Origin of the sequence: Ascidiimonas aurantiaca, assembly GCF_037646345.1 — a bacterium.
Classification (GTDB): Bacteria; Bacteroidota; Bacteroidia; order Flavobacteriales; family Flavobacteriaceae; genus Ascidiimonas; species Ascidiimonas aurantiaca.
Genome location: NZ_JBBEWR010000002.1, coordinates 401,647 through 459,317 on the forward strand (window position 1 = coordinate 401,647; position 57,671 = coordinate 459,317).

Here is a 57,671-nt window from a genome sequence, read left to right on the forward strand (position 1 = left end):
GTTCATCGGGCCTTTTAAATCGAAATAACCCTCTGGGTGCCTTGCCTACGGCTGTGCGGTAGGCTTTCACGATGTATGCGGTTCTGTTTTTCATTTTAAAACTATGTTTTGGAAAGAAGCGATAATGTATATCTGGTTACTTTCGTTTTATTTTTATATGCTCTGATTAATAAGAGTTGTTTAATAGATTTTCTAATTTCTGAGTGGTTTTCCTTTTTTAAGCATGTGCTGTATTCTTTCTAGCGTTTTTCTTTCGGTACAAAGAGATAAAAAGGCTTCTCTTTCAATGTCAAGAAGATACTGTTCACTCACATAACTGGGTTCTGAAAGGTCCCCACCGGCCATTACATAGGCCAGTTTGTTGGCGATTTTGCGGTCGTGTTCTGAGATGTAATGTCCGGCCTCCATAGAATCTGTACCTACCAGGAACATTCCCAGGGCCTGTTTTCCGAGAACTTTCACATCGGTTCTTGGTATAGGTTTTGTGTAACCGGCCTCTGCCATAAGAAGAGTGTGTTTTTTAGCTTCTGCTATCTGACGTTCTCTGTTTACTACGATCACATCTTTTCCTTTCTGGAGGATGCCCAGGTCAAATGCTTCATAAGCTGAGGTTGACACTTTGGCCATACCTATAGTAAGGAAATATTCCTGAAGCACATTGAGTTCTACATCGTTTTTCCTAAAGGAGTCAGAAGCCCTAAGGGTCATTTCTTTGGATCCGCCTCCTCCGGGGATCACACCTACTCCAAATTCTACTAATCCAATATAAGACTCGGCTGCAGCCACTACTTTGTCTGCATGCAGACTCATCTCACAACCACCCCCGAGGGTCATACCGTGAGGTGCTACAATAACGGGGATAGATGAATAGCGTACTCTCATCATGGTATCCTGGAACATCTTAATGGCCATATTGAGCTCATCATATTCCTGTTCTACGGCCATCATAAATATCATTCCTATATTGGCACCTACAGAGAAATTAGCTCCCTGATTGCCAATTACGAGTCCCTGATATTCTTTTTCAGCCAGGTCAATAGCTTTATTGATACCCTGAAGTACGCCGCCTCCAATGGTATTCATCTTAGATCTGAACTCGAGGTTGAGAATGCCATCGCCCAGGTCTTCAACTACTGCTTCGGCATTTTTCCAGACGGTTTTGGCTTCTCTTATATTATCGAGTATAATAAAGGCATCCTGCCCTGGTTTTTTAACCTGTTTTTTTGTAATGGTATCGTAATAATGGGTAGCTCCCTCTTTTACTGTGTAGAAGCTTTGATTTCCCGAAGTCAGCATGTCGGTTACCCAGGAAGCCGGTGTGAGCCCTTCGGCTTTCATAAGTTCAATTCCTTTTTCTACTCCTATGGCATCCCATATTTCAAAAGGCCCGTTCTCCCATCCGAAACCAGCTTTCATAGCATCATCAATGCGATATAACTCGTCTGATATTTCGGGAATACGGTTTTGTACATAGGCAAACATGGCAGCAAAGTTCTTTCGGTAAAAATCACCGGCTTTGTCTTTTCCACTTACCAGTACAGGAAAACGATCAATTACATTATCTATGGTTTTTGTGAGTTCAAGGGTAGCAAACGATGCTTTTTTACCTTCCCGGTATTCCATTGTATTAAGATCAAGTGAAAGAATTTCACTCCCTCCGTCTTTACCTTTTACTTTTTTATAGAACCCTTGGCCTGTTTTACTACCCAACCATTGGTTATCCATCATGGTTTGTATAAAATCCGGTAGTTTAAAAAGATCATGTGCTTCGTCATCAGGACAGTTTTCATAAATACCATTAGCCACATGTACTAATGTGTCAAGCCCTACTACATCAACGGTTCGAAAGGTAGCTGATTTAGGTCTCCCAATTACGGGTCCGGTAAGTTTATCTACTTCTTCTACGGTCATTCCCAACTCTTTTACCTGATGAAAAAGACTCTGAATACCGAAAATACCGATACGGTTTCCTATAAAGGCGGGAGTATCTTTGGCAAGGACTGAAGTTTTACCAAGAAATTTTTCACCATAAGACATAAGAAAGTCAACTACTTCAACACGGCAATCAGGACCGGGAATGACCTCAAAAAGCTTTAAATACCTGGGAGGATTGAAAAAGTGGGTCACTGCAAAGTGTTTTCTGAAATCTTCGCTTCTCCCTTCATTCATAAACTTAATAGGTATTCCTGAAGTGTTGGAAGTAATTAGTGTTCCCGGTGTACGGTGCTTCTCTATTTGTTCAAAAACTTTTTGTTTAATATCCAGTCTTTCTACTACTACTTCAATGATCCAGTCCACATCTTTTATTTTATGCAGATCATCATCCAGATTCCCGGTAGAAACTCTACTGGCAAACTTTTTGTGGTAAATAGGAGAAGGATTTGATTTAAGAGAAGCTGCTAAATTATCGTTTACAATACGATTTCTAACTGCTTTATTTTCCAGGGTGAGGCCTTTCGCCTTTTCTTTATCGGTAAGTTCACGGGGAACAATATCGAGTAGTAAGACTTCTGCACCGATATTGGCAAAATGGCAGGCAATACCACTACCCATGATCCCTGATCCAATTACCGCTACTTTATTTATTCGTCGTATCATTTTAAAACTAAAGGTTTATTGTTAATTACGTTGAAACTTTATGTGTATAAATCTTTTTTTCTGAGATGAGTTCGGAAATCACTTCGGTCACTTCAAAAAAGTGAGCCAATTGAGTATCGGTTACATGTTTTCGCACTACATCGTTAAAACGAAGTACGACTTTTTTGGACACCTCTCTCTTTTCTTTACCAAAATCGGTAAGATGAATAAGGACACTGCGTCCATCATCGGGGTTTGGTTTACGTTCAATAAGTAGTTTTTCCTCCATACTTTTAAGTATTCGGGAAAGACTGGTGGCCTCCATACCCATTTTTGGCCCCAAAGAAGTGGAAGGAGTACCCTTCTCAGGATCAATACTCAGTAAGGTAAAGCCTATAGCCATAGTAGTACCAAATTTACCGGCTTCTTCATTATACATTCTGGCAACTGCCTGCCAGGTGGCTCTTAAAGCATAATCAATGGTCTTTTCTTTCATAGGTAAAAGAATGAGTTTCAAATATACTAAATATTTATTATGCATGCATAATAAATATTTTAAAAAATTGTAAATACGTAGGAAAGGCAACTAGATTTTGTGCAAAAAAAACTCCCCTGGGTATGGAGGAGCTTTTAAAAGAGTGAAATTTGATTTAGAAATTACGTTCGTAAATTTTATTATAAAGATCTATATATTTTTCTTTAATAACCCTCCTTTTGAGTTTCATGGTAGGGGTAAGGTGTCCTTCGTCTATACTCCAGACATCGGGTGTAAGTTCAAAACGTTTTATTTTTTCCCATTTCCCGAAACGCTGGTTGTAGAAGTCAACTTCTTCCTGGATTCGGTCAAAAACATCAGTACTGGCAATTATCTCTTTTTGACTTTCTCCCAGCTTAATATTATGTCGTTTTGCCCATTCTCTTAAAAATTCGAAGTTAGGCTGAATAAATGCTGCAGGCATTTTTTCTCCTTCGCCTACGACCATGATCTGTTCTATAAAACGCGACTGCTTCATTTCATTTTCAATAAGCTGTGGAGCTACATACTTCCCACCTGAGGTTTTGAACATCTCTTTTTTTCGGTCTGTGATCTTTAAAAATCCTTCTGCATCAATTTCACCAATATCCCCGGTATGGAAGTATGCTTCGGTCATAACTTCTTTTGTCTTTTCAGGATTTTTGTAGTAGCCTATCATTACATTGGGACCCTTACAAAGTATTTCACCGTCCGCTGCTATTTTAACATCAACTCCCGGTATCATTTTACCAACAGTACCTACTTTCCATCCGCGATTGTTTTGATCATTTACTGCAATTACGGGGGATGTTTCAGTAAGTCCGTAACCTTCCATAACCGGGATTCCTGCTGCGCCAAAAATGCGACCCAGCCTGGGTTGTAAGGCAGCACTTCCCGATACCATGATCTTAAGATTACCTCCTAAAGCTTCCTGCCATTTGCTAAAAATAAGTTTGCGGGCTATTCCCAGTTTAAATTCATACCACGCACCGTTGTCTTTATATGGTTGAAATTTGAGCCCAAGTTCAATAGCCCAGAAAAAAAGCTTTTTCTTAATTCCGGTGAGTTCGGTGCCTTTGGCATAGATCTTATCATATACTTTTTCCAGTAATCTGGGCACCACTGTCATTACATCGGGCTTTACCTCTTTGAGATTATCGCTTATTTTTTCGATAGATTCGGCAAAATAAATGGAAATGCCACAGTATTGATACAGATAGGATACCATTCTTTCAAAAATATGGCACATAGGCAGAAAGCTCAGGGCTTTGCTTCCGGTTTGTAACGGCACTCTTTCGGCACTTGCCAATACATTTGATACTACATTGTTGTGTGATAGCATTACCCCTTTGGGTTCTCCTGTAGTACCGGAGGTATATATAATAGTGGCCAGATCATCAGGTGAAACATTCTTTTTACGTTCTTCTACTTCCGGTTGACTGGTCTCATCTTTTCCAAGATCAAGAAGTTCCTGCCAGTTTTTTTCTCCTTCAATTTCATCAAATGTATATACTTCTTTAAGAGAAGGTACATTTTTGCGAATCGCATTGAGTTTGGTCATTACCTCTGCATCTGAAACAAAACAGTAGGTGGACTCTGAATGGTTGAGTATATACTCATAATCTTCCTCAGATATGGTAGGGTAAATAGGAACATTTTGAGCTCCTATTTGCAGTGCACCAATGTCTATAATATGCCATTCGGTTCTGTTATTTGAAGAGATTACGGCTACTTTATCGTTAGGTTGCAGCCCTAGTTTTAAAAATGCTCTGCTAATACAATTCGATTTTCTGATATATTCCCCGGTTGAAGTCTTTATCCATTCATTGCCATATTTAGTAGTGAGTGAGTCTTTTAGCGCAAATTTTTCCTCCTGATAATACGGAAAGTCGAAAAGACGGGAAACGTTGATCATAGTTTAGCGTGTTTAAACAAAATCGCAAAATATAAAATTTCACCTGTATTTTCAATTATAGTTCTAAAAAAACATGTAAATATTTATGAAGTTATCAAAAGCAGGAATTATAACGTAGTTTTTACTTCTTTTTTTGAAAGAAGCAAAATAAAAACATATAAGTAAATGTTAAATTTACAGTCATAACCAATAAACGAGTTGTTTGTGTATTTTAACGAAAATTCGTTATATAATTACTATAAGATGATAATTGTAGTAAGATATTTCTATATATTAGCAAAGTAATTAGTGTATTCCCTATTCTTACTTTTACCCTGTAGTCTTACTTCATTACCGTATTTATGCTCTGGCTAAGTATTTAGTGTAACCATAATCAATTAAACTTTTGTATTTATGAAAAAATTTTTTTCAAGCACCCTTTTTCTAATGGGGAGTATGGCACTGGTATGTGCTCAAAGTAACAGTAGTAGTGTTGCTTCAGAAGGTGAAGCCAATACAGCTACGGTTAACCAGACAGGAGAAACCAATGTTTCATCAATAGGGCAAAACGGAACTAACAATCTTGCCAGTGTAAGGCAGGGTTCGGAAACTTTTAGGGCTTTTGGCAGCTATGCCGAGCAAACGCAAACAGGTAGTGATAACATAGCATCCATAGAACAGGAGGAAGTGGGTAATTCTGCATGGCAGCTACAGCAGGGTACTGCTAATACAGCATTTATAGGTCAAAACCTGCTTACTTTTGGTGAAGGTAATGAGTCAATTCAAGTACAGATTGGTGATGAAAACGAAGCAATCACTACACAAGAAGGTATTGGTAACTCTGCTACCATTACTCAGGGATCTGAATTGTTTGCATCTAATGGAGGTGTAGCTGTTCAGGACCAGTTTGGACTTTTTAATGAAGCTGAGATCGTTCAGGAAGAGTTTGACAATACCGCTACTCAAATTCAGGATGGAGTTGAAAACTTAGCTACTGTAGAGCAAAACCTGATCGCTTTTGGTGGAGGTAATGTAGCTACGCAAACCCAAATAGGAGAGCAAAATGAAGCGATCACAATTCAGGATGGCTCTGATAATGAGGCAATCGTAAACCAGGGGTCTTTTTTCTTCCCTTCTGTAGGTGGTTTTGCAGGACAAGTACAGGACGGAGAGTCTAACTTTGCCATTATTACTCAGGAAGAGTTTGATAATGAAGCTATTCAACTTCAAACCGGGTCTAACAACGTTGCCGAAATAGAACAAAATCTTTTCTTCTTTGGAGGTAACAATTCTGCTATTCAGGATCAAATAGGAACAGACAACCGGGCATTCACCTTTCAGGATGGAAATGGCAACTCAGCTTTGACCGTACAGGGGTCTTTCTTCTTCTCTTCAAGAAACGGTTTGGCAGTAATTGAGCAAATTGGTGATGATAATAATGCTTTTATCAATCAGGAAGAAGATCTGAACGAAGGTCGCCAGTTACAACTGGGTAGCGGTAATGACGCATCAATTATTCAGAACCTGATACTTTTTGGAGGTGAAAACTTAGCGGTACAAAATCAATTAGGAGATTTTAACATGGCAAGCACCACCCAGGACGGAGAATTCAATATTAGCAACATGCTACAATCTGGCAATAACAATATGGCAATGGACGTACAGTTTGGCGTGTCTAATAGCGCCACAACTACACAAACCGGTTCTTTCCATAGCAGTACTATAAGTCAAACCGGAATTGGAAATGTGGCTACAGTAACACAATCTAACTAAAACAAGATGATAAAAAGCAAAATGGGGACCAGTATTCTATGGTTGGTTCCCGTTTTGTTCTCAAAAATGGTTTTATAAAAAACATCAAAGCCTTACATAATGCTTTTGAAAAAAGATCTTTTACATGCAGGTTTGCTTATAGTTTGCGTTTTACTAACCAGTTTTTTGGGATATACCCAGTCAGATACCCGGGATTGGCAGGTTTTAAATGAGATACAGCAGGTAGCTTCTACCGAGGTTACCGGCATTATACAAAATTCAGCTATAGCTCAAATGTCTGATGTTTATATTTATCAGTCAGGGGAGTTTAATACAGCTCATGTTTACACCCGTGGAAACGGGTCATCGGTTTCTGTGAACCAGTTGGGGCTCAATAATAATACAGAATTGTTTTCTGAGTACACAGTGCTGGAATCCCATATTCTCCAACAGGGCTCAAACAACCGTATCACGGCCCATTATTTTGGTAATGAAGGGGCGGTTTTTAATGAATTTGTTCAAAATGGCAGTAATTTGACACTCGAAAAATACGGTGCTAACTCTATTTCCCAAGGTATTCGGGTCACTATGCAAGGGCAATCCCGTTCAATAATCATTAGAAGTTATTAACAAAAGACTGTTACAGTTGGTAAAAGGGGTTTTATATGTGGTTTTTTTATTCTCAGCGGTAGTTTACCCCCAAGAGTCGCAATCTTTGATCAGTGCAGAGTTGGATACAGATCAAACTGACCGCGGGTATAAAGTGAGAGCACTGGTGAAAAACGATTCACCAATTTTTAAATCCCTGAGTTATGAACTGGCAATTATTAAAAGTTTTGATGATACTGCGAGAGAGAGAAGTAGTTCAAAAGATAATTTTAGCATAGAGCCGGGAGAAGTAAAGGCGCTTAAAGAAGTTTTTGTGGCTTTTGAGAATGAAAGTAAGATCATCGTACTATTGCTCATATCTGAGGATGATAAGATCATAGCTAATAGCCGAAAGGTTTTTTTGAATGAAGACCTGATAAAGAATAAAACTATACCTGCGAATGACGGTATAGAGATCAAAGGACTGGTTATTGACAATGTGGTATCTAAAATAGGAAAAGATTTTTACGATATATTTTACAGGCAATACCAGTTGCAAAACCTGCGAAGCAGTTCAATGGTAACTATTGAAGAACAATTAGGTATAGGCCTGGGTGCCCGAATTATTATTAAGGTAGATAACGATATTGTTTTTGAAGGTTTTGCAACACCCGGAGAAGAATACATTAATAATATGGCAAATGCTACAGTGAAAAAAGTGGTAACCTACCTTGAACAGAAAGAAAAACAAAAAAAATACATTACCCAATATTAATTTTATGAGAAGTCCATATCTTATTTTATTTACCTGCATGTTCGTTACCGGGGTTTTTGGACAACAACTGGTATATCGACCTGTAAACCCTGCTTTTGGAGGAGATACGTTTAATTATAACTGGCTTTTGAGTTCTGCAGAAGCGCAGAATACTTTTTCAGAAGAGGGTACAAATCAACAAACTTCTGAAATTGATGAGTTTACCAGTAATCTTAACAGACAATTACTCAATCAGTTGTCCAGAAGCCTTTTTGATGAAGAGTTTGCAGGGCGGGACCTTCGCGAGGGTACTTTTAATTTTGGAAGCCTGTTCCTCGAGATATTTCCTTCTAACGAAGGGCTCACCATTGATATTCTTGATACCAATACCGGAGAAAAAACACAGGTAATTATTCCTTTTCTGTAAAAGTAAATGATGTTCAAAAAAGCAATTTATCCTTTTATTTGGGGTACTCTTATGTTTTGTATTTCATGTGGCTCTTATTTTAATCAGCCACTGGCGGTTCAAAAAGCGAGAATGGGAGAAACTACTCCTGTTGGAAGTGAACTGGCCGGATTGCCGGCGCCAAAAGAGCCTATTGTAGTAGGAGTATATAAGTTTAGAGATCAAACAGGGCAGTACAGACCTGTTGAAAACGGTACCAGTTGGAGTACGGCTATTAGCCAGGGAACCACATCTATTCTTATTAAAGCCCTGGAAGACTCCGGTTGGTTTGTACCTATTGAAAGAGAAAATGTAGGGAACCTGCTAAACGAACGGCAAATTATACGAACTACCCGCCAGCAATACAGTACGAACGAAGAAACAAGAGATCAGCCCCAGTTACCACCTTTGTTATATGCAGGTGTTTTACTGGAAGGAGGGGTGATATCGTATGACTCTAATGTAATTACCGGAGGTATAGGAGCACGTTATTTTGGTGTGGGGGGTTCTTCCCAGTACCGGCAAGACCGGATAACAGTATATTTAAGAGCCATTTCTACATCTAATGGAAAAATCCTAAAAACTGTATATGTTTCCAAAACCATACTCTCACAGGCAGTAGATGCCAGTGTGTTTCGTTATGTAAAATTTAGAAGATTGCTGGAAGCAGAAACCGGTTTTACCCAAAATGAACCTATACAGCTTGCCGTTACCGAAGCTATAGAAAAAGCAGTACACTCACTTGTTATAGAGGGAATACAGGATAATATATGGACCACAGCCAATGCAGATGAAGGTATCACAGCAGTGGAAACGTATAAGGTTGAGAAAATACAGGAAGCCGCTACTTCATTGCAGGATAGGTATCTTACAGACAGACGTAAAAACCACGCTTTAAGCGTCTCGGGTATGGCCGGTTTTATGGATGGAGACTACGCAGATGCAGTCATACAATCAGGAGTGATGGCAGGATATAAACAGCGATTGATCCCTGCTTTACGATTATCGGCACAGGCATCACTTTTTTCTTTGAAAAACGAAGAAGTTTTTTCTAACAGCTTTTTTTCTTTTGATGTGAATGCCGAGTATATCGTACTTCCGTTAGATCGTTTTTCTCCTTACATATACGGGGGCGGAGGCGTATTGAGTACAACCAATCTCGATGATTTTAACCTTAAGTTACAATACGGACTGGGATTGGAATACATGGCTTTTAAAAATACAGGATTACAGGTGTTTGCCGAACAAAATATTTCGTTTGACGACACTATAGATGGATTAAACAGAGGAAAGCGGGATGATTATTTCTGGCGTTTTGGCCTCGGATTAACTTTTTACTTCTAGAATTATGAAAAGACTTCTTTGCCTGAGCCTTTTATGTATTGGATCATTATCCTGTAATGAAGATAAAGTAGATACATTTGTCGCAGGAGAGATCATGGGAAAAGTAGTAACTCGTGGAGATAATGAACCTGTGGAAAATGTTAAGGTGAGTACCGAACCCACCAGCAGCACTGTTTTTTCAAATGCAGATGGTAATTTTATACTGGAAGAAGTACCTTCCGGAGATTATTCGGTAAAAGCTGAAAAAGAAGGGTTGTTAACCACATTTGAAGCGGTAACGATAAGAGAAGGAGCTACGGTGAGTATTGTCTTTGAGATGGATGTGGAAACCGCAGCCAACAGACCTCCGGGGGCTCCGCAATTACTTTTACCAGAAGATGTAGCGACCGATATTGGCCTGGAGTATTTATTTGTATGGTCTGCTTCAGACCCGGATGAAGAAGATGAACTTGTGTATTCTCTGGAAATTAAGAATGACAGGGACGATCAGGTCTTTCTGGCAGAGAATATAACTGATACGGTCTATAGAGTATCCGGTCTTTCTTTTGGCACCAAATATTTTTGGCAGGTAACTGCTTCTGATAGTATTAACTCTCCCGTGTTAAGTAAAGTTTCAAGTTTTACCACCCTGCAAAACCCCGAGAACCGATTTCATTATGTAAGGGAAGAAAATGGCAATAATATAATAATCTCTTCTGATTCACTTCAGCAAAGAGCGTTTACAATGACCAGCAATACCAGAAATAGTTTTCGGCCCAAAAAGAATAATGAAGTACGAAGAATAGCGTATTTAAAAACAGTAGGGGTAGAAACACACCTTTTTACTATGGATCTTAGCGGCGATAATGAATTTCAGGTAACATCTTCCGTATCTGTTGCCGGTTTTGATATGAATGAAGTTGAGTTTGACTGGTCTTCAAACGGCGCACATTTTATATATCCCAATTTTAACAGGTTATACCGTATAAGTTTAGACGGCAGCGGGTTGCAAACCCTATATGAAACGACAGATGGGAGCTTTATTACCAAATGTGAATGGAGTGAAGACGGGAGTTTTATAGCAGTAACTACCAATGACCAAAACGGATACAATGCTTCCTTACATCTTATTGATAGGTCAGGAAATGTTTTAAGAACCATTGTGAGCGGGGTACAAGGAGCTTTGGGAGGTGTTTCCATATCAGTTGATGGCCGTAAAATTCTCTATACAAGGGACGTATCGGGTTTTGAGAACAATGCTTACCGACGCCTTGATGCAAGGATCTTTTTATACGACCTGGATACTGATATAACTATAGACCTTTCTCAGGACAAAGCGGCAGGGACCAATGACCTTGACCCAATGTTCTCACCGGATAATGCAGAAGTTATTTTTGTAAATACCTCTAATGACGGGATATCACCCAAAAGTGTATTCAGGAAACCTGTTACTGCTCAGGGAGAACGTAGCTTATTATTTAATAATGCATTTATGCCAGACTGGCAATAAGTGGTATTACAATTTTTTCTCTAGCCATTCTCTTGCATTAATAAAGGCCTGAAGCCAGGGAGAAACTTCATCATCCGAACGATTTTCGGGATAATGGGCCCAGTTCCAGGGAAATATACTTCTTTCAAAGTGAGGCATCGTAACCAGGTGCCTTCCATTGTCTGACACTATCATAGCGGTATTGAAATCAGAACCGTTTGGGTTAGACGGATACCCCTCATAACCAAACTTTGCTACAATGTTATAGCGGGATTCATCATACGGAAAATAGAACTTTCCTTCTCCGTGTGCTGACCATATTCCCAGTTTTGCGCCGGCCAGCCCGGAAAGCATTACAGAAGTATTAGGCTGGATCTCTACAGAAGTAAACGTACATTCAAATTTTCCGGAATCGTTGTGAAGCATTTTCGGCTTTTCGTCATGATCAGGAGTGATGAGCCCTAATTCCACAAAAAGCTGGCATCCGTTGCAGATACCTACTGAGAGGGTATCTTCTCTTGTAAAGAAGTCATTTAGGGCTTTTTTTGCTTTTTCATTATACATAAAAGCGCCCGCCCAGCCTTTGGCAGAACCCAGGACATCGCTGTTAGAAAAGCCTCCTACGGCACCTATAAAATGAATATCTTCCAATGTTTCCCGTCCGCTGATAAGATCAGTCATATGAACATCTTTTACCTCAAACCCTGCCATGTACATGGCATTTGCCATTTCACGTTCAGAATTACTCCCTTTTTCGCGTATTATGGCAGCTTTTATTTTTTTTCCTTTTGGTAGAACTTCAGGTCTTTTGTTGTTAAAACCTGCAGGGAACTGAAATGTAAGTGGCTGATTCTTATAATTATCAAAACGTTCTTTAGCTTTATGAGCGCCCGATTGATGGCGGTCCAGTAAAAAGGAGGTACGATACCACGTATCTCTGAGTTGCGGAATGTTAAAAGAAAAGCGGTCATCTCCGTTCTGTAACTGTAGTCGTTCCCCTTCTACCACATGCCCTATTCTGGTATAAGCTATGTTATTTTCTTTAAATACTTTTTCTACCGTGTCAAACGCCTGAATAACGATCCCTGCATTTTCACTGAAAAGTACTTTAACAGTATCGGCTTCTCCAATAGTTCCCAGATCAATCACTGCTCCCATATCAGGTTTTGCAAAGCACATCTCCAGTAAGGTGGTAATAAGACCACCACTGCCTATATCATGCCCGGCCAGTATTTGTTTTTTTCGTATGAGCTGCTGTATGCAGTTAAAAGCATTTCTAAAAAATTGAGCATCTTTTATGGTAGGGGTCTCATCTCCTACGGCATTTCGTATCTGTGCAAATGAAGATCCTCCCAGTTTAAAATCATCCTGTGAAAAGTTTATATAGTACAGAGGTGCATTCTTTGCCTGCAATACGGGCTCAACTACCTGAGAAATGGCGTTGCAATGTGCTGTAGCCGAGATAATAACCGTTCCGGGAGCGAGTACCTCTTCTTCGGGGTACTTTTGTTTCATGGAAAGGGAATCTTTTCCTGTGGGAATATTTATGCCAAGGTCGATGGCAAACTCAGAGCAGCTTTTCACAGCTTCGTACAAACGGGCATCTTCCCCTTCATTTTTACAGGGCCACATCCAATTGGCTGAAAGTGAAATTCCTTTTATACCTTCTTTGACGGGAGCCCATATAATATTGGTCAAAGCTTCTGCTATACTGTTTCTACTACCGGCTATAGGGTCTATAAGTGCGCTGATAGGGGAGTGCCCAATAGAGGTGGCTATTCCTTCTTTACCTTCGTAATCCAGTGCCATTACTCCCACATTGTTTAGGGGGAGTTGTAAAGGACCCGCACATTGTTGTTTGGCTACTTTACCGCTTACGCAACGGTCCACTTTATTAGTGAGCCAGTCTTTACAGGCCACTGCTTCGAGTTGAAGTACCTGATCGAGATAGAGTGCTATCTGCTTTTTGTCATATGTTACGCCGGTGTAGTTTCTATTGAGCCTGGTATCTTCCGTGATGGTTTTGGGAGAACTGCCAAACATATCAGAAAGTTGCAGGTCCATAGGTCGTTCTCCGGTAGAAGATGATTCAAAAGTGAATCGCTGGTTATTGGTAACTTCTCCTACCTGATACATGGGAGACCGTTCACGATTGGCTACTTCCTGAAGATAGGTAGCATGTTTATCAGAAATAATAAGCCCCATACGTTCCTGGGATTCATTCCCTATAATTTCTCGTGCAGAAAGAGTGGGGTCTCCTATGGGAAGCTTATCGAGATCGATCTTACCTCCGGTTTCTTCTACCAGTTCAGAAAGACAGTTGAGATGGCCTCCTGCACCGTGGTCATGAATAGAAACAATGGGATTGTTATCATTTTCTACCATAGCCCTGATGGTATTGGCAGCTCTTTTTTGCATTTCAGGATTAGAGCGCTGTACTGCATTAAGCTCAATGCCGCTACTAAATTCTCCGGTGTCTGCCGAAGAAACTGCAGCGCCTCCCATACCAATGCGATAATTGTCGCCCCCTAGAATTACGATCTGATCTCCTTTTTGAGGAGTATCTTTCAGTGATTGTTCTTTTTTACCATACCCAATTCCTCCTGCCAGCATGATCACCTTGTCGTAACCCAGTTTACGTTGATGTTCTTCATGCTCAAAAGTCAACACAGAACCGCAAATAAGGGGTTGCCCGAATTTATTACCAAAATCGGAAGCCCCATTGGATGCTTTAATAAGTATTTCCAAAGGGGTTTGGTATAACCAGGGTCTTTCTTCTATTTTTTGCTCCCAGGGTCTTTGCGCTTCGAGTCTTGAATACGCAGTCATATATACGGCTGTTCCCGCAAGGGGAATAGACCCCTTGCCTCCGGCAAGCCGGTCGCGTATTTCCCCGCCGCTACCGGTAGCAGCACCGTTAAAAGGTTCTACAGTAGTAGGGAAATTATGAGTTTCGGCTTTTAGCGAAAGTACCGAATCAAATTCTTTAATGGTATAAAAATCAGGTTTTTCGGCGCTTTTCGGCGCAAATTGTTTTATTCGCGGCCCTTTTATAAAGGCTACATTATCTTTATAAGCAGAAACAATTTGATTAGGATGTGTCTCTGAAGTTTTTTTAATATGCTTAAACAGGGACATTGGCTTTTCTTCCCCATCAATAACGAATGTACCGTTAAATATTTTATGACGACAGTGCTCTGAATTTACCTGAGAGAACCCAAAAACTTCAGAATCGGTAAGTTTTCTTCCCAGGCGTTCAGAAAGACGTACCAGATAATCAATCTCCTCATTGTTTAGGGCTAGGCCTTCACGCTCATTATAGGCGGCAATATCCTCAATTTCCTGTATCGCCTCCGGTTCAATACGCAACGTAAAAACATCCTGTTCCAGTGCTGTGTATTTTTGAAAAAGCATAGGGTCAAACTCCTGTTCTTTTTCCTGAAAAGGAATAAACTCTTCTATTCGAAGAATACCTGAAATTCCCATATTCTGAGTGATCTCAACAGCATTGGTACTCCAGGGGGTTACCATAGCGGCTCTGGGCCCCACAAAATTGCCATATATAGAGGGCGTATCAATTTGCTCCGTATTACCGAACAGCCAATTGAGCTTGTGAATGCTTTCTGTATTTAGTGAAGAGGATGTTTGTACTACAAAAACTTTCTTTTCTGGGTTTCCGAAGAACAGGATCATAAAGTATATGTTAGTGTGTTGTTTTTGAAAATGCAAATTTAACTAAATAACTTAAAAGCGTCTTACCTGAAACGATTCAAATTCAACTTAAAGAATGCGATAATATTGAGCCGGTTACTCCTCTGATCTCCTGAGCAGGGCCATATAAAATCCGTCATACCCGCTTTTATGTGCAAGAATGGTATCTTCTTTTTCGAGGGAGAATAGTTTACCGGCTTCTGATGCCAGGAATGTATTAATCTGCTGTCTGTTTTCCGAAGGGAGAATGGAACAGGTGGCATAGGCCATTTTTCCTCCGGGTTTTACCATTTTTGAATAATTCTGCAGTATATCCTGTTGGGTTTGGATAAGGCTCTCCAGAAAATCAGGTTGCAATTTCCACTTGGCATCGGGGTTTCTTCGTAATACTCCCAATCCGGAACAGGGGGCATCAATTAACACCCTGTCTGCCGAACTGTGTAATTTTTTAATGGTTTTTTGGGTTTCTATTTTTCGTACCTCAACATTGTGAACACCATTTCTTCGGGCTCTGCGCTTCAGTTCTTTAAGCTTATTTTCATAGATGTCGAGAGCTATTAACTGCCCTTTGTTTTGCATTAAAGCTGCGAGGTGTAATGTTTTACCGCCGGCACCCGCACAAGCATCTACTACCCGCATTCCCGGGCTTACCTGCAGAAAAGGAGCAACTCGTTGAGAAGAGGCATCCTGTACTTCAAACCATCCGTCTTTAAAACGTGAGGTATTAAAAACATTGGTCCTTTCGGTAAGTTCAAGTGCATCCGGGTATCTGGAAAGGGGATTTGCCACAATGGAGGCTTCCAGTAATTCTTTTCGCAATTGTTCCCGGTTGGTTTTTAAGGTGTTGGTTCGTAAAACTACCGGTGCAGGCGTATTAAGTGCTTTTAATTCGGCCGTCCAGATAGTCTCTCCCAGTTCTTTAAGACCTCTTTCATCTATCCAGTCTGGGATAGATTCTCTGTATTTTCTTTCTTTGATAAACTCATCAAATCGGCCCTTTATTTTCCTGGAAGGGGTATTTTCAAAATACTTCCAATCGGGTAAATGTATTCCTCTTAAAACAGCCCATACCGCAAACATTCGCCATAGATCATCACGATCAAAAGGCACTTTAACCTCTGCTATGGTAGCATACAATCTTTTCCAGCGCACCAGTTCATATACGGTCTCTGCTATAAATCCCCGATCACGTGCTCCCCAGCGTTTATCTCTTTTAAGGACCTTTTCAACGGTCTTGTCTGCATATTGATTTTCATTAAAGATAAGCTGTAATGCATCAATAACGGCAAAAACAAGATTTCGATGTAGTTTCATATACTTTAAATAAATGGATTGCAAATGTATGATTTTAACCCCAAAGCACTTATTTTTAAAAAAAATTAGTAAATGAAGATTTTTGTGGCCGTATCAGTCTTTTTTTGTGTAATCTCCTGTAAAAAGAAAGAAGAAAATCGGTTTTACCCGGTGAATGATGTCACTGTACAGGTACTTTATGAAGATTCTGTGAGTATTCGTGCCATTGCATTAAGCGATAAAAATGTAGCTTTTGCGGGTACCGATGGGAAGTTCGGATTATACAACAGTACTTCGCAAAATACACGGGTGAATATACAATTTTATGACACCATAACTCCTGATTTCAGGGCGGTAGCATTTACAAGTAATGACTTTTTTATGATAAGTATAGAAAATCCGGCACTGATATACAAAACCGGAAATGACGGAAACATGCAGCTTGTGTATAAGGAAGAACATGAAAAAGTATTTTATGATGCGATGCTTTTCTGGAATGACAGGGAAGGAATGGCGATAGGGGACCCTACGAACGGGTGCCTTTCTATAATCATTACAAGAGATGGGGGGAATAGCTGGAAAAAGCTCGATTGCTCGGTTTTGCCTGAAACGGCTGAAGGGGAAGCTGCCTTTGCTGCCAGCAATTCTAATATAGCTATGGTAGGAGAATATGCCTGGGTAGCTTCAGGAGGTGTAAAAAGCCGTGTTTTTTTTACACCCGATAAAGGGAAGAGCTGGGAAGTTTTTGGTACCCCTATTATACAGGGAAGCGCAACTAAGGGTATGTATTCTATTGATTTTTATGATAAAAAAAGGGGAGTGGCCATTGGCGGTGATTATACAGATCCTGAAAACAATGAGCGTAATAAAATAATAACGGATGACGGAGGAAGGACCTGGAAGCTTATAGCGAAAGGAACAGGGCCGGGGTATAAAAGTTGTGTACAGTATATTCCCGGGAGCAATGCCCAGAAAATGGTGGCCGTTGGTTTTACAGGTATATCTGTTTCTAACGATGGTGGAAATCACTGGAAACATCTTTCTGATGAGGGTTTTTACACGCTGCGCTTTCTCAACGATTCGGTAGCTTATGCCGCGGGTAAGGGCCGACTGGCCAAATTGACTTTTAAATAAAAAGCAACCTATGTGTTTACATACGTACTACTACATATCTGCGACCTCTTTTTTGATAATATACCCTGTTTAATTTGTAATAACGTTTTCCTCTGATCACAACTGTTTCATAGCCTCTGGGAAGTGTATTAACCACAATACCGGCAGGAGGGTTTACTACCACATATCCGTTATTTCTTTGGCGGTACCATGTACCGTGGGAGAAGAAAAATGTATTATTGTTATAAACAACAGTCCTTGGCCTTTGAATTTTGGTAACGACCACTCCGGCAGCAGGCCCAACGGTAACCGTACGTCTTGTAGCACACGAAGTAGTTAAATAACATATAATAACCAGAAAAAAGAGCTTAACTAATTTCATACTAAAATGATTTAGGTTATACAAAAATATGAAGAGTTAGTTTCGTTCTCGAAACGGTTGTTGTGACCTTCGCTCTCTCAGCTTTTTTAATAGCTCACGATTAAAGTCGTCTTCTGCTTTTTTGAGCAGAATTATTTTTTTTGCAGGAAGTATTTTAGATAAACCCTGCACGAGTTTTTGCTCTTCTTCAAAAATAAGTGTTTCAATTTCGGTAATACGGTTTAAGGTTTCGACAGCCTTTTTCTCGGTAATGCTATCGAGATTTGAATACCGTATTTCTTTTTTAATACGCGAGAGTTCTACTTTTCTCAATTCAAAGATACGGTCATCATGCACATTGTATATAGGCCAGAATTTCTGGGCCTCATCACTGGTAAGTGAGAGGCGCTCTGTAATAAAAGCCACTTTAAGCGCTTTAATCCTGTCTCTTCTCTTGTTTTGCGCATATATGTTCATGGTAAAGAGTACCATTACGATGGCAATTACCATTTGTTTACTGTATTTTATTGTACTCATACTAGTCGTAATTGTCTATTATTCCATTATCATACAGAATGGTTTCATCTGAAAGATAATCAATCAATTCATCAGAATTTATTTCAGAACCCTGTAAGGTCAGGGTGTTTAGGTCAACATCGTTAAAAATAGTGACATAATCATAAGCATTTAGTTCAGAATGGCCCTGAGCAATATAATTTTCGAGTTCATATAAGGCTACATCATTCCACCCGGTAGCTTTAGTATGATAGATCTTCATGTATAAAAGTACTATTAGACAGGCTGCTATTGCAGTAGCAATATAGGTGTATTTTTTACTGCGAAACAGAGAAATCATGCGTCCCTGTTGGTTTTGCCTGGAAAACACTTTGTTTTGTAATGTTTCAGAAAGGGTTTCAAAATAGTTTTCAGGAACCGAAAATCCTGTTTCTTTTGGTATTTTGGAATCCCAACGCTCAATAAGGCGCTCCTCAACATCGTCAAAGTACCCGTTGGGTAATTTAAACCCTCCTTTGTTTTTATATAGGTCTTTTTTATTCATGCCATCCTGAGTTTATCATACGTTATTCTTCATTTTCCCTGAGGGATGCTTCTATCTTTTTTACTGCATGGTGATAAGACGCTTTGAGACTTCCTTCTGAGATCTCCAGTATTTGCGATATCTCATTATATGAAAGATCATCAAAATAGCGCATATTGAACACTAGTTTTTGCCTTGCCGGTAATAAGGCTATTGCTTTTTGTAACTTAAATTGTATTTCATCCCCGTCAAAATATAGGTCAGATCTGAGTTCGGCTGCCATACGCATTTGCAGTGCCTCATCAGTAACTCCCATTTTCCTTGATTTCGCATTTAAGAAGTTTATAGCTTCATTGGTTGCTATTCGGTACATCCAGCTATACAGTGCACTTTCTCCTTTAAAATTTTCGATATTTCTGAATATTTTAATAAAGGTGTTTTGAAGAACGTCATCGGCATCATCATGAACCATTACTATTCTTCGTATGTGCCAATACAGTCGCTCCTGATAGTTTTTTACCAGCGTACCGAATGCCCTGTTACGCGAATTTACATCCTTCAACTGATTTATTAATACGAGTTCTGAGGTCAACCTTTTTACTTTTATAGGTTAGACTAATAGAATGGAAAAAGGTTTAAAAAAGCCTTTAGTATTTTTAAAGTGTTAAAAAAAAGTGTATTTCATCGATTTTTTTAGCCTTTTAATCGATAATTTAAAGATTTCTACTAGATTTGAATCATCAAATAATCGATAACGTTGTTCTTTTTTTGCCCCTAAGTGAACTTAACGTTTCCCATTCTTACTTAAACAGAGACATCCTCCCGGGTGTCTTTTGTATTTATGGGCTACCTGTATATATTTTAAGGTATTTATACTATTCTAAAGATTGCATCTCTACCAATTTGCGGTAAGCCCCTTTTTTATTCATGAGGTCATGATGTGTTCCCTGTTCAATGATCCTGCCTTTTTGCATAACTACTATAAGGTCTGCTTTTTGAATGGTAGATAATCTGTGAGCGATCACAACAGAAGTACGGTTCTTCATCATATTGTCAAGGGCCACCTGAACGAGTTTTTCGCTTTCGGTATCTAGTGCAGAAGTAGCCTCGTCAAGAATCATAATGGGAGGATTTTTAAGTACGGCTCTTGCAATAGAGAGCCTTTGTTTTTGTCCGCCGCTTAGCTTCCCTCCAGAATCACCTATGTTGGACTCAAATTGTTGTGGCATGGTTTCTATAAATTCTAACGCATTGGCAATGGTAGCGGCCTCTATTAATTCTTTGCCGGTAGCATCCTGTTTTCCCAGGGTGAGATTTTCAGATACGGTACCGTTAAACAGTATAGAATCTTGCGTAACCAGCCCCATTAAATCCCTTAAAGATCGCAGGCTCATATCACGTATATCAATTCCGTCTATGGTTATGCTTCCTTCGTTTATATCATAAAAGCGGGTGAGCAGATTAGCAATTGTACTTTTACCACTCCCGGACTGACCTACCAGGGCGATTGTTTTTCCTTTTGGAATATGTAAAGAGAAGTTCTTTAGAACATAATCATCCTCATATTTAAATGATATGTTGTTGAGGTGTATCTCTGTATCAAAAGATGTTTTTGACAGGGCGTTTGGAGCATCTTTTATCGTGTTTTCAGTTTCTAAAATTTCCAGTACCCTTTCGGCTGCTGCATTTCCTTTTTTCACACTGTAAGAGGCTTTGCTAATGGCTTTAGCAGGGGTGAGAATATTATATGCAAGCCCCATGTAGGCAATGAAGGCCGATGCATCTAGTGTCTTGTCAATAAGTACCATTTTACCCCCAAACCACAGTAAAATACCAATGACGAGAATACCTAAAAACTCGCTTGTGGGAGAAGCCAGGTTTTGCCGGTTTAATAAACTGTTGGAAAATCGAAAAAAGCGATGTGTGGATGTTTTGAATTTATCAATGAAACGATTTTCTGCATTAAAGGCCTTAATGACCCGCATACCACCCAATGTTTCTTCTACAATAGAAAGGAATGCTCCCTGTTCCCGCTGTACTTTGTCTGATTTTCGTTTTAGTGATTTCCCGACACGGGATATCAATATTCCCGAAATTGGGATAAAAATAAAAACAAAAACAGTAAGTTTTGTACTTATCCCGAACATGACTATAATAGTAAAAAAAATAGTTAATGGTTCCCGTACAATGAGTTCCAGTACAGAAAGGAAAGAATGTTGTATTTCTAAAACATCTGATGTGATCCTGGCAATAATGTCTCCTTTGCGTTTTTCCGAATAATATGAAACGGGTAGCTCTGTGATTTTGGTGTACAAGCGGTTACGAATGTCTTTGAGTACCCCGTTCCTGAGAAAAGTAATGAAATACATAGCCAGATAGTTGAAGACATTTTTTAAAAAGAAAAGCACAATAACTATTGCAATTACAAGAACAAGTGCTTTCATTTCGTCTTCTCCGGCATACTGGGTTACCTTGTAATTCAGAAACTCTTTAATATAATCACTCAACTGAGAAAGTCCTTTGTATTGGGGAGCTGTGTAAAGCCGGTCACTTTCCTTAAACAGGACATCCAGCATGGGGATTAGCGCAACAAATGACAATGCACTGAATAAGGCGTACAAAATATTGAATACAATATTAAGGTACCCATATCTCATATAGGGTTTTGCGAAGTAGAAAATTTTTTTGAAATAGTTCATTCTAAGGCATTAGGCTAAACGGCGTTGACGTTTACTCATAAAGATTCATTTCTTTAATAATGGCATCTATTTTGGTTTCTAAGAGTGCATCGGTTTTTTCAAAGTTTTTGGCACTATCCAGAACTGTATTCACGCTGAAATAAAATTTTATTTTTGGTTCTGTACCACTGGGCCTGGCAGCAATACGACTCCCGTCTTCTGTGTGATAGATAAGTACATTGGATTTGGGAATGATAATAGGGTTCTGCTTATTTGCAAGGAGGTCCCGGCTTACCGATGTCTTATAGTCATCTATACGTATTACTTTAGAGCCGCATATTTCAAGGAGCGGATTCTCACGTAGTTCTGTCATCATACGGTTAATGGTCTCTACGCCGCTAATACCTTTTTTGGTTAATGAAATTAAGCGTTCTTTATAAAAGCCAAATTGTACATAGCTTTCAATGAGTTCCTGATAGAGGGAACTGCCGGCGGCTTTGGCGGCTGTTGCAATTTCACAGGCGAGCAAAGAGGCAGTAATAGCATCTTTATCTCTCACAAAGTCTCCCACCATAAAGCCAAAACTTTCTTCTCCGCCACCAATAAACTGTTGTTGCGGATGATCCAGGATCATTTTTGCGATCCATTTAAATCCGGTGAGCCCTACTTTACATTCAACCCCGTAGGCATCGGCAAGTGCCTGCATCATAGGGGTCGATACAATGGTTGACCCTATAAACTCGTTGCCCTGTAACCCTTTCTTTTTCCAGTGATCTAAGAGAAAGCGTGTCATAATTACCATAGTCTGGTTACCGTTAAGCAGTATCATTTTACCATAGGTATCACGTACTGCAATTCCTAAACGGTCACTGTCGGGATCGGTACCAATTACCATATCGGCATTGAGTACATCCGCTTTTTCCATAGCCATTTTTAATGCGGCAGGTTCTTCAGGGTTGGGCGATGCTACTGTTGGGAAATCGCCATCGGGAACAGATTGCTCTTCAACAATATGTACATTTTTATAACCGGCCTCTTCAAGAACTTTAGGTAAAATGGTAATAGAAGTACCGTGTAAAGAGGTGAAAACAATTTGAAAATCATCTTTTCCCGGCGCATGAAAGCTTCCGTTTTTTACAGAGGCTTGAATAAAGGCACGATCGATATCCTCATCAACCAATTGAATAAGGTCCTTATTTGCATTAAACCGAACCTGATCAAAAGAGAGGTTCTCTATTTCTGTAATGATCTCCTGATCCTGTGGGGGTACCAACTGGCCCCCATCGGTCCAGTACACTTTGTATCCGTTATACTCAGGCGGATTATGAGAGGCAGTGAGTACAATTCCACAATGACAATTGAGGTGTTTTACGGCAAACGAAAGTTCAGGAGTGGGCCTGAGCTCTGAAAAAAGAAATGTATGTATCCCATTGGCCGAAAAAACATCTGCCACCACTTTAGCCAGTTCCTGGCTGTTGTGCCTGCAATCATAAGCGATCACTACTTTCAGGTCTGTTTCGGGATATGTTTTTCTAAGATAGTTGCTGAGGCCCTGAGTATTTTTTCCCAGGGTGTATTTGTTAATCCTATTGGTTCCTACCCCCATAATGCCACGCATACCTCCGGTACCGAAATCCAGGTTTTTATAAAAGGATTCTTTAAGACCTTCAGGATCAGAATCAATAAGAGCCTGCACCTGTTTTTGGGTAGTATGGTCAAAAGTATCGGTAAGCCATAATCGGGCTTTTTCTAAAGCTGTCTCAGCGGTCATTAGAGTATAATTTTAATTGATATAAAGTTACAAAGATTGCGAGCATTTTAACATTTAAAAACCAGGTAATTTTAAGGTTATGATATATTGACACTTTTAGAAATAGTGTATTGTTTTTGTTTTCGGTTGTTGCGCAAAATAATTTCTCCTAAAAACCCTGCCAGGAAAAATTGGGTTCCTATGATCATAGTAACCAGTGCAATATAAAATTGAGGTCTTTGTGTAAGAAGTCTTCCTTGAGGATTAAGAAATAGTTTATCAATACCGAGATAACCGGCAAAACAAAAACCTATAAAAAACATGAGTACGCCCAAAGCTCCAAAAAGATGCATGGGTCTTTTGCCAAAACTGGACAGAAACCAGATAGTAATTAAGTCCAGAAACCCATGTAAAAAACGTTCGGCCCCAAATTTGGTTTTACCATATTTACGAGACTGGTGCTTTACCACTTTTTCTGCAATCTTTCCAAAACCTGCATTTTTTGCCAATACAGGTATATAGCGATGCATTTCACCATATACGTCAATGGTTTTTACTACTTCCTTTCTGTAAGCTTTGAGTCCGCAATTAAAATCGTGAAGCTTGAGTCCGGATGTTTTTCTCGCGGCCCAGTTAAATAATTTTGAAGGTAAGTTTTTGGTAACTACTGAGTCGTATCGTTTCTTTTTCCACCCCGATACCAGATCGTACTTATTTTGTGTAATGAGAGCGCACAATTCAGGAATTTCTTCAGGATTATCCTGAAGATCGGCATCCATAGTGATAATGATATCACCCTGTGCAGCCGCAAAGCCCGCATGCAGAGCCTGCGATTTCCCAAAGTTTCTCAGGAACTGAATGCCCTTTACACCGGGATCTTTTTTACTAAGTGATACAATGGTATCCCATGAGTTATCGGTACTGCCGTCATCTATAAAGATAATTTCATAAGAAAAACCATTGGATTGCAGGACATCTGCCGTCCAATGGTATAATTCTTTCAGGGATTCTTGTTCGTTAAGTAGTGGTATTACTACTGATAGGTACATGTATATATCTCAAAATGATCCCAAAAATACAAATTAGTAATCATTCTGCTCAGTTTTTTTCATAGCTAATGCAGGGAAGAGTGAGAGTATAAAGCCAAAGAACAAACTTCCTACCAGTGCAAAAGCCATTTGTATCCACGGTTTACTGAATTTTTGCTGCATTTCAATTTGCTGATCGATTAACTCGGGGGTCATTTTAGGGTTCTCTGCCATGAGTGAGCGTTGATAATCCATCGCTTTTTGCATGTATTCAGGGTCGATCACGTGAATGAGTAATTGCTGGTAAATAATACCTAATATTCCAGCTATTAAGGCAATACCGAGTCCTATTTTAATTGCTTCTCCAAAACTCATGAACCCGCCATTTTCTTTTTTAAACTGCCTCATTCCCAAAATGATGATAGCCAGCATAATTATCGAATTAATGATCAATAAGGCAATTCCTCCCTGAAACTGGAGGTCCATCATGTAAAGGATTACATTGAATATTATACTGACTATACCAAGTATAATACCAAAAGTAAGAGCAAATTTTCCGGTTGTTGGTTTTTTTTCTTCCATTAGAGTAAAATATAGTTTGATTTGTAAATTTAGTATGTATTTTCAAGGTTTTGTTACAGGCATCTCGAAGAATCTTTTAAATTGATCTTTTTTTGATCGTTAAAAGTTGGTTATTTGTAAAATATGGTTAAATTTGCATTCTCAAAATTCATGGCAGTTATAATTTAAGATAGTAATGAAAAAGGGAATACATCCGGAAAATTATAGATTAGTAGCATTCAAAGACATGTCTAATGAAGACGTGTTCATTACCAAGTCTACTGCAGATACAAAAGAAACTATTGAAGTAGAAGGAGTAGAGTATCCTTTGATTAAACTGGAAATTTCAAGATCTTCTCATCCCTATTATACAGGAAAATCGAAACTTGTGGATACTGCCGGTAGAATAGATAAGTTTAAGAACAAATATGCTAAATTCAAAAAGTAGTATTTTGATCTAAAAAAATATAGTGAAGCCTCTGTTAACAGAGGCTTTTTTTATGAGCTAAATACAATTCTAGAACCCTTTTAACGCTATTTTTTTTCAATTGAACGAACGGGATGTTTTTCAGTTACTCAAATAAGTATCTTTACAAAAAATATCTGTAATGAACTACGTGCTTTTTGATGGGGCTGCTCATAATGCGCTACTTCCCTTTACACATACAAGGCCGGTAGCTGATATTCGTGTTGGAATATTCACAATTAGAGAAAAGTGGGAACTTTTTCTAAAAACAAAAACGTTTACATTAACAGAAGACTATCTTGCCGAAAAGTACCCTTTAGTAGTAAAACAAGATACGATTTTTATTAATGCATCTTTTTTACCCGATAAAGAACTGGTAGCGGTAGTTTCTAAGTTAAAGACCCATGAAGCAGTTTTCTACAAAGATGAGTTGTTAGCCTATTGTAGTGATAAACCTATGCCTGACGGTGCATTTAACAAAGAGAAGTGTATATCATATACAGGTCCCGTTTTCAGAATTGAATACCCATGGGATATTTTCAGAAAAAACGGAGACGCTATAAATATTGATTACCAGTGGCTTCATAAGACCCGAAAACAAATACCTGCTCCCGATACCGTTCAGATAATCGCACCCGAAAATGTTTTTATAGAAGAAGGCGCTTCTTTAAGTTTTGCCATGATCAATGCTTCTTCAGGACCGGTTTATATAGGCAGGAATGCCACAGTTATGGAGGGGTGTTTAATAAGAGGGCCTTTTTCACTTGGAGAAGGAGCTACGCTTAAGATGGGAGCAAAAATATACGGGCCCACCACCATTGGGCCTTATTGCAAAGCCGGTGGGGAGATCACCAACTCAATACTTTTTGGAAACAGCAATAAGGCACATGATGGGTATTTGGGGAACTCTGTAATAGGAGAGTGGTGTAATCTCGGGGCAGATAGTAATACTTCCAATCTCAAAAACGATTATTCTCAGGTACGTCTTTGGAGTTATGAAACCGAAAGCTACGTACGAACAGGTCTCCAGTTTTGTGGTCTTATGATGGGAGATCACAGTAAATGTGCTATCAACACTATGTTCAATACCGGTACCGTGGTAGGAGTAAATGCCAATATTTTTGGCAGCGGTTTTCCCAGGAACTTTATTCCCAGCTTTACCTGGGGTGGTGCTTCTAAAACAACTACTTACCAAACCAAAAAAGCCTTTGAGGTAGCCAGGGCAGTAATGAAACGTCGTGATCAGGAATTTACCGAAGTAGATGAACATATCTTAACCCATATTTTTGAGCATACCCGTAAATGGCGCAGAGAGTAAAAAATGTATTTATTTAGACACGTTTATGAGCCTCCGGGTTTTAGCGGTTTTAATTATTTGATAAATAGAAGCTTGTGGCAGCCGTATAGACCTTATACGGTTTTAACATCCCAAATTTTGTAAGTATATTTGTGCCCGTTTTTACCAACGCCCTATCCGGTTGTATCTTGTTAAGATATTAATGATTAATTAATTTAATTTTTTGGGTTAGTACAGTTATATGGAGTTAAAGAAAAAAGTTGCTTTTTATACGTTGGGTTGTAAACTTAACTTTTCAGAAACCTCTACCATTGCCAGAAATTTTGAAAATGAAGGTTTTGACAGGGTAGATTTTACCTCCCGGGCAGATATCTATGTGATCAATACCTGTTCGGTAACAGAAAATGCAGATAAACAATTCAAACAGATAGTGCGTAAAGCATTATCTGCTAACCCAAAAGCTTTTATAGCTGCAGTAGGCTGCTATGCACAATTAAAACCAGAAGAACTGGCCTCGGTAGATGGGGTTGATCTGGTATTGGGTGCTACAGAAAAGTTTAAATTGACCGATTATGTAAATGATCTTTCAAAAAATGAGTTTGGAGAAGTACATTCATGTGAAATAGCAGAAGCCGATTTTTACGTGGGAAGCTATTCTTTTGGAGACCGAACACGTGCTTTCCTGAAAGTACAGGATGGTTGCGATTACAAATGTACCTATTGTACCATCCCCTTAGCAAGAGGAATATCCCGAAGCGATACCCTGGAGAATGTTTTGAAAAATGCCGGGGAAATATCAGAAAAAGGTATAAAAGAAATAGTACTTACCGGAGTCAATATAGGGGATTATGGTAAAGGAGAATTTGGGAATAAGAAGCACGAACATACTTTTTACGAGCTGGTGCGTGCGCTGGATAATGTAAAAGGAATAGAGCGATTACGCATTTCTTCCATCGAGCCAAACCTTCTTAAGAATGAGACGATTGATTTTGTGGCTTCCAGCAGGTGTTTTGTGCCTCATTTCCATATTCCGTTGCAAAGTGGGAGCAATGCTGTTTTAAAACGTATGCGCCGAAGGTATCTTAGGGAGCTCTACGAAGATCGTGTTACACGAATAAAAAAAGTAATGCCCCATGCCTGTATTGGAGTAGATGTGATTGTTGGGTTTCCCGGAGAAACTGATGAGCATTTTCTGGAAACGTATCAATTTCTTAATGAATTGGATATTGCCTATTTGCATGTGTTTACCTATTCTGAGCGGGATAATACTCTGGCGGTTGAGATGGATGGGGTGGTACCCGGCCAGGTAAGATCCAAGAGAAGTAAAATGCTTAGAGGGCTCTCCGTTAAAAAGCGCAGAGCTTTTTACGAAAGCCAGTTGGGCAGTGAAAGAACCGTTCTGTTTGAAGGTGAAAACAAAAAAGGGTATATACATGGTTTTACAGATAATTATGTAAAAGTAAAGGCTCCCTGGAATCCCGATTTAGTAAATACACTTCATGTAGTGAAACTAACAGATATTGATGAAGACGGATTGGTTCGTTTTGATTTTGTAGAAGAGGCTATCCTGGCTTCATAGCATCAATTGGTACCATACACCTAATAAAAAATAACCTCCGGTAAAGGAGGTTGTTTTTTGCTTGTGTATTGAGATTCAATAAGATCAGATCCTAATACCTACCGGAAGTAATTCTTTGTATTGTTTATTACGTCTTAAAAAGCTGGCAATCTGGGGACTGGTAGGAACTACACGAAGATTATTTTCTTCTATGTGATGTAGTACTGCTTTGATAAAAGATTCTCTGAATTCATCGTCTCTTATTTCTTCCGGAATGATGAGTTTTGTCAAGAAAATTTTACGCTCCTGTAATGAATACTCAATTTTTGCCAAATAATTCCCTACCTTGGTTTCAAACTGTCTCAAAAAAGTGTTGTCCTGAATCTGTAATTCGATTGTCGTCATAAGCTGTAAAACGTTGAATTTTAAAAGTTAAATGCTTTGATCATCAAACAGTAACCTATTTTAGGTCAACTCTTCTGCCTGATAACAATATTTTTCATGATTTAATAATGTTGAATTCTATAAAATGTAGAAGAAATTCATATTTTTGATAATGCAAATTTACAAAAAAATATTATAACTTCCTCTTTTACAATTGTTAAAGCGGGCTATGAAAGAAAAAAAAATTCATGTGTATTTTATGCCCGGAATGGCGGCAAACTCTTCTATTTTTGAACACATACAATTGCCAGACCATACTTTTGAAATTCATTTGTTAACCTGGAAAGTTCCTTATAAAAGGGAAAGTTTAAGTGAGTACGCTATTCGCATGGCTCAGGACATCAGACATGCAAACCCTGTGTTGGTGGGGGTTTCTTTTGGTGGTATCCTGGTACAGGAAATATCAAAACACTTACTTGTACGAAAAGTGATCGTTATCTCCAGCGTTAAAACCAAGTATGAATTACCCAGGCGAATGATCTTTGCCCGTTATACCAAAGTACATAAGTTATTACCTACAGGACTCGTTAATAATGTAGAATTGCTTTCCAAATATGCGTTTGGAGAAGTAGTATCTAAAAGGTTAGAGCTTTATGAGAAGTACCTTTCGATAAGAGATAAATACTATTTAGACTGGTCTATAGATCAAATTGTACACTGGTCCCAGGAAAAACCTCCAAATAATGTTATTCATATTCACGGCGATAAAGATGCGGTATTCCCTTCCATACACATTAAAAACTACATTAAAGTACCGGATGGCACTCATATTATGATCATTAACAGGTATAAATGGTTTAATGAACATCTTCCTCAAATAATTTTAACTGATTGAAAAGCGTTATTTAGTATATTTATAGTGAAAAATATGTAATTATGGGAAAAGTAAAGAATGGTTTTATGTGGATAGGCCTGCTTTTTACGGCAGCGCTACTTATTAACGCAGTATTACCGGGAGAAGAGGGCACTGGCGTAACCTCTGTGGCAGACACCGAAAATAAGAATGATCCTTACAGTATTTCTGCGATTCCCATTCCTAAAGATATTCATTTTGCAGGAGAAAAAGTACCTGTTGAAGAACCCGATATTAAAGAGCGACTCGATAAAGAACTGCTGGTCAATACTTATTGGCAATCTAACGCATTATTGCTTATTAAGCGTTCAAAAAAATATTTTCCCGTCATTGAGCCCATTCTTAAAGCAAATGGCATTCCCGAAGATTTTAAATATCTGGCCGTGGCAGAAAGTGGTTTGCAAAATGTAGTTTCCCCTGCCGGTGCTACCGGTTTCTGGCAGTTGATGAAAGCAACCGCCAGGGAGCATGGTTTAGAAGTAAACGAAAACGTAGATGAGCGATACCACCTTAAAAAATCAACAGAAGCCGCCTGCGAATATCTTAAACAGGCTAAAGAACGTTTCGGTAGCTGGACGTTAGCCGCTGCTGCGTACAATGCCGGAAGAGCAGGAGTGCTGAACCAGCAGGGACGTCAAAAAGTAAACAATTATTATGATCTGCTACTGGGAGAAGAGACCGGGAGATATGTTTTTAGAATACTGGCTTTAAAAGAAATTCTTTCAGATCCTGATAAATACGGCTTCAAACTGGAAAAAGAAGATTATTACCAATGGATACCTACATATGAATTGGAGATCGATGAAGCAGTAGCAAATTTCGCTGACTTTTCTAAAAAGCACGGTATCAATTACAAAATACTCAAAATACACAACCCCTGGTTACGGGAAGCCTTTTTAGTAAACAATTCGCGTAAAAAATACGTGATAGAATTACCGCAAAAAGGACATTATAAAACAATCACCAAATGACATGGGAGCTTGCACGAGATTATCTCTGGCAATTCCTTATTATTCTTAATTATCTAATAGCCATTATTGCGGCAATAACCGTACTATTGGGTAATTTGAACCCTACCAAAACACTATCATATCTTATAGTGCTTATCGTATTTCCATTTATGGGAGTGATTTTTTATTATTTTTTCGGGCAGGAATATCGCAAAAACAAGCTATTCAAAAGGAAAAATGTACTAAACCAGACCGATATTAAACTCTGGGAAACCAAATTCAATCATAATAAAGCACGATTAGAAAAAGGACCTTTGAGTGACAAAATAAAACTCATAAGGCTGTTAAAAAGAAACAAATTATCCCCTTTAACATTTAAAAATAAAGTAGAGCTTCTTATTAACGGAAACCATAAATTTCAGCGTTTGTTTGAAGATATAACCAAAGCTACCCAAACCATTCATGTAGAATACTACATACTTGAAGACGATACTATTGGCTCCCAGTTAATAGACCTTTTATGCAGCAAAGCAGAGGAAGGTGTAGAAGTGCGGCTAAGCTATGATTATGTAGGGAGCAGAGTATCTGCCAAAAGCAGAAGGAAGCTAAGACGCAGCGGTGTGGAATTTCACCCGTTCATGCCGGTATATTTCCCAAAATTTACTAGTAAACTCAATCATCGTAACCATCGTAAAATAGTTGTAATAGACGGTAAAATAGGGTATATGGGAGGCATTAACATCTCAGACCGTTATGTGAATAGTGAAAACAATATGTATTGGAGAGATACACATTTACGGCTGGAGGGAGAATCAGTAAGTGTATTGCAACTTCATTTTATGCTACACTGGGACTTTGTAACACCTTACGATATTAATGTAGAATCGTATTTTTTTAATTCAAGCCCCGTATCGGAAAAAACAGCTGTACAGATCGCCGCCTGTGGGCCGGATACGGATTGGGCCAGTATTATGGAAGCTACTTTTACCGCTATTAATACCGCACAAAAGTATGTGTATATATGTACGCCTTATTTTATTCCTAATGATGAGATCATCATGGCTCTGGTAGCCGGGGCAAGAAGTGGTATCGAAATAAAACTCATTATTCCCGAAGAATCAGATTCCTGGGGCGCAAAATATGCTACCTATGCCTTTGTAAAACCATTACTGGAAGCAGGTGTACAAGTATATCTCTATACCAAAGGGTTCATTCACGCCAAAGTGATGCTCGTAGATGATGTTTTTAGTACCATAGGGAGCGCAAATATGGATAACAGAAGTTTCAATATTAACTTCGAGATCAATGCACTTATCTACGATGAAGAATTTACTGCCAAAGTACTTGAGTCTTTCAATGAAGATTTAACCAACAGCAGGCAGATAACACTTGAAGAATGGAATAATCGCGGAATAGTACAACAGTTAAAAGAAGGATTTTGTCGCTTGTGGGCTCCTTTGCTGTAGTGGTAACCCTAGAAAACAAAAAAGGTTTATATCTTTTTCATTTGTTGTTGCATCATCTTGATCTGATCGGATAGCATTTTTTGTTTATCCAGTTTTTTTGCTTCATTAAGTAAATTGGTAGCTTCTCTTTTTCTTCTTTTTTGCATAGCGATTCCTGCAAGGCTCAATTTAGCCATAGCAACATCGTAACTCATAGAAAGCCCCAGCTTAAGCGCTTTTTTAAAGTACTTTTCTGCTTCCGTGAGATTTTTTTGAGAAGACATAATTCCGTGAAGATAGTAATAATAGCCCTGTTGCTTTTTGATAAGGGAAGTCTCAGGGTTCTTAATTCTGTTCAGCCATTTTTGTGTACCCTCAAAATCCTGTTTTCGCATTCTCAAAAATGCGAGAAGAATCAGTTCATTTCTGAAATACAGAAAAACAAAAATACCGGCCAGTAAAACGAGAAAAATACCGTTGCCAATAGATCCTTCTATAAATTGCCATACCGCGGTACCTAAAATAATTGTGGCTATAATGAGTTTAATATTCTTATGAAACATACTTATTGGATAAGATTATAGGTTATTCTGGATTTTATGGTTGTGGGGATTTTAAAAGCTCCGTTCTCATCAAATTTTGAATGTCCTTTGGCAGTTCCTTCAATAATGAGCTCTTTTAAAAAGCCATTATAAGGGTTTACCTTAAGCCAGACTTTTTGTTCTCCGTTAAGTGCCATATCAACCCCGTTTTGATGGGTGTGAATGTTTACTTTACCATATCCCTGCATCATGGCTGTTTGCGGGTTTAACCCCGTAAGTTTCCAAGTGTTTTCTGCTTTAAAATTACCTGAAGAATAGGTGAGCCAGCTTTCATTGAGTTTGACATCTTTATCAGGATAAAAATAGGTCATTTGCTCATAGCTTTGAGAAAGGGCTTTGGCCCCGAATTCATTTTCAAGAGCAGCCCGCATAAGTTCACGGGTAAACTCGTCTTCTATAGAAGCTTTTTGCAACATATGCTCAATAAGTTCTTCACACCCTTTAACCTCGGTAATGGTGCCGTTTTTTTGAAGCGTTATTAGCAAAGGATATTTCAAAAGAGGTTTGTACATAGTATCCTCATCAGTCTCTGCCAATGCTTCAAAATGTACTAGGTCACCCATGAGGTTAGAATATAGATGGATGTTAAAATCAGTAAAAATTACCTGTAATTCATAGGTGTCCTGAAATACCTTTTGCACCGAGAATTTTAAGATCCCTTTGACATCACTGGTAATCGTTTGGTCAAGGCTGTCAATTTCCTGGGCAATTTCCTGAACTACGTGTTGTTGTACAAAAAAAACATCACCTTTTTTCAGGTTATAACGCAATGAGACCTGGGCATTTGCCGCATAAAAGAAAGAGGTTGCCAGCAACAGCAGTCCAAGTCTTGAAAATTTCATAAAAGTTACCTATATAAAGGGTGCAAAGGTAATAAAAACAAATGTAAATATTTTTATAATTCGGTTTGTGAGTGTAAAAACTCTTCGTATATTTGCGCCGCACTTTTGTAAAGGAATCTCGTGCCAGGAAGTAACAATATTTAAGCGTTTATTTTAAGATACTGAATAATGAAAAGAACATATCAACCATCCAGAAGAAAACGAAGAAACAAGCACGGTTTTAGGGAAAGAATGGCATCGGTTAATGGAAGAAAAGTGCTTGCCAGAAGAAGAGCGAAAGGCAGAAAGAAATTATCGGTTTCTTCAGAGCCTAGACATAAAAAGTAATGATTGTACTAATTATCAAAATATAAAAGGTGTTACTTTTGCAGGTAACACCTTTTTTGTATGGTAAAAAATAGCTAACTCATATATAAATATCTCTCATTGAAATGCCCAAAAGAAAAGATCTCAACTCCATTTTAATTATTGGTTCCGGTCCCATCATCATAGGTCAGGCTTGCGAATTTGATTATTCGGGTTCTCAATCTTTAAGGTCTTTGCGTGAAGATGGTATTGAAACCATCCTTATTAACAGCAATCCAGCCACGATTATGACCGACCCGTCCATGGCCGATCATGTATATTTAAAACCTCTCACTACCCGATCTATTATTGAAATTCTTAAAAAACATCCAACCATAGATGCAGTACTTCCAACCATGGGAGGGCAAACCGCACTTAACCTTTGCATCGAAGCCGATGAAAAGGGGATATGGGAAGATTTTGGAGTTGAAATTATAGGAGTAGATATTGATGCTATCCATATCACCGAGGATCGGGAAAAGTTCAAAGAACTGCTCAAAACAATAGACATACCGGTAGCTCCTGCCAAAATAGCGACCTCTTTTTTAAAAGGGAAAGAAATAGCTCAGGAATTTGGATTTCCACTGGTAATTCGCCCTTCATTTACGTTGGGAGGTACAGGTGCATCTTTCGTACATAGTAAAGAGGATTTTGAGAAGCTACTCACCCGCGGACTCGAAGCATCTCCCATACATGAAGTACTCATTGATAAGGCACTTTTAGGATGGAAAGAGTATGAACTGGAGTTGTTACGGGACAAGAATGATAACGTAGTTATTATATGTACCATTGAGAATATGGACCCTATGGGAATACATACGGGAGACTCTATAACTGTAGCTCCGGCCATGACCCTTTCAGATACGGCTTATCAGCGCATGCGTGATATGGCCATAAAAATGATGCGTAGTATAGGAGATTTTGCCGGAGGGTGTAATGTTCAGTTTGCCGTGAGTCCCGATGAGAAAGAAGATATTATTGCCATAGAGATCAATCCCAGAGTGTCCCGGTCATCTGCTTTGGCCTCAAAAGCCTCCGGGTATCCTATTGCTAAAATAGCTACAAAGCTTGCCATTGGTTATACCCTGGATGAACTGGATAACCAGATTACACAATCTACTTCTGCTCTGTTTGAACCCACACTGGATTATGTAATAGTTAAAATTCCTCGTTGGAATTTTGATAAGTTTGAAGGAGCAGACCGTACGCTGGGGCTTCAAATGAAATCGGTAGGAGAAGTTATGGGAATTGGCCGTTCATTTCAGGAGGCACTTCACAAAGCTACCCAATCACTAGAGATCAAACGAAATGGTCTGGGAGCAGATGGAAAAGGCTATACAAATTACGATCAGATAATCGATAAACTCACATATGCCAGTTGGGACAGAGTGTTTGTAATTTATGATGCGATACAGATAGGGATACCCCTTAGCAGAATACATGACATCACCAAAATCGATATGTGGTTCCTGAAACAATATGAAGAGCTACATCATCTCGAGAAAGAAATAAGTACCTACCAAATAGAAAGTATTCCCAAAAACCTTATTCTGGAAGCAAAGCAAAAAGGTTTTGCCGACCGGCAAATTGCACATATGCTAGGCTGCTGGGAAAGTGAGGTTTACAAAAGAAGAGCAGCACTGGGAATACAAAGAGTATATAAACTGGTAGATACCTGTGCGGCCGAATTTAAAGCCCATACCCCTTATTATTACTCTACTTTTGAAGATGTGATTAAGAATGCCGAAACAGGCGAGACCTATACCCATAATGAAAGTGAAGTAACCAACCGAAAAAAAATTGTAGTATTGGGGTCAGGACCTAACAGGATTGGGCAGGGAATAGAATTTGACTATTGCTGTGTACACGGTGTACTTGCCGCCGCCGAGTGTGGTTATGAAACCATTATGATTAACTGTAATCCCGAAACCGTTTCTACCGATTTTGACACGGCTGATAAGCTGTATTTTGAACCTGTGTTCTGGGAACATATTTACGATATAATAAATCACGAAAAGCCAGAAGGAGTTATCGTGCAGTTGGGGGGGCAAACCGCTCTTAAACTGGCTGAAAAGCTCAATAAATACGGTATCAATATTATAGGTACCAGTTTTGAATCTCTTGACCTAGCAGAAGACAGAGGTAGCTTTTCAACACTACTCAAAGAAAATAATATTCCCTATCCCCGGTTTGGTGTAGCCGAAACTGCAGATCAGGCTTTAGAACTTGCTAAAGAACTCGATTTTCCTCTCCTGGTAAGACCTTCTTACGTTTTGGGCGGGCAGGGTATGAAAATTGTGATCAATGAAGAAGAACTGGAAGAACATGTAGTGGATCTGCTCAGGAAAATACCCAATAACAAACTGTTACTGGACCACTATCTGGACGGAGCCATTGAGGCTGAGGCAGACGCTATTTGTGACGGAGAAGATGTATATATTATTGGGATCATGGAGCACATTGAACCCTGCGGGATACATTCGGGAGATTCTAATGCCACTTTACCACCATTCAATTTAGGGGAGTTTGTGCTCCAGCAAATTAAAGATCATACCCGAAAAATCGCACTTGCTCTTAATACCGTAGGGCTCATCAATATTCAGTTTGCCATTAAAGATGATATGGTGTATATTATTGAAGCAAACCCCAGAGCATCCCGTACTGTGCCTTTCATAGCCAAAGCTTATAAAGAGCCGTATGTAAATTATGCCACAAAAGTGATGTTGGGACATAAAAAGTTATCTGATTTTAACTTTAATCCTCAGCTAGAGGGTTACGCGATCAAACAACCCGTATTTTCATTTAATAAGTTCCCCAATGTAGATAAAAATCTCGGTCCGGAAATGAAAAGTACCGGAGAGAGTATTCTTTTTATAGATAGCCTTAAAGATGATGATTTTTACAATCTGTATTCAAGACGAAAGATGTATCTAAGTAAATAACCATAAATTTTGTTGGTATTACGATTACCTTTAGTATTGAATTAGAAATCTTAAAAATAAAGCCTGTGCATGCGTGCAGGCTTTTCATTTTTTCAGGGTGTAAAAAGTTACTTTTAGTCTTTTGTTAACGATATAATTCATTGTTATTCCGTAATTTAGCAATAAATGATTGTATATGAAAAGAAATCTACTTTTTAGTATAGTATCTTTATTTTTCTTAGGCACGCTGGTTGCAAATGCGCAACAGCCTATACAACCACCACCGCCTATGAATGAAGATACTTCGGTTTCTATGTGGAACGATTTACCCGTTACCAAACTGGATTCGTCTGATATATACCCAACTATAGCTACTGATTTTATAAGTATCAAAAAACCCTTTCCGGGTCGTTATATGCTCGTTAAAATTAAAGATATAGCCGGTTTTCCTTTGTTAGAACACAATCTGGAGGCCAATAATATAATAGACGTTTCTATGCTGCGCAGTGGTACTTATATTATCAAGATCATTTCAGATTATGAGATTGCCCTGGGCAAATTTGTGAAATTATAAAGAGTTTTCTTCTGTATCTTCGTGTGCAGCTCTTTTTAGTACGGTGTCCGGCAATGATTTTTTAGCTTTAGCGCCCATCTTTTTGAGTTTTTCGATAGAGGTTATGATATTTCCTCTTCCCTCAAAAAGCTTGCTCATAGCGCCTTTATATTCATTTTTGGCTTCATCCATTTTCTTGCCTACTTTTGTGAGATCTGAAATAAAACCTTCAAATTTATCATACAATGCTCCTGCCTGACGGGCAATTTCAATAGCATTTCGCTGTTGTTTTTCATTGTTCCACATCGTGTCTATTGTTCGTAAAGTAGCCAGAAGAGTAGAAGGGGTCACAATAACAATATTTTTTTCAAACGCTTTGTTATAAAGTGTATTATCCTGGTTAATTGCAATAGCAAATGCAGGCTCTATAGGGATGAACATAAGCACAAAGTCAGGACTTTCCATCTCATAAAGGTCTTCATATTTTTTTGCTGAAAGTTGCTCAATATGCCTTTTTATAGAATTTACATGTTCCTTGAGGAACAGGGCCTGTTCTTCGTTTTCCGTATTTACATAGCGTTCATAGGCCGTGAGCGATACTTTGGCATCAATGATCATCTTTTTTCCGTCAGGAAGGTGAATAATAACATCAGGCATAACACGGGTGCCGTCATCCCGGGTAAATGATTGTTGTACCTCATATTCTCTGTCTTTCTCGAGTCCTGATTTTTCCAGTACCCTTTCCAGAACAAGCTCCCCCCAGTTTCCCTGCATTTTACTATCGCCTTTCAAGGCTCTGGTTAGGTTCAGGGCTTCCCGGCTCATTTGCTCGTTGAGTTCTTTGAGTCCAAGAATTTGCTGCCGTAATGCCGCGTGATAGTCAATACTCTCTTTGTGGGTAGCTTCCACCTTTTTTTCAAAAAGTTGTATGCGTTCCTGTAGCGGGCTCAAAAGGTTTTTTATGTTTTCTCTATTCTGAAGAGTAAACTTGGTAGATTTTTCATCCAGAATTTTGTTGGCCAGGTTCTCAAATTCTTTGGTAAATTTTTCCTGAAGCCTGGTTACTTCTTCTTTTTGCTCATCATGTCGGGACCTGAGGTTTTCAAACTCCGCATTGCGCCGGGTAATTTCAATATGTAACAGATCTTTCTCCTTACGTATCTCTTCTTTTTCATCAATAAGAATGTCTATTTGGCCCCTCAAATCAGATACTGTATTCGTGAGCTGGTTCTCTCTTTCCAGAAGTGTACTTTCTCTGGATCGCGTTCGCAGGTTTTGTATATACGTTCCTAATAAGGTTCCCAGAAATACACAAATTAAAGCTATGAGTATAAAAACGAGATATTCAGGCATTAGATCATTGTTTAATATGTCAAAGATAAGATTTTACCAAACGATGTCTCTTTATAAAGGTGTTTTGTGGAGAAGTCATTATTTCTGTATCCTGAAGCTGCCTGTATTTTTATCAAATTTTATGAGATCTTCGGGAAAAAGTGATGTAAAACAGCCGTTCTCTATAAGTTCACACGGTTCGCCAAAAGCAGTGCCCGAATCTTGCATCACCAGCATATAATCACACAATTGTATGGCCAATTCTATTTCGTGAGAAGAAAAGAGTATGGTTTTTCCCGTTTCATGGGCTATATGTTTTAATAGTTTCAGAATATAAGCCTTGTGGTAAATATCCAAATGTGTTGTAGGCTCATCAAGTATGATTAATGGGGTGTCCTGGGCCAGTGCACGGGCAATCATGACCTTTTGTAGCTGGCCGTCACTCAGTTCAAAACACTTTTTATGTTGAAGTGAATGAATATTCACAAGTTGGAGAGATTCTTTTATTTTCTCAGAATCTGAAGAGGTTAACGTCCCCATCCAGTTTGTATAGGGATGTCTTCCTAATGCTACAACCTCTCCAACCGTCAGGTTGCGGGAAGGAGGTTGTTCGGTTAATACCAGGCTTAGTTTGGAGGCCAGTCCGGAAGAGGTATATTGCTCTAAGCGTGTTTTGTGTAAAAATATGTCACCAGACAATGCCGGCTGTATGCCAGCCAGGGTTCTGAGTAAAGTAGATTTACCAATTCCGTTAGGTCCTGTAACTGCAGCCAGTTCTCCTGTGGAAAGTGAAAAAGAGATGTTTTTCTCTATTACAGACATGCTTTTTTTACTTCGATAGCCAATAGAGAGGTCTTTAACAGCAAGGACGGTATGTTTTTTTTTCGTTGTGATAAAAATTGTTTTGAATTAGAATAACATTCTCTTCCTTTTTACCAGAAGCCATATTACTACCGGCGCTCCTATCATAGAAGTAATCGCATTAATGGGTAATGTGTACTCAGAAGCAGGTAATTGTGCAATAGTATCGCAAATTAACATAATTATTGCACCAGACAATGCTACTGCGGGCATTAAAACTTTATGGTTTTGGGTAATAACCACCAAACGAGTGAGGTGAGGTACGGCGAGGCCTATAAAAGCAATAGGCCCGGCAAAAGCGGTAACGCTTCCTGCAAGTAAGCTGGTGGCTATAATAATAAGATATCTGGATTTCTTTACATTAAGCCCCATACTGGCTGCATAGTTTTCACCTAGCAACAATGCATTTAATGATTTTAAGGCACCAACAGACAATACTGTGCCTATAAGGAAGATAAGAACAAAAACTGCTAGCTGGTTCCAGCTTAAGTTGCCCAGGCTTCCAAAAGACCAGAATACGTATTGCTGAAGTTTTTGCATATCGCTAAAAAAGGACAGCACACTAACGATAGCGGTGGTAATGCTGCCAAACATAAGTCCTATAATAAGGATTGCCATAGTATCTCTTACACGGGCAGCTACGCCTACAACGGCAAGAAGCACCAGAAAACTACCCAAACTGGCGGCTATAGCAAAAGAAAGTGTACTGTTTGCCATACCTGCAAGGGAGCCTGTAAATAGAGAAGCCCCGAAAACTAAAATAGCGACCCCTAAACTTGCACCTGAGCTAATACCAAGAACAAAAGGGCCGGCAAGCGGATTTCTGAATAAGGTTTGCATAAGCAGGCCGCTTATGGAGAGAGCACTTCCCGTTACCAGTGCTGTAACTGCTTTGGGTAACCGATAGTTAAAAATAATATAACTCCATGATTCCTTAAATGGAGGGTCGCCGGTGAGAATTAGCAGGATATCTTTTATTGGTATTTGTACAGAACCCAGACTAATGTTAACTAAAAGGGAGAGTACCAGTATGGCACCCATTATTAAAAAATAACTTCTATATGAGCGTACGGGTTTCAACTACTCAAGTGGTTTTAAAAAATAAGGTTGGTGATCTGGTAAGATCCCGGGGTGTATAATATGGATAAGATCTTTTAAGACAATATCAGGCCGGTTAGGAGCCAGTTCATAATATAAAACCCCTCCTGTAGGACCGCGTGTAAGCGAAAATGTAAACACCTTACGGTCCTTAAAAGCCTTAAATTTCATATAGTGTTGGTTGGCTTCCTCTATTTCTTTATATGAAACAAACTGAGAGGGACCTATCCAGAAATCGGCTTTTTGCCCTTTTTCCAATACATTTTCAAAATTGAGAGAAAGACTGCCTGTACCTTCTGTATCTTCCCATAAATAAGCCGCATTGGCATCTTTTAGAAATTGAGCCGCCCAGCTGTTTCCGGCAGGCAGGTACCAGACATCTTTGTACATGGCACCTGCCAGTACAGTGGGTTTATTTGAAGCCGATTGTACCATTTTTTTTGCATTTTCATATTCTTTTTCGATAGAAGAAAAAATACTGTCTGCTTCTTTTTCCTTTTTAAAAAAAGGGGCAAAGAATTTTATCCATTCGGCTTTACCCAAAGGAGTTTGTTCGGTCCAGTCACCATTGTAAACTACAGGGATATTAGACTTTCTAATAGTTTCATAGGCTTTATTTCTGTTATCTATCGAAAAACCTACCACTACTTCCGGTTGCAGATCTAAAAGAACTTCGGTATTTATAGTTTCATTTTTCCCCAGTTCTTTTATCTGGCCTTTTTCAATTAGCTTTCTTGTTTTCTGTGAGGAAATAAATTCAGTATTGGGGAACGCGGTAAGTGTATGTTCAACACCCAGCATTTCCAGTACAGGAATATGAGTAGTAGAGGTAACTACCACCTTTTCTACGGGCACCCCGATAATAGCATCATATTGATCTGCGGGTAATGTGGTAAATGCCATCTCTGTTTTATCAATAAGCGCATATGTAAACGTTTCTTCACTTTCATTCCAGGGAGAAGAGACTGAAATTACAGTGATAGCCCCCTGTTTTTCTACCGTAAAACCTTTTGCATGGGAGATCTGGGATAGGGTAGTACTGGGTTTTGGAGTATCAGGGATACGTTGATTTTCCGATGGATGCTCCGTATTTTTTTTACAATTTGCCAGCAATAACAGGATAAAGAAAAAGTAATAGGTTTTCATATGTTCTAGGCTTCAATAGTCAACTTCCAAAATTACCATTAATATTTGAAAGTAAAGATATACCTAAAAAGCAGTATTTCCCGGATCATACTCCCCATATATTGTTAGTAAAGTTTTGCGCGTAAAACATTTAAGTAAACTGTTCATATCTGTATCCTGTGCATATTTTAAGAAAGAAGTCATAATCAGAAATAAAAAGATAGTATATTTATCTCCGATTTAAGGTTTGATGTGTCCCTTCAGGAGATGTCAATTAAAAGGGAATTCGGTGAAAAACCGGAGCTGTTCCCGCAACTGTAAGCTTTGTTCTGAAACGAATGCTTGCTAACTCTCTTTTAGCCACTGTTCTGCATTTAGTGCAGAATGGGAAGGCCGTTAGCAAGACGCAAGCCAGGAGACCTGCCTTTATCAATTAACTATTGTCAAACTTTCGGGATAAAAGTTTAGGTATGGGTAAGCTACATACTTTTTTTCCCTTTTATTTAAACTAACATGAATAAAAGATGTATTTCTTTTGTGTCATTAGCTATGTTCGTATTGGCAGCTAAGGCACAACAAACGCCACAACAACTGGAAGAAGTAGTGGTGACAGATTCTCGGTTCGAATTAAAACGTGAAAACTCCGGTAAAATGGTAATTACCATTTCAGAAGAAGAACTGGAAAAAAACCAGGGAAAAACCCTGGCAGAGATCATTAATGCAAAAAGCGGATTTGAGGTAAACGGAAGCCGAAGTAATGCAGGTCAAAACATAAGTACGTTTGTGCGTGGTGGTAATAACCGGCAAGTGCTTGTGATTATAGACGGTATTCAGGTATCAGACCCTTCGTCTATTACAGGAGCTTATGATCTGAGGCTTATAGATATTTCGCAAATAGCTTCTGTAGAGATCGTAAAAGGAGCTGCAAGTACCCTGTATGGAAACAATGCAGCAACAGCCGTTATTAACATAACGACTAAAAAGTCTGGAGATAAACCTATAGAAGCCTTCATACAATCATCAGTAGGGACAAATCAGTCTCAGAAAGAGGATGCATACAATCCTGCCGATTTTTCCAACGCACTGACTTTACGAGGCTCCGCCGGTGAATTGTCGTATGTAGCCGGATTTTCTCAACAATATACAGACGGCCTTTCCGCTGTCATAGATGAAGATAGTTTTGAGCGTGATCCTTTCTCAAAGATCAATGGTATCCTTAAACTGGGATATCGTTTTACAGAGCAGTTCAACCTTACTATTTCCGGTAACTACGATAAGTACAATGCGGCATTTGATAATTCTTTTCCTCTGGAAGATGCTCCTTTTGAATCGAGAAGTGAGCAGGTACGTTTTACCGCTAGCCCCTCTTTTACATATAAAAACGGTAGTTTGGTACTAAATGCTGCTTACAATAGGATACAAAGGGACATTACCTCAGGTATTACTACAGAGCTTGATGCAGAGAACTATGTGATAGACCTTTACAATAAATATACATTTAACGATAAATTCTACACCATTATAGGGGTTAACCATATCAATAACAAAGCAGTTTTTGAAACCGATACCGATTTTTCCATAACAGACCCTTATGTAAATGCAGTTTGGGTATCTGATTTCGGATTAAACATGAATGCAGGTATGCGCATGAACAATCATAGTGAATACGGAAGCCATTTTACCTACAATCTAAACCCATCGTATGTATTTAAATTAAACGATGACTATCTCAAAATTTTGGGTTCGTTTAGTACTTCTTATATTACCCCTACATTGACACAGCTTTTTGGGCGTTTTGGACCAAATCCTGACCTAGAACCGGAAGAAAACCGAACGCTGGAGGGAGGTGTCGAATACCGTAATAATAGCAATCTTAGAATAAGTGGTGTTTTTTTTAACCGCTTTGAAGAAAACTTTATAGACTTTGTAACCTTAAATGTTGATCCGTTTGAAGGGATCTATCAAAATTTAGACCAGGATTTTACCGTACAGGGTCTGGAACTGGAACTGGAGGCACAACCTATCAATAAAGTTTCATTTAGTGCCAATTACACATTTACAGAATCTAAGGACCGTATCGCACTGCGAATTCCTAAACACAAGGCCAATGCCAGCTTAGCATACGATGTGTCTGAAGACATGTTAGTGTCGGTTAATTATCAGTTTACTGATGAACGACTAGACCTCAATGAGGTAGATCTCGATTCTTTTTCTATCGTAGATTTTTATGTAAGTCATATGTTTATGAACAAAAAAATGAAAGTATTTGCGAATGTTAATAATCTACTTAATGAAGATTACCTCGAAGTAGCCGGTTTTATGACCCGTGGAAGAAATGTACGTATAGGATTTTCACTTACGCTTTAAACTAAAAAGGGCCGCTGCAAGCGGCCCTTTTTCAAATATAAATACTAATGTTAATTCAACTCAATATACATATTATCTTTTGTAGGTTTAAACATTTTGGAATTAGTGATCTCTTTTATGGGTATTACTGGCGTACTAATAAGGCTTCTGCTAATAGTACCTGTTATTTCCTGAATGGCCCTTGCCAGAAGAGGCTCGTTCTGAGAACCTAAAACCCCCAGGTTTGAAAGATCTTCTTTAAGCTCTATATCAGGAACCAAACCTGATGTGTAATCAGAGTCTCCTATGGAGTTTTCATTGCGCCCTACTAAAGGCTGTACCGCATAGGTATGATTAGGGTTAATTTCGTTAAAATTCCTCGGCCTGTATCTTAAATCTGCATTAGGCGCATCAAATAAAGTAATAGAGAACTCATTTTTACCTGTGGTAACATCCCCAATGTGAATTACATTTATATGCGGTTCCAGACCGTTAATAACCAGTTCGCTGGCAGAAGCACTACTGTTTAATGCCAAAATATAGACTTTAGTAAGGTTAAGGCTGTTAATGGCACTACCGTTCACCTGGCTGGGAAACTCAGTATTTCTGGCAACTCTGTTCTGAACATTGCTGTTCCAAACACCTTTAAGAAAAAGGTCTCCATTAAACTGTCCGGTTATCATACTTGCCAGAGCTGCTGATGAATTTACAGAGCCGCCCGGGTTATAGCGAAGATCGAGCACCAGTTCGGTTACTCTTGCACTTTTAAGCTGCCCGAATGCGTCATTAAGTTCGTCATCAAAATTAGAGGTAAACGCGTTATACATAACATACCCTATTTTAGTACCGTTTACATCAAAATGGGTACTTATTAACACCGGATTTTCCGTAAGCTCCTGTTTGGTGAGGGATACTTCCCTGCTATTGGGTGTAATAACACCTCCGCTTATATCGGCCATATTTAAGGTGTAGGTGTCATTAGACCCAAAAAGAAGATTGACATAATTGTCAAGCGTAAGTGTCTGGCCATCCACACCTGTAAAAGCATCTCCTCTTTGAATATTTTTGGTAGCAGCATCAGAACCGGGAATAATGTACCTCACATACCCAAATACGTTGGTAGTTCCGGTAATACGGCCCAGTCCAAACTCAACCCCGTTAGATTTGAAAACCCCCTGTTGTGAATTGAGGAGTTCCACATAATCATCTGTGATAAAACTAAAACGATCAATTGCCGCAGATTCTCCTACCACATTTATATGTTGGTTACAGAGGTTAAAAAAGAGACTTTGGGGGCTGCTAAAACGGGAAAGAAAGGATTCATACTCGTCATTATTACGAAAACGGTCATCTGCCAGATCCTCAACATCTTCTTGCCAGAGATACCAGTAATTCATACTTTTCCAGATAAAATCCTGTACCTCTAGATCACCTGATACGGCAATAACGTCATCATCATTATCGGAGCAGGAAGCAAAAACCAGCATGAAACCGGCTAATAAAAGAAAGACTTTTTTCATAAAAAATGGTTTAATATCATAGCAACTAAAGCACCAAATTACTAAATAGTATTATGAATATAAAACTTTTTGTAACAAAAAGGAGAGTAGTTCGTCTTCCTTGTATAACACCCTAAGAAGTGTTGCTAACCGACCAAAGATGAAACAGTCTGAATTTTTAAAGATAGTAATACCGTTTAAGGACAAGGTTTTTCGATTAGCTAAACGATTGTTGGTTTCTGTAGAAGAAGCAGAAGATGCCACCCAGGAAATACTTTTGAAGTTATGGACCAACAAAGAGGGAATAGGCAAATACAAAAATGTAGAAGCCTTTACCATGACGATGACCAAGAACTATTGTCTGGATCGTTTAAAGTCAAAACAGGCATCAAACCTTAAACTGGTTCACAGTAATTATAAAGATGAACAGGTTTCTTTGCAAAAGCAGTTAGAAGCAGAAGATAGTGTACAGTGGATGAACCGGATCATGAAAAACCTTCCGGAGCAACAAAAACTGGTACTACAATTAAGAGATATTGAACAGTATGAATTTGATGAAATAGCAAAAATGCTGGAAATGAACCCTACCGCAGTACGAGTAGCACTGTCGAGAGCCCGAAAAACCGTGAGAGAAGAATTGATAAAAAAACATAACTATGGAGTTAGTTAATACTATAGAAAAATTGTTAGAAAAGTACTTTGAAGCTACGACCACCGTGGCTGAGGAGAAGGAATTACAGGCTTACTTTTCCGGGGATGATGTAGCACCTCACCTCGAAGAGTATATACCTATGTTCCAGTCTTTTTCAATAGCCAGACAAGAGCGTTCTACCAGACCCGTTCCATTAAAACCTCAAGTAAATATAATAATATATAGGTGGATTTCTGTGGCAGCAGTAGCGGTTCTTGCATTTGGTATTTATTTTGGCAACTGGTATAGCGATAAACAAGAAATAGAAATGGCCTACCAGGAAACCCAAAAAGCGTTTGAGTTAATTGCCCAAAACCTTGACAGAGGTACTAAGAAAATGGGATATCTCAATGAGTTTACAAATACAAAAAGTAAAATTTTAATTAACGATTAAAAAAAAGATCATGAAAAAAATAGTTTTATGTATAGCATTGGCTGCTTTTCCAATAATTCTTTCAGCCCAATCCATTTTCGATAAATTTGAAGATATGGATGATGTAAGTACGGTAGTCGTAAATCAGAATATGTTTAAGCTTTTCTCTCGTATTGAGGCCGATGATCCGGAAGCAAGAGAGTTTATGGAAATGGTGAAGTCACTTAAAGATCTCAAAGTGTTTATTACGGAAGACAAAGCGGTTTCTGAAGAAATGAAAGCTACCGTAGATACCTACCTTAAGCGTTCTTCATTGCAGGAACTTATGCGGGTAAAAGATAAAGAAACCAATGTGAAGTTCTATATCAGGCAGGGAAGAGATGAAGACCACGTAAGCGAATTGTTAATGTTTGTTACCGGTATTAAGGAAGTAGAAGCTAATGGCAGGAAAATAGAGACCGTTTTGCTCACGCTTACCGGAGACATAGACCTTACCAAAATCAGTACCTTAACAAAAAAGATGAACCTTCCATCCGAATTGGAAAAGGCAGATAAGAATAAGTAATTAAAAAGTTCCTTAAATGGATATGGACACCTTCTCTTATAAAAAGTTGAGTCCATATCCATTTAAGAGATCTAAACTATTAATATAAATCTTTTAAAGATGAGAACAGTACGTACATTTTTTCTTCTCCTTATAGCAGGGATGCTTTTCCAATCTTGCAATAACTCCCAAAGTTTGCAACAATATTATGTAGATAATCAGGCTAATTCTGATTTTATGGCTATAGATTTTCACACAAGTATGCTGAATATAGAAGAAGCAGATCTGGATGAGGCACAAAAGGAAGCATACCAATCTATACGAAAACTAAATGTACTTGCTTTTAAGCTTACTGAGGAAAACAAGCAGACTTTTGAAGAAGAAAGAATCAAAGTAAGAGAGATATTAAAAAATCCGAGATACAAGGATCTGGTAAAGCTCAATTCGGGAGGTATAAAAGCTACGGTGAAATATCTCGGGGAAGAAGATGCGATAGACGAGGTGATCATTTTTGGGATCAATGAAGAAATGGGATTTGCCGTAGTTCGTGTATTAGGAGAAGATATGAGGCCTGAAAATGTAATGAAGCTTATGTCTGTTGTAGAACAAAGTGGTGCCGGAGAGAACTCACTGGAAGCTTTGAAAGGCTTTTTAGGTCAATAAAGAGATGGTATAAGGTTCAAATCAATCAAAGTGTTAATTAAGCGAAACCCCGTTATCAAAGGGGTTTTGTTTTTTTGGTATTTCTGAGTTCTTTAGATCCCGGTATAATTAAAAGGAGTAATTGCCTTTAATTCTTCTTTAATGGTATTGTTTACAGAAAGTGTATCAATAAAATCGGAAATGGTGTTTTGTGTGATCCTGCTATTGGTTCGGGTTAACCCTTTAAGGGCCTCGTACGGATTGGGATACCCTTCTCGTCTTAAAATGGTTTGTATAGCCTCGGCCACTACAGCCCAGTTGTCTTCGAGATCTTTGTCAAAACGTTCTTTGTTCAGAAGCAGTTTGTCAAGCCCTTTTAAGGTTGCCTCAAATGCTATAAGGGTATGCCCGAAAGGTATTCCTATATTTCTGAGAACGGTACTGTCTGTAAGGTCTCTTTGCAGCCGGGAAACTGGTAATTTGGCAGAAAGATGTTCAAAAAGAGCATTGGCGATCCCTAAATTACCTTCCGAATTTTCAAAATCGATGGGGTTTACTTTATGCGGCATCGCAGAAGAGCCTACTTCTCCCTCTTTAATACGCTGTTTAAAATAATCCATAGAAATGTAGGTCCAAATGTCGCGGTCCAGATCAATTAAAATCGTATTAATGCGTTTCAACCCGTCAAAAACGGCTGCTGCATGGTCATAATGCTCAATTTGAGTGGTGGGAAAAGAGTGGTAAAGCCCCAGTATGTTCTCAACAAAATCTTTACCAAAAGCCTTCCAGTCTGTATCGGGATAGGCAACGTGGTGTGCATTGAAGTTTCCGGTAGCTCCGCCAAATTTGGCCGCAAACGGAATTTGCTGTAAAGCTTTTAATTGCTCTTCAATACGCTTTATAAAAACAAGTATTTCTTTTCCAAGACGTGTAGGTGAAGCCGGTTGCCCGTGGGTACGGGCCAGCATGGAGACCTCTTTCCAGTTGTTTGACAATTGATCCAGTTTTGCAACCAGTCGTGTTAACGTAGGTAAATATGCCTGCTGAATAGCTTCTTTTATAGATAATGGGACTGCTGTATTGTTAATATCCTGTGAAGTAAGGCCAAAATGTATAAATTCTTTATACGCTGAAATACCCAGATGTTCAAAGCGCTCTTTTATAAAATATTCTACAGCTTTCACATCATGATTGGTGATACTTTCAATGTCTTTTATCGCCTTTGCATCTGATGAGGTGAAGTTTTCATAGATATTTCTAAGATCGTCATACAAGGAAGCGTCAAAATTTGCAAGTTGTGGTAACGGCAGGTTACAAAGGGCTATAAAATATTCGATCTCTACACGTACCCTGTATTTTATGAGTGCCTCTTCGGAGAAAAACGCAGATAGTATTTGGGTTTTATTACGATAACGTCCGTCTATGGGAGAGATTGCATTAAGTGCCGTAAGCTGCATAACAGTAATTTTTAAGAAGGCTCAAAGATACTTCATAAGCCACATATAATAAAGTCTTATTCTTTTTCTTTATGCAGTTTTTCAAGGGTTTTTATGGCAGCAGCTTTAAAGCCGGGAGATTGTTTTGGTATTTGCAGCTTTAATACACTTACAAGTTCTGGATGTATCCATGCAAACTTTTTTCCTAAAAGGTGCAAAGTGTAAATAGAGTACGCTTTGGGAGCTACTTTTACATCGCTTATTAACCAGTCAAAACACGCTTCTGTTATTCGTTCCAAATGCAGATCATTAATTGCATTTTTAAGGGGTGTATCTTTTTTGGCGAAATAATGTTTGGTGAGTAGCTGGCATGTTTTGGCAACGGGTCGTATAGAAGATTCCCTGGAAAACCCTTTCAGGTTCTCTGTAAACTCGTCGAGATACGGAATGAGTAGAGTGGGGTTTTTAAGCATGACAAACTCCAGAATCCAGCACGCACGTGAAGAAACCTCATTATGAAACTGGTAGCAAATTAGAAGCAGTTCGGGAAATAAATCAGGCTGACGAATTACTTTTTCTGCCAGGCGCAGGCGGGTTTCGCGATATGCTTTTAATGTTTCAAGTTCTTCGTAAAAGGTTTTCGCAGCCATATTTTTTGTTACTTTTAAAGCTCAAAATTTACATCAAAATGAAAATACTGAAAAAAATTCTGGTAGCATTGTTACTTGTCTTAATTGTTATGCAGTTTTTCCGCCCTAAGAAAAATCAGTCTGATGTAGTTCCTGCTACAGACTTCCTGGCAGTGACCAATCCTACTCCGGAAGTACAATCACTGGTTAAAAATGCCTGTTATGACTGTCACTCTAATCATACACGCTATCCCTGGTACAGTGAGGTAGCTCCTTTTTCGTATATAATTGCAGAGCATATAAAAGATGGAAAAAAGCATCTCAACTTTTCTGAATGGGATAATTATAGCACAAAGAAAAAAGCACATAAACTTGAAGAGTTTGTGGAAGAAGTAGAGGAGGCACACATGCCCCTGGATTCATATACCTGGCTTCATAAAGATGCGAAATTGTCTCAGGAACAGATCACCAAACTCACCAACTGGGTGAAAGATGTACATTTTATTTACCAGTTAGGCGATTCGCAATAAGAGGTACTCCTTCGGTAGCTTTTTGTGCAATAACGTGAAGTTTATGCATATCGTTTTCCCGTAAAGAGGGTTCGGGATCTATAAAATAAATGGGAACATCGGTTTTTCTATAATGTACAAGATTGGCGGCCGGATACACTTGCATTGATGTACCAATAACCAAAATAAAATCGGCCTGCTGTATTACAGGAATGGCAACCTCGATCATAGGAACCATTTCTCCAAACCATACAATATGTGGTCTTAACTGGTGTTGATGCTCGCAAAAATCACCGAAGCTTAGATCTTCTCTCCAGTCGTAAATAAGGTTCTCATCAAAAGTGCTCCTTACTTTTAAAAGTTCACCATGCAAATGTAGCACTTTGGTACTGCCTGCTCTTTCATGCAGGTCATCAACATTTTGAGTAATTACCGTTACGTCAAAATCCTCTTCCAGTCGGGCAAGAGTAAAATGTGCAGTATTTGGTTGTACCGTAAGAAGTTGTCGTCTTCGTTTATTGTAAAAATCAAGTACCAGTTCCGGATTTTTTTCCCACCCAAAAGGCGAGGCTACTTCCATAATGTCATGACCTTCCCAGAGGCCGTCTGCTCCTCTAAAGGTACTGATACCGCTTTCGGCACTAATGCCTGCACCTGTTAGTGCCACCAGTTTTTTCATTTTCTGATTTTTTTCAAATTTAAGATAACACCTATATTTGACAAAACAGAATTTATGAACCAGATAAAACTTCTCAAATACCTGGAGGGTTTTATGACCGAAGAACGTAAAAAGCGTTTTTTGGAAATACTCTCAAACCGTACCAAACATTTTACGGTAGTTATGGAAGATGTTTTTCAGGCGCATAACACCAGTGCGGTAATACGCAGTTGCGATGTTTTTGGGTTACAGGAGGCACATTTTGTTGAAGAACGATTTGGGAAAAAGCTGGACAGCAAAATTGCTATGGGAGCACAAAAATGGGTAGATGTGCACAGGTATGCCAAAACAGAAGATTGTATTGTACACTTACAAAAAAAAGGGTATCAAATAATTGCAACCACCCCACATAATGATTCTTGTTTTCTTGAGGATTTCGACATATCTCAAAAAAGTGCGTTTTTCTTCGGAACAGAAAAGCAAGGTCTTTCCGATGAAGTCATGGAAAAAGCAGATGGTTTTCTAAAAATACCTATGGCAGGTTTTACCGAGAGCCTCAACATTTCGGTTTCGGCGGCTATTATTTTACATTCGGTAACATCCCGGTTGCGAAAATCAGATATTCCCTGGCAACTTTCTGAAGATGAAATTCTTGAAAAAAGAATAGACTGGGCCAGGAAGACCGTAAGGAGCGTTGAGGATATTCTCTCAAGGTACTATTCTGATAATGAATAATTTAATATTTTTTTAGCATTTTATTTTTTAAATTTACATAACAACCTAAACCACAACTCAATGACAATACTGTTTTATATACTGGGAGCCCTGGTACTTGTTTTTGTTATACTTCTTATAATAGCTCCTAAAACATACGATGTTTCAAGAACTGTTGAGGTCTCCAGACCACTTCCTGAGGTATTTAATTACCTAAAACTGCTAAAAAACCAGGACGAATGGTCGCCCTGGAGCAAAAAAGACCCTAATATGCAAAAAGAATTTACGGGAACCGATGGTACTGTAGGCGCTATCTATTCCTGGAAAGGCAACAAAGAAGTAGGTGAGGGCGAACAGGAGATCACAGGTATTGAAGAAAACAGGATTATTGAAAGCCGGTTGCGTTTTTTCAAACCCTGGAGGTCTGAGTCTGATGCTTATATAAGTGTGGAAGAATCCGGAGATAATAAAACGCGGGTAATATGGGGGTTATCAGGAAAGAATAAATTTCCCGTGAGTATATTGATGATCTTTATGAATATGGATAAAATGGTAGGTAAAGACTTTGAAGAAGGTCTTGCGAACCTTAAAAGTATTTTAGAAAAATAATAATTTTACTAGTATGGAGTATAATATAGTAGGATGGTTTGAAATCCCGGTACTGGATATGGGCCGGGCAAAGAAATTTTATGAAACCGTATTTGATGTTAATCTGCATCAGGAAGATTTTGACGGGGTTTTAATGGCGTGGTTTCCTTTTGCTGAAGGTAAGCCGGGAGCCCCGGGATCTCTTATTTTGCATAAAGACAGTTACCAACCTGATGCTCATAAAGGAGTGTTGCTCTATTTTTCTTCGCAAAACGTATCAAATGAACTGGGAAAGATAGAAGAGGCGGGAGGAACCATTTTACAGGGAAAAACACTTATTTCCGAAGAAATTGGATATATGGCCACTTTTCTGGATAGCGAAGGTAACCGGATAGCTTTGCATTCAAGAGCATAGCCTTTTACAGTAACCTATATTCTATATAACCGCGGTTTGTTTAATGTAAGGCTCAGTTTTATTGACAGGACAGGCGTGCGCTCCATGAATCTGTTTGATTTGGTGGTGTAGCCGTCTCCACGATCAATGTATAAATATCAGAACTACTACTTTTCCTAAACCTCAAATAAGTAGCTCCGGAAGCCAGTGATAATCCCCACGGCCCTGGATAATTAGCAGTTCCAATCCAATTTGATTCAGCTACATCATTACCATTACTGTCTTTTATTCTAAATCTGTTTGGAACATCAGCAGGACTAACAAACATAGAAATAGTAGCTCCTGTATTTACGCAGCTTACATCAAAGTCCTCATCGGGATATATGTAATAACTACTCGTGATTCCATAAAAACCCCCAAAACTCCCTCCGCAATCATCCGTACAGGGAGGAGATTGTTTGCTTATGGCCTTAATGGTTTGACATACCCCTCCATTGATAGAAACTGTTAGGTTACCACCGTTGAAAGTTGATGAAAAACTTACATTTATATTGGTTGTTCCCTGACCAGAAGTTATGGTCATAGTACTGATATTACTAACGGACCATTGAATAGAGGAAGGACTGATAGTGGGACTTTTTGGTGTTACAGAATACGATCTTACCGTTCCGGCAACTACCGATGAAGGACCATTTAAAGGATTGTCACAGGAAAAGCCTCTTGCAGAAATGGATATTATATTTTCACTTATTTCAGAAGATTCGTAATCGAAATCGGTTTCCGAAGTACAGGCGGTAGCAAAAAAAAGTACGATAATTAAATAATAAAGTTTGGAAGCTCTCATTGTCAGTTATTTATTGGTTACCCAAAAATAAAAAATTAACTTAGGATTACAATAAAATAAAGAATAATTGATAATAAAAAATAAGAAAAAACTTTAAAAATAAATAATACAATGTAAAAAATCTGATTGGAATTATGTGGTATGAAAGTTAATCATACATATCGTTTTCGATCCCGTTTTTGCCTGATTAAATATTATCATTACTCAAACCATGGGAAACAAAAGATCATTGTAAACAAAAGCAATCAAGTTCATAACAATATGGGCTAACCAGGTTATCCTGAAGCCATTTGTATCATTTCGTTCTTTTCCGATGAGGTAAATAAAAGCAAATACAAAACCAATGATCAATGTAAAAACTATGTAATAAATATTGTAATAATGAGCTAATCCAAATAATAAAGCAGAAAGAAATAGGGCCAGTATCTTAAATGAAACGTTTTTTTTAAAATATAAAATAAGCTCAATTACACAGTACTGGAACAAAAAAGTTTCAATCAGCGGTCCGATTATAACAGAAGTAATAAAAATATAAAGTAAGCTTTTACCTTCTAAAAAATCAACACTTAAAATATCATCACCTACAAAATATTTAATAATAAAAGAACCTGAAAACTGCAGAGTAATTAATAGAAAAAAGGTTGTAAGAATAAATCTTTTTTTACCTGTATTCTTAAAGTAAACTATGAGATCTCTCAACATACTTGTTTAATAAGCAATTATGATCTTTTGTTTTTTTTAATTTAGTTTGGTAAGAGTAGCCAAATATTTTTCATTCAGGAAGATAACTTTTTACAACAATCTATATTCCATATAACCGGCGGTTTGTTGGGCTACTTCTTTTCCATGAAGTTTTTCTACCAGATGAAAAGACATATCTATACCTGCCGAGATCCCACCGGAGGAGTAAATATTACCGCTGTTAGTAAAGCGTTTATTTTTCTGAGGAGCTCCATCGGGTACCAGTTCCTGCATATCGCCATAAACCTGGTGATGGGTACAGTATGGTTTACCTTTTAAAAGACCTGCCATTGCCAACATACGGGAACCCGAACATACACTGGCTATAATTTCAGTTTTTGGATACACGGCCTTTATCCAGTTAATCACCTCTTTATCTTTTATCACCTTACGCGTACCATTCCCACCAGCCAAAATAAGAATATCCGGTGAAGGAGCTTCTTCTATTGCATAATCAGGGTTTACAGATAAACCATTAACCGCAGTAATGGCATCGCGTGTTTTGGCAAGAGTGAATACATTAAAAAGAGCATGATCGTTTAGTTGCGAAGAAACTGAAAACACTTCAAACGGGCCTGCAAAATCCAATACCTCGGCTTCATCAAAAATAAAGATCCCTACATTCCTTTTCATAGGTGTTGTATTGAAAATACTACCTGGCAAACTATTTCACTGGTTTTGCCCATCTTCATCTATTAGGATATCCAATATCTGGATGGCGGCTTCACTTATCTTGGTTCCCGGGCCAAATACGGCAACAGCACCTGCATCAAACAGAAATTCATAGTCCTGTTGTGGTACAACCCCCCCTACAATGACCATAATGTCTTCCCTGCCATATTTTTTTAACTCGTGAATCACTTCGGGAACCAGTGTTTTATGACCTGCTGCCAATGAAGATACTCCCAGAATATGCACGTCATTTTCAACGGCTTGTTTGGCGGCTTCTTTGGGTGTTTGGAATAACGGACCTATATCTACATCAAAACCAAGATCTGCGTAGCCGGTAGCCACTACTTTGGCTCCGCGATCGTGGCCATCCTGTCCCATTTTAGCGATCATAATTCGGGGACGCCTTCCGTCTATTTCTGCAAATTTATCGGCCAGTTTCCTGGCTTTTTCAAAATTCTTATCGTTATTGATCTCCTTTGAATACACGCCGCTAAATGATTGTATTTTTGCTTTATATCTTCCATATACCGCTTCAAGTGCATCACTAATTTCTCCTAAAGTGGCTCTTTCTCTGGCGGCATCAATAGCTAAAGCTAATAAATTTCCTTGATCTGTGCGGGCACATTGCGTTAATTTATGTAAAGCGGCCTCAACTTTTTTATGATTTCTGTGCTGTTTTAACTGTTGTAGTTTTTCCAGTTGTTGTTTTCGTACTGTTTGGTTATCTACTTCCAGAATGTGAAGAGGGTCTTCTTTTTCCAGTCTGTACTGATTGACCCCCACAATAATGTCTTGAGAGCTATCTATACGGGCCTGCTTTCTTGCAGCAGCTTCTTCTATTCGCATTTTGGGAATACCAGCTTCAATAGCTTTGGTCATTCCCCCTAAATCTTCTACTTCCTGTATCAATTTCCATGCTTTCTGTGTAATATCATGGGTGAGACTTTCTATATAGTGACTCCCCCCCCAGGGATCTACCGTTCGGGTGATACTGGTTTCTTCCTGAAGGTATAACTGTGTATTACGGGCAATTCTGGCAGAGAAATCGGTTGGCAGGGCAATGGCTTCGTCCAAAGCGTTTGTATGTAAGCTTTGAGTACCTCCAAAAGCAGCGGCGGCAGCTTCAATACAGGTTCTGGCCACATTGTTAAAAGGGTCTTGTTCTGTAAGGCTCCATCCACTGGTTTGGCAGTGTGTACGCAGGGCAAGTGATTTTTGGTTTTTAGGATCAAATTGTTTTACGAGTTTGGCCCAGAGCATCCTGCCTGCTCTCATTTTAGCAATTTCCATAAAGTGGTTCATACCAATGGCCCAGAAAAAGGAGAGACGCGGTGCAAAATCGTCAATAGACATACCGGCATCCAGCCCCGTACGTATATATTCAAGACCATCGGCCAGTGTATAAGCAAGTTCAATATCGGCCGTAGCACCTGCTTCCTGCATATGATATCCTGAAATACTGATACTGTTGAATTTAGGCATGTTTTTGCTGGTAAATTCAAAAATATCGGCAATGATCTTCATGGAGGGCCCGGGTGGATAAATATAGGTGTTACGCACCATGAATTCTTTTAAGATGTCATTCTGGATGGTGCCAGAGAGGTCTTTGATGGTTACGCCCTGCTCCTGGGCAGCTACTATATAGAATGCCATTACCGGGAGTACGGCCCCGTTCATGGTCATGGAAACCGACATTTTATCGAGCGGGATACTGTCGAAAAGAACCTTCATATCTTCAACCGAATCGATTGCCACCCCGGCTTTGCCAACATCACCAACTACGCGTTCATGGTCAGAATCATAGCCCCTGTGCGTGGCGAGATCAAAAGCCACAGAAAGTCCTTTCTGGCCGGCAGCAAGGTTACGTCTGTAAAAAGCATTACTCTCCTCCGCCGTTGAAAATCCGGCGTATTGACGTATGGTCCACGGCCTTTGTACATACATGGTGCTGTAAGGGCCTCGTAAATAGGGAGGAATACCGGCTGCAAAATTTACATGAGGGATATGCTTACTGTCATTTTCAGTATATAGCGATTTTAATTCAATGCCTTCGGCGGTAACAAACCCTGAAGAATCAGGGTTACCGGCAGACGCGGCATTATCTGAAAGTTTTATATGTTGTAGATCTCTGCGTTGGGTCATATAACGATGGTATTGGATACGAATTTCTACGTACTATTTTTTGTTTTCTTTCTCAAGGCGCTCCTGTTCATATTCTTCTGAGAGCCTTCTCCTCACTACCGGTTCAATCAAGGTTTTTCGCACCTCTTTTTTTACAAAAGGATAGATCTCGATATCGTCTTTCATCCGGTCATCGGGATTTGGGTATTTATTGGTCCCTACCAATACGCGTTCTCCCCGGTTAAAAGCTTCCTGTTCTTTTTGGGCGCTTTCCCGTATTTTTTTCTGAATAGTATGTTCTTTAAGTTGTTTGAGAAAGCCTCCTACCTTTTCTATTTGCAAGAACAGTTCCAGTGCCCCCTCAGCCAGTTGTTTGGTAAGCGTTTCTATATAGTAAGCGCCATCTGCCGGATTCCGTACTTTGTCAAAATAACTTTCGTGTTTCAGTATTAATAATTGATTTCGACTTATACGTTCTCCAAAATTATTGTCTTTGTGATAAATGGCATCATAAGGAAGGTTACAAAGGGTATCGGCACCTCCCAGAATTCCACTCATCATTTCGGTGGTAGTTCGCAGCATGTTCACATTATAGTCATATATTGTTTTGTTACGATAGGAAGGCATGGCAATTATATGGCAAGGGGATTTTATATTATATTCTGCGGTGAGTACGGCATACAATTCTTTCATAGCCCTTATTTTGGC

55 protein-coding genes and 1 riboswitch (2 of these 56 only partly in view) are annotated in these 57,671 nt (G+C 38.9%); of the genes, 25 read left to right on the top strand and 30 right to left on the bottom strand.

Annotated features, from left to right (window positions below; all coding sequences use genetic code 11):
- From WAO84_RS04370 to WAO84_RS04385, 4 genes are all read right to left on the bottom strand, one after another.
- Positions 1–94 carry the 5' end (the start) of an acetyl-CoA C-acyltransferase gene (locus WAO84_RS04370; RefSeq protein WP_340063851.1) on the bottom strand. 1,094 nt of this gene lie to the left of the window's left edge, so the window shows 94 of its 1,188 coding nt (coding positions 1–94); it begins with the start codon at positions 92–94; its stop codon lies off the left edge, out of view.
- 98 nt (positions 95–192) lie between these two features.
- Positions 193–2,598, bottom strand: coding sequence for a 3-hydroxyacyl-CoA dehydrogenase/enoyl-CoA hydratase family protein (locus tag WAO84_RS04375; RefSeq protein ID WP_340063852.1), 2,406 nt, complete (start codon positions 2,596–2,598; stop codon positions 193–195).
- A gap of 25 nt (positions 2,599–2,623) precedes the next feature.
- Complete coding sequence (locus WAO84_RS04380; RefSeq protein WP_340063853.1) at positions 2,624–3,073, bottom strand: MarR family winged helix-turn-helix transcriptional regulator; 450 nt, start codon at positions 3,071–3,073, stop codon at positions 2,624–2,626.
- A gap of 154 nt (positions 3,074–3,227) precedes the next feature.
- Entirely contained in the window at positions 3,228–5,006 is a 1,779-nt protein-coding gene (locus WAO84_RS04385) for an AMP-dependent synthetase/ligase (RefSeq protein WP_340063854.1), read from the bottom strand.
- A gap of 393 nt (positions 5,007–5,399) precedes the next feature.
- On the opposite strand from WAO84_RS04385, the gene WAO84_RS04390 reads away from it, so the two are divergent.
- The 6 genes from WAO84_RS04390 (at position 5,400) to WAO84_RS04415 (ending at position 11,357) form a co-directional block, all read left to right on the top strand.
- Positions 5,400–6,758: a hypothetical protein gene (locus WAO84_RS04390; protein WP_340063855.1), complete on the top strand. Its 1,359-nt coding sequence runs from the start codon at positions 5,400–5,402 to the stop codon at positions 6,756–6,758.
- Between the two features lie 99 nt (positions 6,759–6,857).
- Positions 6,858–7,367: a hypothetical protein gene (locus WAO84_RS04395; protein WP_340063856.1), complete on the top strand. Its 510-nt coding sequence runs from the start codon at positions 6,858–6,860 to the stop codon at positions 7,365–7,367.
- A gap of 85 nt (positions 7,368–7,452) precedes the next feature.
- Positions 7,453–8,100: a CsgE family curli-type amyloid fiber assembly protein gene (locus WAO84_RS04400; protein WP_340063857.1), complete on the top strand. Its 648-nt coding sequence runs from the start codon at positions 7,453–7,455 to the stop codon at positions 8,098–8,100.
- 4 nt (positions 8,101–8,104) lie between these two features.
- Positions 8,105–8,506, top strand: a complete 402-nt coding sequence (locus tag WAO84_RS04405; protein ID WP_340063860.1) for a curli production assembly/transport component CsgF — start codon at positions 8,105–8,107, stop codon at positions 8,504–8,506.
- A 6-nt stretch (positions 8,507–8,512) separates the two neighbouring features.
- Positions 8,513–9,868 (top strand): CsgG/HfaB family protein, encoded by a 1,356-nt coding sequence (locus WAO84_RS04410; protein ID WP_340063861.1) that lies wholly within the window; start codon positions 8,513–8,515, stop codon positions 9,866–9,868.
- A 4-nt stretch (positions 9,869–9,872) separates the two neighbouring features.
- Positions 9,873–11,357 (top strand): carboxypeptidase regulatory-like domain-containing protein, encoded by a 1,485-nt coding sequence (locus WAO84_RS04415; RefSeq protein ID WP_340063863.1) that lies wholly within the window; start codon positions 9,873–9,875, stop codon positions 11,355–11,357.
- Between the two features lie 6 nt (positions 11,358–11,363).
- Here WAO84_RS04415 and purL read toward each other — a convergent pair whose 3' ends face one another.
- Positions 11,364–15,029 carry a phosphoribosylformylglycinamidine synthase gene (gene purL / locus WAO84_RS04420; protein WP_340063864.1) on the bottom strand — a complete coding sequence of 1,222 codons (3,666 nt, stop codon included), beginning with the start codon at positions 15,027–15,029 and terminating at the stop codon, positions 11,364–11,366.
- A gap of 114 nt (positions 15,030–15,143) precedes the next feature.
- The gene (locus tag WAO84_RS04425) at positions 15,144–16,361 is read right to left on the bottom strand and encodes an RsmB/NOP family class I SAM-dependent RNA methyltransferase (protein ID WP_340063866.1); all 1,218 of its coding nucleotides are present in this window, start codon (positions 16,359–16,361) and stop codon (positions 15,144–15,146) included.
- A 72-nt stretch (positions 16,362–16,433) separates the two neighbouring features.
- On the opposite strand from WAO84_RS04425, the gene WAO84_RS04430 reads away from it, so the two are divergent.
- Positions 16,434–17,474, top strand: a complete 1,041-nt coding sequence (locus WAO84_RS04430; RefSeq protein ID WP_340063868.1) for a WD40/YVTN/BNR-like repeat-containing protein — start codon at positions 16,434–16,436, stop codon at positions 17,472–17,474.
- A gap of 16 nt (positions 17,475–17,490) precedes the next feature.
- Here the strand turns inward: WAO84_RS04430 and WAO84_RS04435 are convergent, their stop codons facing one another.
- The 8 genes from WAO84_RS04435 to WAO84_RS04470 all read right to left on the bottom strand — a co-directional run bounded on the left by WAO84_RS04435 (position 17,491) and on the right by WAO84_RS04470 (position 24,891).
- Positions 17,491–17,835, bottom strand: a complete 345-nt coding sequence (locus WAO84_RS04435; RefSeq protein WP_340063869.1) for a DUF6515 family protein — start codon at positions 17,833–17,835, stop codon at positions 17,491–17,493.
- Between the two features lie 36 nt (positions 17,836–17,871).
- Complete coding sequence (locus tag WAO84_RS04440) at positions 17,872–18,351, bottom strand: sensor of ECF-type sigma factor (RefSeq protein ID WP_340063871.1); 480 nt, start codon at positions 18,349–18,351, stop codon at positions 17,872–17,874.
- Position 18,352: 1 nt separating this feature from the next.
- On the bottom strand, positions 18,353–18,874 hold the full coding sequence (locus WAO84_RS04445; protein WP_340063872.1) for a hypothetical protein: 522 nt from the start codon (positions 18,872–18,874) through the stop codon (positions 18,353–18,355).
- Positions 18,875–18,896: 22 nt separating this feature from the next.
- Positions 18,897–19,445: an RNA polymerase sigma factor gene (locus WAO84_RS04450; protein ID WP_340063873.1), complete on the bottom strand. Its 549-nt coding sequence runs from the start codon at positions 19,443–19,445 to the stop codon at positions 18,897–18,899.
- Positions 19,446–19,728: 283 nt separating this feature from the next.
- Positions 19,729–21,552 carry an ABC transporter ATP-binding protein gene (locus WAO84_RS04455; RefSeq protein ID WP_340063875.1) on the bottom strand — a complete coding sequence of 608 codons (1,824 nt, stop codon included), beginning with the start codon at positions 21,550–21,552 and terminating at the stop codon, positions 19,729–19,731.
- A 31-nt stretch (positions 21,553–21,583) separates the two neighbouring features.
- Entirely contained in the window at positions 21,584–23,302 is a 1,719-nt protein-coding gene (locus tag WAO84_RS04460; protein WP_340063876.1) for a phospho-sugar mutase, read from the bottom strand.
- Between the two features lie 77 nt (positions 23,303–23,379).
- On the bottom strand, positions 23,380–24,330 hold the full coding sequence (locus WAO84_RS04465) for a glycosyltransferase family 2 protein (protein WP_340063877.1): 951 nt from the start codon (positions 24,328–24,330) through the stop codon (positions 23,380–23,382).
- Positions 24,331–24,363: 33 nt separating this feature from the next.
- Complete coding sequence (locus WAO84_RS04470; protein WP_340063878.1) at positions 24,364–24,891, bottom strand: DUF4199 domain-containing protein; 528 nt, start codon at positions 24,889–24,891, stop codon at positions 24,364–24,366.
- Positions 24,892–25,066: 175 nt separating this feature from the next.
- Between WAO84_RS04470 and WAO84_RS04475 the strand changes: the two genes are divergently transcribed.
- From WAO84_RS04475 to mtaB, 3 genes are all read left to right on the top strand, one after another.
- Positions 25,067–25,318, top strand: coding sequence for a type B 50S ribosomal protein L31 (locus WAO84_RS04475; RefSeq protein ID WP_340063879.1), 252 nt, complete (start codon positions 25,067–25,069; stop codon positions 25,316–25,318).
- A 160-nt stretch (positions 25,319–25,478) separates the two neighbouring features.
- On the top strand, positions 25,479–26,654 hold the full coding sequence (locus WAO84_RS04480; RefSeq protein WP_340063880.1) for a GlmU family protein: 1,176 nt from the start codon (positions 25,479–25,481) through the stop codon (positions 26,652–26,654).
- Between the two features lie 220 nt (positions 26,655–26,874).
- Entirely contained in the window at positions 26,875–28,212 is a 1,338-nt protein-coding gene (gene mtaB, locus WAO84_RS04485; RefSeq protein ID WP_340063881.1) for a tRNA (N(6)-L-threonylcarbamoyladenosine(37)-C(2))-methylthiotransferase MtaB, read from the top strand.
- An 84-nt stretch (positions 28,213–28,296) separates the two neighbouring features.
- On the opposite strand, the gene WAO84_RS04490 is transcribed toward mtaB, so the two are convergent.
- Entirely contained in the window at positions 28,297–28,596 is a 300-nt protein-coding gene (locus WAO84_RS04490) for a GNAT family N-acetyltransferase (RefSeq protein ID WP_340063883.1), read from the bottom strand.
- 208 nt (positions 28,597–28,804) lie between these two features.
- Between WAO84_RS04490 and WAO84_RS04495 the strand changes: the two genes are divergently transcribed.
- Genes WAO84_RS04495 through cls form a run of 3 tightly spaced genes read left to right on the top strand, consistent with a single transcriptional unit; the run spans position 28,805 to position 31,904 of the window.
- Positions 28,805–29,470: an alpha/beta hydrolase gene (locus tag WAO84_RS04495; protein WP_340063885.1), complete on the top strand. Its 666-nt coding sequence runs from the start codon at positions 28,805–28,807 to the stop codon at positions 29,468–29,470.
- A gap of 41 nt (positions 29,471–29,511) precedes the next feature.
- Positions 29,512–30,459 carry a lytic transglycosylase domain-containing protein gene (locus WAO84_RS04500; protein WP_340063886.1) on the top strand — a complete coding sequence of 316 codons (948 nt, stop codon included), beginning with the start codon at positions 29,512–29,514 and terminating at the stop codon, positions 30,457–30,459.
- Complete coding sequence (cls, locus tag WAO84_RS04505; protein ID WP_340063888.1) at positions 30,456–31,904, top strand: cardiolipin synthase; 1,449 nt, start codon at positions 30,456–30,458, stop codon at positions 31,902–31,904. The genes WAO84_RS04500 and cls overlap by 4 nt, the downstream gene beginning before the upstream one ends.
- A 26-nt stretch (positions 31,905–31,930) precedes the next feature.
- Here cls and WAO84_RS04510 read toward each other — a convergent pair whose 3' ends face one another.
- Both WAO84_RS04510 and WAO84_RS04515 read right to left on the bottom strand, forming a co-directional pair.
- Positions 31,931–32,446 (bottom strand): tetratricopeptide repeat protein, encoded by a 516-nt coding sequence (locus tag WAO84_RS04510; RefSeq protein WP_340063889.1) that lies wholly within the window; start codon positions 32,444–32,446, stop codon positions 31,931–31,933.
- A 2-nt stretch (positions 32,447–32,448) separates the two neighbouring features.
- Positions 32,449–33,327 (bottom strand): DUF6263 family protein, encoded by an 879-nt coding sequence (locus WAO84_RS04515; protein WP_340063890.1) that lies wholly within the window; start codon positions 33,325–33,327, stop codon positions 32,449–32,451.
- 168 nt (positions 33,328–33,495) lie between these two features.
- On the opposite strand from WAO84_RS04515, the gene rpmH reads away from it, so the two are divergent.
- The 3 genes from rpmH to WAO84_RS04530 all read left to right on the top strand — a co-directional run bounded on the left by rpmH (position 33,496) and on the right by WAO84_RS04530 (position 37,167).
- Entirely contained in the window at positions 33,496–33,654 is a 159-nt protein-coding gene (gene rpmH / locus WAO84_RS04520) for a 50S ribosomal protein L34 (protein ID WP_340063891.1), read from the top strand.
- Between the two features lie 104 nt (positions 33,655–33,758).
- Positions 33,759–36,614, top strand: a complete 2,856-nt coding sequence (gene carB, locus WAO84_RS04525; RefSeq protein WP_340063892.1) for a carbamoyl-phosphate synthase large subunit — start codon at positions 33,759–33,761, stop codon at positions 36,612–36,614.
- A 175-nt stretch (positions 36,615–36,789) separates the two neighbouring features.
- The gene (locus tag WAO84_RS04530) at positions 36,790–37,167 is read left to right on the top strand and encodes a T9SS type A sorting domain-containing protein (RefSeq protein ID WP_340063893.1); all 378 of its coding nucleotides are present in this window, start codon (positions 36,790–36,792) and stop codon (positions 37,165–37,167) included.
- On the opposite strand, the gene WAO84_RS04535 is transcribed toward WAO84_RS04530, so the two are convergent.
- From WAO84_RS04535 to WAO84_RS04550, 4 genes are all read right to left on the bottom strand, one after another.
- A complete protein-coding gene (locus WAO84_RS04535) occupies positions 37,162–38,499 on the bottom strand; it encodes a DNA recombination protein RmuC (protein ID WP_340063895.1) in 1,338 nt (445 codons plus the stop codon). The genes WAO84_RS04530 and WAO84_RS04535 overlap by 6 nt on opposite strands.
- A gap of 78 nt (positions 38,500–38,577) precedes the next feature.
- Positions 38,578–39,372 carry an ABC transporter ATP-binding protein gene (locus WAO84_RS04540; protein WP_340063980.1) on the bottom strand — a complete coding sequence of 265 codons (795 nt, stop codon included), beginning with the start codon at positions 39,370–39,372 and terminating at the stop codon, positions 38,578–38,580.
- Between the two features lie 15 nt (positions 39,373–39,387).
- Complete coding sequence (locus WAO84_RS04545; protein ID WP_340063896.1) at positions 39,388–40,419, bottom strand: FecCD family ABC transporter permease; 1,032 nt, start codon at positions 40,417–40,419, stop codon at positions 39,388–39,390.
- Positions 40,420–41,583, bottom strand: coding sequence for an ABC transporter substrate-binding protein (locus tag WAO84_RS04550; protein ID WP_340063898.1), 1,164 nt, complete (start codon positions 41,581–41,583; stop codon positions 40,420–40,422). It lies immediately after the preceding gene.
- A gap of 205 nt (positions 41,584–41,788) precedes the next feature.
- A riboswitch (cobalamin riboswitch) is annotated at positions 41,789–42,004 on the top strand.
- A gap of 71 nt (positions 42,005–42,075) precedes the next feature.
- Here WAO84_RS04550 and WAO84_RS04555 point away from each other — a divergent pair.
- Positions 42,076–43,929 carry a TonB-dependent receptor plug domain-containing protein gene (locus WAO84_RS04555; protein WP_340063899.1) on the top strand — a complete coding sequence of 618 codons (1,854 nt, stop codon included), beginning with the start codon at positions 42,076–42,078 and terminating at the stop codon, positions 43,927–43,929.
- 50 nt (positions 43,930–43,979) lie between these two features.
- On the opposite strand, the gene WAO84_RS04560 is transcribed toward WAO84_RS04555, so the two are convergent.
- Positions 43,980–45,428: a S41 family peptidase gene (locus WAO84_RS04560; protein WP_340063901.1), complete on the bottom strand. Its 1,449-nt coding sequence runs from the start codon at positions 45,426–45,428 to the stop codon at positions 43,980–43,982.
- Positions 45,429–45,567: 139 nt separating this feature from the next.
- Here WAO84_RS04560 and WAO84_RS04565 point away from each other — a divergent pair, with 139 nt between their 5' ends.
- The 4 genes from WAO84_RS04565 (at position 45,568) to WAO84_RS04580 (ending at position 47,678) form a co-directional block, all read left to right on the top strand.
- Positions 45,568–46,077: an RNA polymerase sigma factor gene (locus WAO84_RS04565; RefSeq protein ID WP_340063902.1), complete on the top strand. Its 510-nt coding sequence runs from the start codon at positions 45,568–45,570 to the stop codon at positions 46,075–46,077.
- Positions 46,064–46,492 carry a hypothetical protein gene (locus WAO84_RS04570; RefSeq protein ID WP_340063904.1) on the top strand — a complete coding sequence of 143 codons (429 nt, stop codon included), beginning with the start codon at positions 46,064–46,066 and terminating at the stop codon, positions 46,490–46,492. Before WAO84_RS04565 ends, WAO84_RS04570 begins: the two co-directional genes overlap by 14 nt.
- Before the next feature lie 10 nt (positions 46,493–46,502).
- Positions 46,503–47,036 (top strand): DUF4252 domain-containing protein, encoded by a 534-nt coding sequence (locus WAO84_RS04575; protein ID WP_340063905.1) that lies wholly within the window; start codon positions 46,503–46,505, stop codon positions 47,034–47,036.
- Between the two features lie 99 nt (positions 47,037–47,135).
- Positions 47,136–47,678, top strand: coding sequence for a DUF4252 domain-containing protein (locus WAO84_RS04580; protein WP_340063907.1), 543 nt, complete (start codon positions 47,136–47,138; stop codon positions 47,676–47,678).
- 92 nt (positions 47,679–47,770) lie between these two features.
- Here the strand turns inward: WAO84_RS04580 and purB are convergent, their stop codons facing one another.
- On the bottom strand, positions 47,771–49,114 hold the full coding sequence (gene purB, locus WAO84_RS04585) for an adenylosuccinate lyase (RefSeq protein WP_340063908.1): 1,344 nt from the start codon (positions 49,112–49,114) through the stop codon (positions 47,771–47,773).
- 56 nt (positions 49,115–49,170) lie between these two features.
- Positions 49,171–49,743 carry an adenylosuccinate lyase gene (locus tag WAO84_RS04590; protein ID WP_340063909.1) on the bottom strand — a complete coding sequence of 191 codons (573 nt, stop codon included), beginning with the start codon at positions 49,741–49,743 and terminating at the stop codon, positions 49,171–49,173.
- Between the two features lie 38 nt (positions 49,744–49,781).
- Between WAO84_RS04590 and WAO84_RS04595 the strand changes: the two genes are divergently transcribed.
- Positions 49,782–50,252, top strand: coding sequence for a heme-binding domain-containing protein (locus tag WAO84_RS04595; RefSeq protein ID WP_340063910.1), 471 nt, complete (start codon positions 49,782–49,784; stop codon positions 50,250–50,252).
- Here the strand turns inward: WAO84_RS04595 and WAO84_RS04600 are convergent.
- Entirely contained in the window at positions 50,224–50,910 is a 687-nt protein-coding gene (locus tag WAO84_RS04600) for an SIR2 family NAD-dependent protein deacylase (RefSeq protein ID WP_340063912.1), read from the bottom strand. The two genes, WAO84_RS04595 and WAO84_RS04600, sit on opposite strands and share 29 nt — an antisense overlap.
- Positions 50,911–50,964: 54 nt before the next feature.
- Between WAO84_RS04600 and WAO84_RS04605 the strand changes: the two genes are divergently transcribed.
- From WAO84_RS04605 to WAO84_RS04615, 3 genes are read left to right on the top strand one after another with little or no spacing between them, the layout of a single operon-like run.
- Positions 50,965–51,624, top strand: coding sequence for a TrmH family RNA methyltransferase (locus WAO84_RS04605; protein ID WP_340063913.1), 660 nt, complete (start codon positions 50,965–50,967; stop codon positions 51,622–51,624).
- A 60-nt stretch (positions 51,625–51,684) separates the two neighbouring features.
- On the top strand, positions 51,685–52,212 hold the full coding sequence (locus tag WAO84_RS04610) for an SRPBCC family protein (protein WP_340063914.1): 528 nt from the start codon (positions 51,685–51,687) through the stop codon (positions 52,210–52,212).
- A 13-nt stretch (positions 52,213–52,225) separates the two neighbouring features.
- The gene (locus WAO84_RS04615; protein WP_340063916.1) at positions 52,226–52,606 is read left to right on the top strand and encodes a VOC family protein; all 381 of its coding nucleotides are present in this window, start codon (positions 52,226–52,228) and stop codon (positions 52,604–52,606) included.
- A 58-nt stretch (positions 52,607–52,664) separates the two neighbouring features.
- On the opposite strand, the gene WAO84_RS04620 is transcribed toward WAO84_RS04615, so the two are convergent.
- From WAO84_RS04620 to WAO84_RS04635, 5 genes are all read right to left on the bottom strand, one after another.
- Complete coding sequence (locus WAO84_RS04620) at positions 52,665–53,429, bottom strand: hypothetical protein (protein ID WP_340063919.1); 765 nt, start codon at positions 53,427–53,429, stop codon at positions 52,665–52,667.
- Between the two features lie 204 nt (positions 53,430–53,633).
- A complete protein-coding gene (locus tag WAO84_RS17190) occupies positions 53,634–54,131 on the bottom strand; it encodes a CPBP family glutamic-type intramembrane protease (RefSeq protein ID WP_422614472.1) in 498 nt (165 codons plus the stop codon).
- 90 nt (positions 54,132–54,221) lie between these two features.
- Positions 54,222–54,803: a DJ-1/PfpI family protein gene (locus tag WAO84_RS04625; RefSeq protein WP_340063921.1), complete on the bottom strand. Its 582-nt coding sequence runs from the start codon at positions 54,801–54,803 to the stop codon at positions 54,222–54,224.
- Between the two features lie 36 nt (positions 54,804–54,839).
- A complete protein-coding gene (gene scpA, locus WAO84_RS04630; protein ID WP_340063922.1) occupies positions 54,840–56,984 on the bottom strand; it encodes a methylmalonyl-CoA mutase in 2,145 nt (714 codons plus the stop codon).
- A gap of 33 nt (positions 56,985–57,017) precedes the next feature.
- Positions 57,018–57,671, bottom strand: the final stretch of a protein-coding gene (locus tag WAO84_RS04635) for a methylmalonyl-CoA mutase subunit beta (RefSeq protein WP_340063924.1). It continues 738 nt past the right edge of the window; 654 of the gene's 1,392 nt are visible here — the last part of the coding sequence; its start codon lies beyond the right edge, outside the window — the gene reads right to left on this strand; the stop codon is at positions 57,018–57,020.

Coding starts and splice junctions, on each gene's coding strand:
- WAO84_RS04560 (WP_340063901.1), bottom strand. CDS start 45,428: ATGAAAAAAGTCTTTCTTTTATTAGCCGGTTTCATGCTGGTTTTTGCT.
- WAO84_RS04535 (WP_340063895.1), bottom strand. CDS start 38,499: ATGCCTGAATATCTCGTTTTTATACTCATAGCTTTAATTTGTGTATTT.
- WAO84_RS04615 (WP_340063916.1), top strand. CDS start 52,226: ATGGAGTATAATATAGTAGGATGGTTTGAAATCCCGGTACTGGATATG.
- WAO84_RS04470 (WP_340063878.1), bottom strand. CDS start 24,891: ATGGAAGAAAAAAAACCAACAACCGGAAAATTTGCTCTTACTTTTGGT.
- WAO84_RS04460 (WP_340063876.1), bottom strand. CDS start 23,302: ATGACCGCTGAGACAGCTTTAGAAAAAGCCCGATTATGGCTTACCGAT.
- WAO84_RS04555 (WP_340063899.1), top strand. CDS start 42,076: ATGAATAAAAGATGTATTTCTTTTGTGTCATTAGCTATGTTCGTATTG.
- purB (WP_340063908.1), bottom strand. CDS start 49,114: ATGCAGCTTACGGCACTTAATGCAATCTCTCCCATAGACGGACGTTAT.
- WAO84_RS04455 (WP_340063875.1), bottom strand. CDS start 21,552: ATGAACTATTTCAAAAAAATTTTCTACTTCGCAAAACCCTATATGAGA.
- purL (WP_340063864.1), bottom strand. CDS start 15,029: ATGATCCTGTTCTTCGGAAACCCAGAAAAGAAAGTTTTTGTAGTACAA.
- WAO84_RS17190 (WP_422614472.1), bottom strand. CDS start 54,131: ATGTTGAGAGATCTCATAGTTTACTTTAAGAATACAGGTAAAAAAAGA.
- WAO84_RS04580 (WP_340063907.1), top strand. CDS start 47,136: ATGAGAACAGTACGTACATTTTTTCTTCTCCTTATAGCAGGGATGCTT.
- WAO84_RS04605 (WP_340063913.1), top strand. CDS start 50,965: ATGAACCAGATAAAACTTCTCAAATACCTGGAGGGTTTTATGACCGAA.
- WAO84_RS04425 (WP_340063866.1), bottom strand. CDS start 16,361: ATGAAACTACATCGAAATCTTGTTTTTGCCGTTATTGATGCATTACAG.
- WAO84_RS04620 (WP_340063919.1), bottom strand. CDS start 53,429: ATGAGAGCTTCCAAACTTTATTATTTAATTATCGTACTTTTTTTTGCT.
- WAO84_RS04575 (WP_340063905.1), top strand. CDS start 46,503: ATGAAAAAAATAGTTTTATGTATAGCATTGGCTGCTTTTCCAATAATT.
- WAO84_RS04430 (WP_340063868.1), top strand. CDS start 16,434: ATGAAGATTTTTGTGGCCGTATCAGTCTTTTTTTGTGTAATCTCCTGT.
- WAO84_RS04475 (WP_340063879.1), top strand. CDS start 25,067: ATGAAAAAGGGAATACATCCGGAAAATTATAGATTAGTAGCATTCAAA.
- WAO84_RS04600 (WP_340063912.1), bottom strand. CDS start 50,910: ATGAAAAAACTGGTGGCACTAACAGGTGCAGGCATTAGTGCCGAAAGC.
- WAO84_RS04590 (WP_340063909.1), bottom strand. CDS start 49,743: ATGGCTGCGAAAACCTTTTACGAAGAACTTGAAACATTAAAAGCATAT.
- WAO84_RS04435 (WP_340063869.1), bottom strand. CDS start 17,835: ATGAAATTAGTTAAGCTCTTTTTTCTGGTTATTATATGTTATTTAACT.
- WAO84_RS04390 (WP_340063855.1), top strand. CDS start 5,400: ATGAAAAAATTTTTTTCAAGCACCCTTTTTCTAATGGGGAGTATGGCA.
- scpA (WP_340063922.1), bottom strand. CDS start 56,984: ATGACCCAACGCAGAGATCTACAACATATAAAACTTTCAGATAATGCC.
- WAO84_RS04610 (WP_340063914.1), top strand. CDS start 51,685: ATGACAATACTGTTTTATATACTGGGAGCCCTGGTACTTGTTTTTGTT.
- WAO84_RS04510 (WP_340063889.1), bottom strand. CDS start 32,446: ATGTTTCATAAGAATATTAAACTCATTATAGCCACAATTATTTTAGGT.
- WAO84_RS04375 (WP_340063852.1), bottom strand. CDS start 2,598: ATGATACGACGAATAAATAAAGTAGCGGTAATTGGATCAGGGATCATG.
- WAO84_RS04515 (WP_340063890.1), bottom strand. CDS start 33,327: ATGAAATTTTCAAGACTTGGACTGCTGTTGCTGGCAACCTCTTTCTTT.
- WAO84_RS04550 (WP_340063898.1), bottom strand. CDS start 41,583: ATGAAAACCTATTACTTTTTCTTTATCCTGTTATTGCTGGCAAATTGT.
- WAO84_RS04490 (WP_340063883.1), bottom strand. CDS start 28,596: ATGACGACAATCGAATTACAGATTCAGGACAACACTTTTTTGAGACAG.
- mtaB (WP_340063881.1), top strand. CDS start 26,875: ATGGAGTTAAAGAAAAAAGTTGCTTTTTATACGTTGGGTTGTAAACTT.
- WAO84_RS04440 (WP_340063871.1), bottom strand. CDS start 18,351: ATGAGTACAATAAAATACAGTAAACAAATGGTAATTGCCATCGTAATG.
- WAO84_RS04565 (WP_340063902.1), top strand. CDS start 45,568: ATGAAACAGTCTGAATTTTTAAAGATAGTAATACCGTTTAAGGACAAG.
- WAO84_RS04465 (WP_340063877.1), bottom strand. CDS start 24,330: ATGTACCTATCAGTAGTAATACCACTACTTAACGAACAAGAATCCCTG.
- WAO84_RS04380 (WP_340063853.1), bottom strand. CDS start 3,073: ATGAAAGAAAAGACCATTGATTATGCTTTAAGAGCCACCTGGCAGGCA.
- WAO84_RS04570 (WP_340063904.1), top strand. CDS start 46,064: ATGGAGTTAGTTAATACTATAGAAAAATTGTTAGAAAAGTACTTTGAA.
- WAO84_RS04500 (WP_340063886.1), top strand. CDS start 29,512: ATGGGAAAAGTAAAGAATGGTTTTATGTGGATAGGCCTGCTTTTTACG.
- carB (WP_340063892.1), top strand. CDS start 33,759: ATGCCCAAAAGAAAAGATCTCAACTCCATTTTAATTATTGGTTCCGGT.
- WAO84_RS04395 (WP_340063856.1), top strand. CDS start 6,858: ATGCTTTTGAAAAAAGATCTTTTACATGCAGGTTTGCTTATAGTTTGC.
- WAO84_RS04495 (WP_340063885.1), top strand. CDS start 28,805: ATGAAAGAAAAAAAAATTCATGTGTATTTTATGCCCGGAATGGCGGCA.
- cls (WP_340063888.1), top strand. CDS start 30,456: ATGACATGGGAGCTTGCACGAGATTATCTCTGGCAATTCCTTATTATT.
- WAO84_RS04385 (WP_340063854.1), bottom strand. CDS start 5,006: ATGATCAACGTTTCCCGTCTTTTCGACTTTCCGTATTATCAGGAGGAA.
- WAO84_RS04625 (WP_340063921.1), bottom strand. CDS start 54,803: ATGAAAAGGAATGTAGGGATCTTTATTTTTGATGAAGCCGAGGTATTG.
- WAO84_RS04480 (WP_340063880.1), top strand. CDS start 25,479: ATGAACTACGTGCTTTTTGATGGGGCTGCTCATAATGCGCTACTTCCC.
- WAO84_RS04445 (WP_340063872.1), bottom strand. CDS start 18,874: ATGAATAAAAAAGACCTATATAAAAACAAAGGAGGGTTTAAATTACCC.
- rpmH (WP_340063891.1), top strand. CDS start 33,496: ATGAAAAGAACATATCAACCATCCAGAAGAAAACGAAGAAACAAGCAC.
- WAO84_RS04530 (WP_340063893.1), top strand. CDS start 36,790: ATGAAAAGAAATCTACTTTTTAGTATAGTATCTTTATTTTTCTTAGGC.
- WAO84_RS04595 (WP_340063910.1), top strand. CDS start 49,782: ATGAAAATACTGAAAAAAATTCTGGTAGCATTGTTACTTGTCTTAATT.
- WAO84_RS04415 (WP_340063863.1), top strand. CDS start 9,873: ATGAAAAGACTTCTTTGCCTGAGCCTTTTATGTATTGGATCATTATCC.
- WAO84_RS04405 (WP_340063860.1), top strand. CDS start 8,105: ATGAGAAGTCCATATCTTATTTTATTTACCTGCATGTTCGTTACCGGG.
- WAO84_RS04410 (WP_340063861.1), top strand. CDS start 8,513: ATGATGTTCAAAAAAGCAATTTATCCTTTTATTTGGGGTACTCTTATG.